General features: G+C 71.5%; 51 protein-coding genes, 1 tRNA gene and 1 riboswitch (1 of these 53 only partly in view). Of the genes, 23 read left to right on the top strand and 29 right to left on the bottom strand.

Annotated features, from left to right (window positions below; genetic code table 11):
- Together AB0M97_RS26410 and AB0M97_RS26405 are read left to right on the top strand one after the other, a co-directional pair.
- Positions 1 to 497: the 3' portion of an HAD-IB family phosphatase gene (locus AB0M97_RS26410; RefSeq protein ID WP_365963473.1), read on the top strand. The gene continues 136 nt to the left of window position 1, outside the view; 497 of the gene's 633 nt are visible here — the last part of the coding sequence; its start codon lies beyond the left edge, outside the window; the stop codon is at positions 495 to 497.
- A gap of 388 nt (positions 498 to 885) precedes the next feature.
- Complete coding sequence (locus tag AB0M97_RS26405; protein WP_365963472.1) at positions 886 to 2415, top strand: globin domain-containing protein; 1530 nt, start codon at positions 886 to 888, stop codon at positions 2413 to 2415.
- Between the two features lie 42 nt (positions 2416 to 2457).
- On the opposite strand, the gene AB0M97_RS26400 is transcribed toward AB0M97_RS26405, so the two are convergent.
- The 5 genes from AB0M97_RS26400 to AB0M97_RS26380 all read right to left on the bottom strand — a co-directional run bounded on the left by AB0M97_RS26400 (position 2458) and on the right by AB0M97_RS26380 (position 5273).
- Complete coding sequence (locus AB0M97_RS26400; RefSeq protein ID WP_365963471.1) at positions 2458 to 2940, bottom strand: NUDIX hydrolase; 483 nt, start codon at positions 2938 to 2940, stop codon at positions 2458 to 2460.
- A 46-nt stretch (positions 2941 to 2986) separates the two neighbouring features.
- A complete protein-coding gene (locus AB0M97_RS26395; RefSeq protein ID WP_365963480.1) occupies positions 2987 to 3148 on the bottom strand; it encodes a hypothetical protein in 162 nt (53 codons plus the stop codon).
- A gap of 87 nt (positions 3149 to 3235) precedes the next feature.
- Complete coding sequence (locus tag AB0M97_RS26390; protein WP_365963470.1) at positions 3236 to 4399, bottom strand: cystathionine gamma-lyase; 1164 nt, start codon at positions 4397 to 4399, stop codon at positions 3236 to 3238.
- Entirely contained in the window at positions 4396 to 4890 is a 495-nt protein-coding gene (locus AB0M97_RS26385) for a low molecular weight protein-tyrosine-phosphatase (RefSeq protein ID WP_365963469.1), read from the bottom strand. The genes AB0M97_RS26390 and AB0M97_RS26385 overlap by 4 nt, the downstream gene beginning before the upstream one ends.
- 5 nt (positions 4891 to 4895) lie before the next feature.
- The gene (locus tag AB0M97_RS26380; RefSeq protein WP_365963468.1) at positions 4896 to 5273 is read right to left on the bottom strand and encodes a phage holin family protein; all 378 of its coding nucleotides are present in this window, start codon (positions 5271 to 5273) and stop codon (positions 4896 to 4898) included.
- 57 nt (positions 5274 to 5330) lie between these two features.
- On the opposite strand from AB0M97_RS26380, the gene AB0M97_RS26375 reads away from it, so the two are divergent.
- The 4 genes from AB0M97_RS26375 to AB0M97_RS26360 all read left to right on the top strand — a co-directional run bounded on the left by AB0M97_RS26375 (position 5331) and on the right by AB0M97_RS26360 (position 7689).
- Complete coding sequence (locus AB0M97_RS26375; protein WP_365963467.1) at positions 5331 to 5648, top strand: cupin domain-containing protein; 318 nt, start codon at positions 5331 to 5333, stop codon at positions 5646 to 5648.
- Between the two features lie 218 nt (positions 5649 to 5866).
- On the top strand, positions 5867 to 6079 hold the full coding sequence (locus AB0M97_RS26370) for a DUF5326 family protein (RefSeq protein ID WP_365963466.1): 213 nt from the start codon (positions 5867 to 5869) through the stop codon (positions 6077 to 6079).
- 201 nt (positions 6080 to 6280) lie between these two features.
- Positions 6281 to 7156, top strand: coding sequence for an IclR family transcriptional regulator C-terminal domain-containing protein (locus tag AB0M97_RS26365; RefSeq protein ID WP_365963465.1), 876 nt, complete (start codon positions 6281 to 6283; stop codon positions 7154 to 7156).
- Positions 7157 to 7254: 98 nt separating this feature from the next.
- The gene (locus tag AB0M97_RS26360) at positions 7255 to 7689 is read left to right on the top strand and encodes an SsgA family sporulation/cell division regulator (protein ID WP_365963464.1); all 435 of its coding nucleotides are present in this window, start codon (positions 7255 to 7257) and stop codon (positions 7687 to 7689) included.
- Between the two features lie 173 nt (positions 7690 to 7862).
- Here the strand turns inward: AB0M97_RS26360 and AB0M97_RS26355 are convergent, their stop codons facing one another.
- A complete protein-coding gene (locus AB0M97_RS26355) occupies positions 7863 to 9365 on the bottom strand; it encodes a YibE/F family protein (protein ID WP_365963463.1) in 1503 nt (500 codons plus the stop codon).
- Positions 9366 to 9437: 72 nt separating this feature from the next.
- Positions 9438 to 9627: riboswitch (TPP riboswitch) on the top strand.
- Here AB0M97_RS26355 and thiC point away from each other — a divergent pair.
- Positions 9620 to 11428, top strand: a complete 1809-nt coding sequence (gene thiC / locus AB0M97_RS26350; RefSeq protein WP_365963462.1) for a phosphomethylpyrimidine synthase ThiC — start codon at positions 9620 to 9622, stop codon at positions 11426 to 11428. (Overlaps the previous riboswitch by 8 nt.)
- Positions 11429 to 11594: 166 nt before the next feature.
- On the opposite strand, the gene AB0M97_RS26345 is transcribed toward thiC, so the two are convergent.
- From AB0M97_RS26345 to AB0M97_RS26335, 3 genes are all read right to left on the bottom strand, one after another.
- Entirely contained in the window at positions 11595 to 12464 is an 870-nt protein-coding gene (locus tag AB0M97_RS26345; protein WP_365963461.1) for a hypothetical protein, read from the bottom strand.
- 193 nt (positions 12465 to 12657) lie between these two features.
- Positions 12658 to 13761 carry a metallophosphoesterase gene (locus tag AB0M97_RS26340; RefSeq protein ID WP_365963460.1) on the bottom strand — a complete coding sequence of 368 codons (1104 nt, stop codon included), beginning with the start codon at positions 13759 to 13761 and terminating at the stop codon, positions 12658 to 12660.
- 190 nt (positions 13762 to 13951) lie between these two features.
- Positions 13952 to 15064: a LacI family DNA-binding transcriptional regulator gene (locus AB0M97_RS26335; RefSeq protein WP_365963459.1), complete on the bottom strand. Its 1113-nt coding sequence runs from the start codon at positions 15062 to 15064 to the stop codon at positions 13952 to 13954.
- Positions 15065 to 15487: 423 nt separating this feature from the next.
- Here AB0M97_RS26335 and hisC point away from each other — a divergent pair, with 423 nt between their 5' ends.
- Positions 15488 to 16567, top strand: a complete 1080-nt coding sequence (gene hisC / locus AB0M97_RS26330; RefSeq protein WP_365963458.1) for a histidinol-phosphate transaminase — start codon at positions 15488 to 15490, stop codon at positions 16565 to 16567.
- Positions 16568 to 16722: 155 nt separating this feature from the next.
- On the opposite strand, the gene AB0M97_RS26325 is transcribed toward hisC, so the two are convergent.
- Positions 16723 to 17115, bottom strand: coding sequence for a cyclophilin-like fold protein (locus tag AB0M97_RS26325; RefSeq protein ID WP_365963457.1), 393 nt, complete (start codon positions 17113 to 17115; stop codon positions 16723 to 16725).
- Positions 17116 to 17313: 198 nt separating this feature from the next.
- Between AB0M97_RS26325 and AB0M97_RS26320 the strand changes: the two genes are divergently transcribed.
- The 4 genes from AB0M97_RS26320 (at position 17314) to AB0M97_RS26305 (ending at position 24544) form a co-directional block, all read left to right on the top strand.
- Positions 17314 to 18822: a cytochrome ubiquinol oxidase subunit I gene (locus AB0M97_RS26320; protein ID WP_365963456.1), complete on the top strand. Its 1509-nt coding sequence runs from the start codon at positions 17314 to 17316 to the stop codon at positions 18820 to 18822.
- Between the two features lie 20 nt (positions 18823 to 18842).
- Positions 18843 to 19847, top strand: coding sequence for a cytochrome d ubiquinol oxidase subunit II (gene cydB / locus AB0M97_RS26315; RefSeq protein ID WP_365963455.1), 1005 nt, complete (start codon positions 18843 to 18845; stop codon positions 19845 to 19847).
- A 12-nt stretch (positions 19848 to 19859) separates the two neighbouring features.
- Positions 19860 to 23354 (top strand): thiol reductant ABC exporter subunit CydD, encoded by a 3495-nt coding sequence (gene cydD / locus AB0M97_RS26310; protein ID WP_365963454.1) that lies wholly within the window; start codon positions 19860 to 19862, stop codon positions 23352 to 23354.
- A 137-nt stretch (positions 23355 to 23491) separates the two neighbouring features.
- Positions 23492 to 24544, top strand: a complete 1053-nt coding sequence (locus AB0M97_RS26305; protein WP_365963453.1) for a M23 family metallopeptidase — start codon at positions 23492 to 23494, stop codon at positions 24542 to 24544.
- Between the two features lie 78 nt (positions 24545 to 24622).
- Here the strand turns inward: AB0M97_RS26305 and AB0M97_RS26300 are convergent, their stop codons facing one another.
- The 4 genes from AB0M97_RS26300 to AB0M97_RS26285 form a co-directional block, all read right to left on the bottom strand.
- Positions 24623 to 25510, bottom strand: a complete 888-nt coding sequence (locus AB0M97_RS26300) for a Cof-type HAD-IIB family hydrolase (RefSeq protein ID WP_365963452.1) — start codon at positions 25508 to 25510, stop codon at positions 24623 to 24625.
- Positions 25511 to 25585: 75 nt separating this feature from the next.
- Entirely contained in the window at positions 25586 to 26488 is a 903-nt protein-coding gene (locus tag AB0M97_RS26295; protein ID WP_365963451.1) for an LLM class flavin-dependent oxidoreductase, read from the bottom strand.
- A 107-nt stretch (positions 26489 to 26595) separates the two neighbouring features.
- On the bottom strand, positions 26596 to 27159 hold the full coding sequence (locus tag AB0M97_RS26290; RefSeq protein WP_365963450.1) for an RNA 2'-phosphotransferase: 564 nt from the start codon (positions 27157 to 27159) through the stop codon (positions 26596 to 26598).
- Positions 27160 to 27385: 226 nt separating this feature from the next.
- Entirely contained in the window at positions 27386 to 29143 is a 1758-nt protein-coding gene (locus AB0M97_RS26285) for an SDR family oxidoreductase (protein ID WP_365963449.1), read from the bottom strand.
- A 287-nt stretch (positions 29144 to 29430) separates the two neighbouring features.
- Between AB0M97_RS26285 and AB0M97_RS26280 the strand changes: the two genes are divergently transcribed.
- The 4 genes from AB0M97_RS26280 to AB0M97_RS26265 are packed head-to-tail and all read left to right on the top strand — an operon-like array spanning position 29431 to position 32967.
- The gene (locus tag AB0M97_RS26280; RefSeq protein ID WP_365963477.1) at positions 29431 to 30420 is read left to right on the top strand and encodes an ABC transporter ATP-binding protein; all 990 of its coding nucleotides are present in this window, start codon (positions 29431 to 29433) and stop codon (positions 30418 to 30420) included.
- Entirely contained in the window at positions 30410 to 31327 is a 918-nt protein-coding gene (locus AB0M97_RS26275; RefSeq protein ID WP_365963448.1) for an ABC transporter permease, read from the top strand. The genes AB0M97_RS26280 and AB0M97_RS26275 overlap by 11 nt, the downstream gene beginning before the upstream one ends.
- Positions 31324 to 32235 carry an ABC transporter ATP-binding protein gene (locus tag AB0M97_RS26270; protein ID WP_365963447.1) on the top strand — a complete coding sequence of 304 codons (912 nt, stop codon included), beginning with the start codon at positions 31324 to 31326 and terminating at the stop codon, positions 32233 to 32235. Before AB0M97_RS26275 ends, AB0M97_RS26270 begins: the two co-directional genes overlap by 4 nt.
- A gap of 12 nt (positions 32236 to 32247) precedes the next feature.
- Positions 32248 to 32967 carry an ABC transporter permease gene (locus AB0M97_RS26265; RefSeq protein WP_365963446.1) on the top strand — a complete coding sequence of 240 codons (720 nt, stop codon included), beginning with the start codon at positions 32248 to 32250 and terminating at the stop codon, positions 32965 to 32967.
- Positions 32968 to 33254: 287 nt separating this feature from the next.
- On the opposite strand, the gene AB0M97_RS26260 is transcribed toward AB0M97_RS26265, so the two are convergent.
- The 9 genes from AB0M97_RS26260 to AB0M97_RS26220 form a co-directional block, all read right to left on the bottom strand.
- Positions 33255 to 34097: an HAD family hydrolase gene (locus AB0M97_RS26260; protein WP_365963445.1), complete on the bottom strand. Its 843-nt coding sequence runs from the start codon at positions 34095 to 34097 to the stop codon at positions 33255 to 33257.
- Entirely contained in the window at positions 34094 to 35371 is a 1278-nt protein-coding gene (serS, locus tag AB0M97_RS26255; protein WP_365963444.1) for a serine--tRNA ligase, read from the bottom strand. The genes AB0M97_RS26260 and serS overlap by 4 nt, the downstream gene beginning before the upstream one ends.
- Before the next feature lie 606 nt (positions 35372 to 35977).
- A complete protein-coding gene (pheA, locus tag AB0M97_RS26250; protein WP_365963443.1) occupies positions 35978 to 36910 on the bottom strand; it encodes a prephenate dehydratase in 933 nt (310 codons plus the stop codon).
- A 120-nt stretch (positions 36911 to 37030) separates the two neighbouring features.
- Positions 37031 to 38317: an iron uptake transporter deferrochelatase/peroxidase subunit gene (gene efeB, locus AB0M97_RS26245; RefSeq protein ID WP_365963442.1), complete on the bottom strand. Its 1287-nt coding sequence runs from the start codon at positions 38315 to 38317 to the stop codon at positions 37031 to 37033.
- Positions 38318 to 38323: 6 nt separating this feature from the next.
- On the bottom strand, positions 38324 to 40423 hold the full coding sequence (locus tag AB0M97_RS26240; RefSeq protein WP_365963441.1) for a copper resistance protein CopC: 2100 nt from the start codon (positions 40421 to 40423) through the stop codon (positions 38324 to 38326).
- Positions 40424 to 40436: 13 nt separating this feature from the next.
- A complete protein-coding gene (locus tag AB0M97_RS26235; RefSeq protein WP_365963440.1) occupies positions 40437 to 40913 on the bottom strand; it encodes a copper chaperone PCu(A)C in 477 nt (158 codons plus the stop codon).
- Positions 40910 to 41563 carry an SCO family protein gene (locus AB0M97_RS26230; protein WP_365963439.1) on the bottom strand — a complete coding sequence of 218 codons (654 nt, stop codon included), beginning with the start codon at positions 41561 to 41563 and terminating at the stop codon, positions 40910 to 40912. Before AB0M97_RS26230 ends, AB0M97_RS26235 begins: the two co-directional genes overlap by 4 nt.
- A 97-nt stretch (positions 41564 to 41660) precedes the next feature.
- On the bottom strand, positions 41661 to 42413 hold the full coding sequence (locus AB0M97_RS26225) for a YcnI family protein (RefSeq protein ID WP_365963438.1): 753 nt from the start codon (positions 42411 to 42413) through the stop codon (positions 41661 to 41663).
- A gap of 241 nt (positions 42414 to 42654) precedes the next feature.
- On the bottom strand, positions 42655 to 43488 hold the full coding sequence (locus AB0M97_RS26220; protein WP_365963437.1) for a hypothetical protein: 834 nt from the start codon (positions 43486 to 43488) through the stop codon (positions 42655 to 42657).
- 229 nt (positions 43489 to 43717) lie between these two features.
- Between AB0M97_RS26220 and AB0M97_RS26215 the strand changes: the two genes are divergently transcribed.
- Positions 43718 to 44179, top strand: a complete 462-nt coding sequence (locus AB0M97_RS26215; protein WP_365963436.1) for an ATP-binding protein — start codon at positions 43718 to 43720, stop codon at positions 44177 to 44179.
- Positions 44180 to 44251: 72 nt separating this feature from the next.
- Here AB0M97_RS26215 and AB0M97_RS26210 read toward each other — a convergent pair whose 3' ends face one another.
- Together AB0M97_RS26210 and AB0M97_RS26205 are read right to left on the bottom strand one after the other, a co-directional pair.
- Entirely contained in the window at positions 44252 to 45709 is a 1458-nt protein-coding gene (locus tag AB0M97_RS26210) for an aminopeptidase P family protein (RefSeq protein ID WP_365963435.1), read from the bottom strand.
- A 234-nt stretch (positions 45710 to 45943) separates the two neighbouring features.
- Entirely contained in the window at positions 45944 to 47398 is a 1455-nt protein-coding gene (locus tag AB0M97_RS26205) for a PP2C family protein-serine/threonine phosphatase (protein ID WP_365963434.1), read from the bottom strand.
- A 565-nt stretch (positions 47399 to 47963) separates the two neighbouring features.
- On the opposite strand from AB0M97_RS26205, the gene AB0M97_RS26200 reads away from it, so the two are divergent.
- Positions 47964 to 48629, top strand: a complete 666-nt coding sequence (locus AB0M97_RS26200; RefSeq protein WP_365963433.1) for a bifunctional DNA primase/polymerase — start codon at positions 47964 to 47966, stop codon at positions 48627 to 48629.
- A gap of 54 nt (positions 48630 to 48683) precedes the next feature.
- On the top strand, positions 48684 to 49403 hold the full coding sequence (locus AB0M97_RS26195) for a hypothetical protein (protein WP_365963432.1): 720 nt from the start codon (positions 48684 to 48686) through the stop codon (positions 49401 to 49403).
- A 241-nt stretch (positions 49404 to 49644) separates the two neighbouring features.
- Here the strand turns inward: AB0M97_RS26195 and AB0M97_RS26190 are convergent, their stop codons facing one another.
- Together AB0M97_RS26190 and AB0M97_RS26185 are read right to left on the bottom strand one after the other, a co-directional pair.
- Complete coding sequence (locus tag AB0M97_RS26190) at positions 49645 to 50610, bottom strand: DUF5926 family protein (protein ID WP_365963431.1); 966 nt, start codon at positions 50608 to 50610, stop codon at positions 49645 to 49647.
- 205 nt (positions 50611 to 50815) lie between these two features.
- Entirely contained in the window at positions 50816 to 51367 is a 552-nt protein-coding gene (locus tag AB0M97_RS26185; protein ID WP_365963430.1) for an ATP-binding protein, read from the bottom strand.
- On the opposite strand from AB0M97_RS26185, the gene AB0M97_RS26180 reads away from it, so the two are divergent.
- Positions 51324 to 51449, top strand: a complete 126-nt coding sequence (locus AB0M97_RS26180) for a hypothetical protein (RefSeq protein ID WP_365963479.1) — start codon at positions 51324 to 51326, stop codon at positions 51447 to 51449. The genes AB0M97_RS26185 and AB0M97_RS26180 overlap by 44 nt on opposite strands.
- 249 nt (positions 51450 to 51698) lie before the next feature.
- On the opposite strand, the gene AB0M97_RS26175 is transcribed toward AB0M97_RS26180, so the two are convergent.
- A complete protein-coding gene (locus AB0M97_RS26175) occupies positions 51699 to 52526 on the bottom strand; it encodes a glycerophosphodiester phosphodiesterase (protein WP_365963429.1) in 828 nt (275 codons plus the stop codon).
- 256 nt (positions 52527 to 52782) lie between these two features.
- On the opposite strand from AB0M97_RS26175, the gene AB0M97_RS26170 reads away from it, so the two are divergent.
- Positions 52783 to 54378: a trypsin-like peptidase domain-containing protein gene (locus tag AB0M97_RS26170; RefSeq protein WP_365963428.1), complete on the top strand. Its 1596-nt coding sequence runs from the start codon at positions 52783 to 52785 to the stop codon at positions 54376 to 54378.
- A 63-nt stretch (positions 54379 to 54441) separates the two neighbouring features.
- A tRNA-Ser gene (locus AB0M97_RS26165) sits at positions 54442 to 54526 on the top strand.
- Between the two features lie 150 nt (positions 54527 to 54676).
- Here the strand turns inward: AB0M97_RS26165 and AB0M97_RS26160 are convergent.
- Positions 54677 to 55432, bottom strand: coding sequence for a GntR family transcriptional regulator (locus AB0M97_RS26160; protein WP_365963427.1), 756 nt, complete (start codon positions 55430 to 55432; stop codon positions 54677 to 54679).
- Between the two features lie 796 nt (positions 55433 to 56228).
- Between AB0M97_RS26160 and AB0M97_RS26155 the strand changes: the two genes are divergently transcribed.
- Positions 56229 to 56525 (top strand): hypothetical protein, encoded by a 297-nt coding sequence (locus AB0M97_RS26155; protein WP_365963426.1) that lies wholly within the window; start codon positions 56229 to 56231, stop codon positions 56523 to 56525.
- Positions 56526 to 56667 lie beyond the last annotated feature (142 nt).

Below are 56667 nucleotides of genomic sequence, written 5' to 3'. Positions count from 1 at the left end.
ATCCGCCCGAATACGCGGCGCGGGTCCACCGCCTCTGGGCGGGTCTCACCGTGGCGCATGTCACGGCGGCGTTCGAGGGGGCGCCCTGGCTGGCCCGTATCCAGGATGTCTGGAAGGACATCAGGGCGCGGGGGGACTACTGCGCGGTGGTGTCCCTGTCGCCGTCCTTCTTTGTGGAACGGCTTCTCGACTGGGGTGCGCACGCGGCGCACGGCTCCCGCTTTCCGGCCGTGCCGTTCAGTGAACCCGTGGACCCGGCCGGGATCCTCAGCGCAGCCGCCAAAGTGCGGATCGCCGACCGGCTCTGCGCGGAGTTCGGGCTGACGCGGGCGGATTGCCTCGCCTACGGCGACTCGATGTCGGACACGGACCTGTTCGGTGTGGTGCCGGTATCCGTCGCGGTCAACGCCGACCGTCATCTGTCCGGTCTCGCCACCCACTCCTACACGGGCCGGGATCTGTGGGAAGCCTATGAATTGGTGGGCAGCGCCCGGTAATTGGCGGAATTGAAGATTCGCCCCGCCTTCTCAATCGTCAGAACCAGAGGGGACTTGTGTGCGCGGCACCGCCCGGTATGGTCGACTGCGGTTCAACTCCGGGATGACTCGACGTATCCCATACCGACCAGTGACAGGGTGTTGCAGCGTAACGGGACGAAGAGATCGAAGACCAGCGTCTCCGGTTCTGCGGACGGGGCGTCCGAACGGGGTCGATGCTCGGCCAGGGTGATGCGGCTCACGCCACATTCTCGGCCACGTGTCCGTACGGAGGGGAAATACGGGTTGAATGAGGCCGGATTGGCCGGGCGGCCGGACGGAACACCATCCGTCCGCCGGGGGAACTCAGGCATCTTCCGACCGAGGAAGTGCGCAGACCGACCGAAAGATGTTCGAGGCGAGGCACACCATGGACGCTCCGACCACCACGTCGGCCGACAACGGCACTTCCGGCGGCGGGGGCGGCTGGTTCACGCCGCGCAAGCAGCCGTCGACCAGCCGCGGCGGTGAGCCCGGTTCCACCGACGGGGGCCGCAGGTCGGCCCTGCGCCCGATGGGGCGGACGGCACCGGGCGATGAACCGCACCCCGAAACGGAAGACGGGACCCCTCCCGGGGCGCGCGGCCACGCAGGCACCGAAGACCTCGCCGAAGCCCGTACCGCCGCGTCCGGCGACGCACGCACCGCCATATCCGGCGACGCAGGCACCGAGACAGTCCTCGCCCCCTGGCCTGCCCCAGCCCCCGACGCGGCGTTCCCCGAGCCTCCCGTGCCCGACCCGGCCCCGCGCCCCGCTCCCGTCGAGCAGGGCTCCCCGGACGCGATCCTCGTGCGCCGCACCATGGCGGAGGTCGCCCCGGTAGCCGACAAGGTCACCTCGTACTTCTACGCCCTGCTGTTCGTGCGGCATCCCGATCTGAGGTCGCTGTTCCCGGCGGCGATGGACACCCAGCGGGACCGCCTGCTCAAGGCGCTGCTCACCGCGGCCGAGCACATCGACAACACCGAGATCCTCGTCGACTACCTGAGGAACCTCGGCCGAGGACACCGCAAGTACGGCACCCGCCCCGAGCACTATCCGGCCGTCGGCGAGTGCCTCATCGGCGCGTTGAGCAAGTACGCCTCCGCGGTCTGGGACGCGGAGACGGAGGCGGCCTGGGTCCGGACGTACACGACGATCTCTCAGGTCATGATCGACGCGGCGGCCGAGGACGAGCTGCGCGCCCCGGCCTGGTGGCACGCCGAGATCGTCACGCACGATCTCAGGACCCCGGACATAGCCGTCGTCACCGTCCGTCCGGACCAGCCCTACCCCTTCCTGGCCGGGCAGTACACGAGCCTGGAGACCCCCTGGTGGCCGCGCGTGTGGCGGCACTACTCCTTCGCCTCGGCGCCCCGCTCCGACGGACTGCTGTCGTTCCACGTGAAGGCCGTCCCCGCGGGCTGGGTCTCCAACGCCCTGGTGCACCGCGCCCGGCCCGGCGACATCATCCGGCTCGGCCCGCCGGCCGGCTCGATGACCGTCGACCACACCACCGACAACGGCCTGCTGTGCCTCGGCGGAGGCACCGGCATCGCCCCCATCAAGGCGCTGGTCGAGGACGTCGCAGAGCACGGCGACCGGCGGCCCGTGGAGGTGTTCTACGGCGCCCGCACCGACCACGACCTGTACGACATCGACACGATGCTCCGGCTCCAGCAGGTGCACCCCTGGCTGTCCGTCCGCGCCGTCATCGACCAGCTCGCGCACGTCCAGCTGCCCGACGCGATCCGCGCCTACGGCCCGTGGAATGAGTACGACGCGTATCTGTCAGGCCCGCCCGGCATGATCCGCAGCGGTGTGGACGCCCTCAGGAACGCGGGGATACCCAGGGAACGCATACGGCACGACTCGGTCGAGGAACTCGTCGCGCTCTGACCCGCCGCTCCGGGACCGCCGTCGCCCCGCCTCGCCGGACGATCAGCCCAGGTCGGGGGCGTGCATGGCGCGCACCCCTTCGATGTTGCCGTCGAGGTAGTGCCGCAGGGACAGCGGTACGAGATGCACGGTGGCGATGCCGACCCGGGTGAACGGCACCCGTACGATCTCGTACTCGCCGGCGGGCTCCTCCACCTCGGGCCCGTGCCGCAGGGCCGGGTCCATGGACTCCAGACGGCAGACGAAGAAGTGCTGCACCTTCACGCCGGTCGCCCCGCCGTCCGCGCCGATGTGCTCCACGGTGTCGACGAAACAAGGCACCACGTCGGTGATCTTGGCGCCGAGTTCCTCGTACACCTCGCGGTGCAGGGCGTCGACGACGGTCGGGTCCTCCGGCTCGACCCCGCCCCCGGGAGTGACCCAGTAAGGATCCACGCCGGGCTTGGTGCGCTTGATCAGGATCAGGTCGTCACCGTCCAGCAGAACGGCGCGGGCGGTGCGCTTGACCACGGGTCGGACGGTCATGGGAGAAATGTGGCCCGGCTGGTTCCACGTGAAACATAGCGAAACGTCACCGGACGGGTCCTGGGAGTGAGCCCCGGGGCCGCGCCCGGCGCCAGTCGGCCGCCGCCCGCAGCAGCCACTCGTGCGCCCGCCCGATGTGCGGCTCGGCCAGTGTCCCGATACCGACCTGCTCGGCGCCGGCGTTGTCCGCGCGGTTCTTCGCGCGCAACGGACGCCGGTCCGAGCCACAAGGGAGGAGGTTCGGACCGTCCGCCGTACCCGGCCGGGTACCTGCCGGCGCCGGGTCGGGGCCGGGTCAGTCCGCCGACTCGTCGAGGGCGCGCAGCAGGTCCGCGATCAGGTCCTCGGGGTCCTCGGCGCCGACCGAGAGGCGGATGAAGCCCTCAGGCACCGCGTCGCCGCCCCAGCGCCCGCGCCGCTCGGCCGTCGAGCGCACCCCCCCGAAGCTGGTCGCGGCGTCCACGAGTCGCAGCGCGTCGAGGAAACGGTCGGCACGCGCGCGTGAGGGCAGCGTGAACGACACCACGCACCCGAAGCTCCGCATCTGCTGCGAGGCGATCTTGTGCGAGGGATCGCCGGGCAGCCCCGGATGGCGCAGCCCGCTCACCTCGGGCCGCTCGCGCAGTGCCTCGGCGACCTTGAGCGCGGTCGCGTTCTGCCGGTCGACGCGCAGCTGGAGCGTGGCGATCGAGCGGTGCGCGAGCCAGGCCTCCATCGGCCCGGGAATGGCGCCGACGATCTTCCGCCAGCGGCGCACGGCGGCCATCGTCCCGGCGTCGCGGCCGGTGACGTATCCGAGGAGGATGTCGCCGTGCCCGGTGAGCTGCTTGGTGCCGCTGGCCACGGAGAAGTCGGCGCCGAGTTCCAGCGGGCGCTGGCCGAGCGGCGTCGCGAGCGTGTTGTCGACGGCGACCAGCGCGCCACGCGCGTGTGCCGCCTCGGCGAGCCGCCGCACGTCGCACACGTCGAGCCCCGGGTTGGACGGCGTCTCGATCCACAGCAGCTTCGCTCCGTCGAGCACGTCGAGCTGGGCGTCGCCGCCGGTGGGCGCGGTGCGTACCTCGACGCCGTACGCCTCCAGCTGGGCGCGCACCAGGGGCAGCACCTGGTAGCCGTCGCTGGGCAGGACGACCGCGTCACCGGCGCGCAGCTGCGAGAAGATCACGGACGAGATGGCGGCCATGCCCGAGGCGAACACGAGCGTCTCGGCGCCCTCGCGCCCGGGCGCCTCCAGCTCGCCGATGGCGCGCTCCAGCAGGGTCCAGGTCGGATTCTCGTCACGGCCGTAGGTGTACGGCCCCGTCGGGTCGCCCGGCAGGTGGAAGTGGGCCGCGAACACCGGCCCCGGCAGCGTCGGCTCGTACTTGACCGGATCGGGCAGCCCCGCCCGTACCGCGCGCGTGCCGTCACCGGCGTCCGCGAACGCGGCGCCCCCGTTGCCTGGAGCGGAATCGCTCATGCCGCCTGTCCTTCCACTTGCTCACGTACGGCGGCGAGCAGACCGTCGCTCGCCGCCTCCACCATCTCAAGACACTCTTCGAAGCCGGCCATGCCCCCGTAGTACGGGTCCGGCACGTCGAGGCCGGCGTGGTCGGCGGCGGGGTCGTAGGAGCGCAGCAGGCGGACCTTGCGCGCGTCCCGCTCCGTGGGCGCGAGGCGGCGCAGCGCCTTGAGGTGGTCGGTGTCGAGGGCGAGGACCAGATCGAAGCGGGAGAACCAGGACGCCTCGAACCGGCGGGCGGTGTGCGCGATGCCGTAACCGTGCTCCGCCAGGACGGCGACGGTGCGCGGGTCGGCGCTCTCGCCCTCGTGCCAGCCGTCCGTGCCGGCGCTGCCGACCTCGACCAGGCCGTCGAGCCCGGCCTCCTCGACGCGCGCCCGGAAGACGGACTCGGCCATCGGGGAGCGGCAGATGTTGCCGGTGCAGACGAAGCAGACGCGGTAGGACATTCCGGTCAGTCCCCGTCGGGCAGGACGACGTTGAGGGCCCACGACACGATCGAGATGATCAGGGCGCCCAGTACGGCGGTCCAGAAGCCCTCGACGTGGAAGCTCAGGTCGACCTTGTCGGCCAGCCACGAGGTCAGCAGCAGCATGAACGCGTTCACGACCAGCGTGAACAGGCCGAGCGTCAGAATGAGCAACGGCAGGCTGAGGAGCTTCACCAGCGGCTTGACCAGGAAGTTCACCAGACCGAAGATCAACGCGACCAGCAGCAGGGTGCCGACCTTCTTGCCGGTGCTCTCACCGGTCAGGGTGATCTTGTCGAGCAGCCACACCGCGACCGCCAGGGCACCCGCGTTGGCGATCGTCTTGACTAGGAAATTCATCATGTGTCTGATCGTGGCAGACCTGATCCGGAACCAGCAGTGGGGCGAGGCGGACAAGCGATGAAGGCATTCCGGCTGGACGAACTGGAAGCGGAACGCGCCGCCAACGACGGCGCCTATCTCCAGTTCCTGCGGGAGCGGAACATGTCGGTCGGCCTGTACGCCCTCGACGCGGGCGAGCAGGACCCGCAGAAGCCGCACAACCAGGACGAGGTGTACTTCGTCGTCAGCGGCCGGGCCGCGATCACCGTGGGCACGGAGACGACCCAGGTGGCACGCGGCAGCGTGGTGTACGTGCCCGCCGGCGTTCCCCACAAGTTCCACCACATCAGCGAGGACCTGAGGGTCCTGGTGGTGTTCTCTCCCCCGGAGAGCTGAGGGCGGCCTCGGGGTTCCCTAGGGGTTCGGTCAGGGGCAGACAAGGGATGCGAGGCCCCCGCCGAGGACCTCGCGGCCCTAGCATCGAGTGTGGGAAGCCCGGACATCCAGGGATCCCGGAGTTCACGGGGCCGGCGGCAGGACCGTCGGCCCTTCGAGCGCCAGACCGATCGACGGGACCCGGCATTCAGGCGGGCAGAGAGGTGAGGACGAGGGTGATGCGAGAGATCTTCGCGGGACTGCCGTGGTGGGTGAAGTGGGTCGCGGTGCCGGTCGTCGCCCTGGTCGTGTTCGGCGGGCTGATCGCCAGCGTCGTCGGCTTCGTGATCGGGCTGCTGTTCAAGGTGCTGGTCTTCGTCGCGCTGATCGGCGGACTGATCTACGTCGTACGGAAGTTCACGGCGAGCTCCTCGTCGCGCGGCGACTGGTGAGCGGCGCGGGGAGCCGGTGACCGGTATCGGGAATCACCGGTTCCCTCGCGCGAGGGAAGTTTTCCGGCGGGAAGGCCTGCGAGCGGTGGCGGGCGGTTAGAGTCCGGAACTCGACGCGGGGACGAACCTCCCCGCGAGCGGCGTACACCCCCACCCGTGTTCCCCCGCACGGGCCGCCCCCTCGCGCTACGGGAGTGACCCTTGGCCATGGTCGACACCGCACTGGTACAACCGCAGGCACCGCCGGGCCGGCCGGCCTTCCCCCGGCAGCCGGACCCCGCGCGGGCCTCCGCGCCGCTCGACACGGCACCGGCCCCGGCACAGTCGGCCTCCGCCACCCTCATCGGCTCCGTGCAGCGCGCCGTACGCCTGCTGGAACGGGTCGCCGCACACGAGCACGGCGCCCCCGCCAAGCAACTGGCCCGCGAGACCGGTCTCGCCCTGCCCACCACCTACCACCTGCTGCGCACGCTGGTGTACGAGGGCTATCTGCGCCGCGACAAGGGCCTGTTCTTCCTCGGGTCCGCCGCCGAGCGGCTGAGCCGGAGCGGAGCACGGCAGAAACGTCGCAGCACGATCGTGGACGCGCTCGCGCACTGGCGGGACATGCTCGGCGTCCCCGTGTACTACGCGATGTACCGCGACGGCGAGATCGACGTCATGTGCGTCTCCGACTCCCCGGGCACCCCGGCGGTGGAAGAGTGGGCCGACTTCCGCGAGACGGGACACGCCCACGCCATCGGCCAGTGCCTGCTGTCCCAGCTCGACGACTCCGCCCGCCGCGACCACCTGAAGCGCTACCCGGTGCGGCCCCTCACGCCGTACACCGTGCGGGACAGCCACAGCCTGCTGCGGCGCCTGGAGCGGATCCGGCGCATGGAGCCCGTCTACGAGCGGCAGGAGTACGCGCTGGGCACCGTGTGCGCGGCGGTCCCGATCACCGTCGCCGCCACGGCCGCGACGATGGCCATTTCGATGCCCGCCCATCAGGCCGACCGGCTGCTGCCCACCACGCAGCGGTTGCAGCACGAACTGGGGCGCCTTCTGAGCTCTCAGTCGATCTCTATCAGTATCTGAAAACTCACTCCTTGTGATCTGTTGTGTACTTTCTGCAAGATTCCACCAGAATCAGGGGTCATTCCCGGCCAGTCGACGGCAAACCGACGGGGTAGACGATGCGCGAGTCCGTACAGGCAGAGGTCATGATGAGCTTTCTCGTGTCCGAGGAGCTCTCCTTCCGCATCCCGGTGGAACTGCGCTACGAGACCTGTGATCCGTACGCCATCCGGCTGACGTTCCATCTGCCCGGTGATGCGCCGGTCACCTGGGCCTTCGGCCGCGAGCTGCTGATCGACGGGGTGGGGCAGCCGTGCGGGGACGGGGACGTGCGGGTCTCGCCGGCCGAACCGGACATGCTGGGTGAGGTGCTGATCCGGCTTCAGGTGGGCGGGGACCAGGCGCTGTTCCGCTCGTCCACGGCACCCCTGGTCGCCTTCCTCGACCGCACCGACAAGCTGGTGCCGCTGGGCCAGGAGGGGGCGCTCGCCGACTTCGACGCGCATCTCGACGAGGCGCTGGACCGGATCCTGGCGGATCAGGGCGCCGGCTGAACGGTTACGGCAGCCGGGTGGTGCCGTAACGCTTCGCCGGGCGCCGGAGGAGGGTGCGCAGGAACGATTCGGCCCCCGGGGCCCGGGTCCCGCGTCACGCGACACCGGGCGCGAGGTCTCACCGCGTCCCCCGTCCCCCCGTCTCCCCGGCCCGTCTCACCGGACCCGGTACTTCACCGCTTGCGGCGTCGGCCCCGGCCACCGCCGCGGGCCGCGGCCGGCCCCCCCGCGGCCGTGGCCGGACCACCCGCCGCGCCTGCTGACCGGCCGCCGCCCTTCCCCGTCCGGTCGGCGGAGACCACCAGGGCCGCGAGGCACGTGGTGACCGGCACCGAGGCGACCAGGCCGATGGAGCCGACCAGCGTACGCACGATCTCCTCGGCCACCAGCTCGCTGTTGGCGACCGTGCCCACACTGCTCTGCGCGATCGAGAACAGCAGCAGCAGCGGCAGCGCGGCACCCGCGTAGGCGAGGACGAGCGTGTTGACGACGGACGCGATGTGGTCCCGCCCGATGCGGATGCCCGCGCGGTACAGCCCGCGCCAGCCCATCGACGGGTTGGCCTCGTGCAGCTCCCAGACCGCCGACGTCTGCGTGACCGTCACGTCGTCGAGGACACCGAGGGAACCGATGATGACGCCGGCCAGCAGCAGACCGCTCATGTCGATCGTCGGATACAGGCCGTGGATGAGACCGGTGTTGTCGTCGGTGTTGCCGGTGAGCGCGGCCCAGCCGATGAACAGCGAGCCGAGGACGCCGATGAGCAGCAGCGAGATCAGGGTGCCGAGCACCGCGACCGATGTCCGGGCCGACAGGCCGTGGCACAGGTAGAGCGCGATCAGCATGATGGCGCTCGACCCGACGACCGCCACCACCAGCGGGTTCGAGCCCTGGAGAATCGCGGGCAGGACGAAGAAGTTGAGCACCAGGAAGCTGATGGCCAGCGAGACCAGCGCCATGACGCCGCGCAGCCGGCCGACGGCGACGACGGCGAGGGCGAAGATCCCGGCGAGCAGCGCCATCGGGAACCTGCGGTTGACGTCGGTGACCGAGTACTGGAGATCCTTGGGAGCGGAGGGCTCGTAGGCGACCACGACCTCCTGGCCCTGCTCCAGCTGCCGGGACTGGTCCGGCTGCACGATCTCGATGAACGTGCGGCCCTTGTCCTTGCCCGTGTCGATGCGGATGGTCGCCTTCTTGCAGGTGCCGGTCGCCTGCTGCTGGGCGGAGGAGCCCTCGGCCGTGGAGGTGTCGCCGGTCGGCGTGGCTCCCGAGGCGTTGACGGACTCGCAGCTCACCTCGTCCACGTTGGTGACCGTGGCCTGCTGCGTCTGCCGGTCGAAGCCGACACCGGTGCGCTCGTGCGGCGGGGCGCCACCGGGCCAGAGCACAGCGAGCCCGACCACCACCGCTGCGGCGAACGGGATGAGGACGGCCGCGATGACCTTGCGCAGGTGCTGGGAGACGGGGGCGGCCGGACCGTGCGCGTGGCTGTGCCCATGCCCGTGGCCATTCCCGTCACCGCCGGGGCCGTGACCGTGCCCGCCCCCCGCGCCGTGCCCGCCCGATCCACGACCGTGGCCCTGGCCGCCGCTGCTGCCACCTGAGCCGCCACCGCTGCCGGTGCCGCGCGGAGGCTCGGACGGTGGATACGGGGGATGCTGCATCGTGGTCACCGACCGATCATCGCAAGAACGGACGGGGGCCCCTGTTCACCGCGCCCGGATTGACGCTAGCGTGGAGGCACCTTTTGTACACGCGGGAGCTCGGAGCACCGGGCTGAGAGGGCGCTGACCTCCGTCCCAGCGATGTTTCACGGGAAACATCACCGAAGTCGAGTGATGTTCCCCACGGAACGTCGGCAGACGGATACCGCTGCGTCGACCGCCGAACCTGTTACCGGGTAATGCCGGCGTAGGGAGTAGGTCTCATGACCAACAAGGACGCACGCACGCCTGCCTCCGCGAAGATCCAGGCCGAGGATTCGGCCGACGAATCGAGCAGTACGGAGGCCGGGAAGTCCATCGGCTGGCACAAGGCGTACGTCGAGGGTTCGCGCCCCGATCTGCGGGTGCCGGTCCGTCAGGTGCACCTCACCAACGGGCAGTCGGTCACGCTGTACGACACGTCCGGCCCGTACACCGATCCGCACGTCGACACCGATGTCCGCCGCGGGCTTCCTCCGCTGCGGGAGAACTGGATCGTCGCCCGCGGCGACACGGAGGAATACGCGGGCCGTCCCGTCCGTCCCGAGGACGACGGGATCAAGCACACCTCACCGCGCGGAGGGCTGCGCAACCTCGACGCCGTCTTCCCCGGCCGGCCCCGCCAGCCGCGCCGCGGCCGTGACGGCCAGGCGGTCACCCAGCTCGCGTATGCCCGCCGCGGCGAGATCACGCCCGAGATGGAGTACGTGGCCATCAGGGAGAACGTTGCGCCCGAGGTGGTCCGCGAGGAGATCGCGGCCGGCCGGGCGGTGCTGCCGGCCAACGTGAACCACCCGGAGATCGAGCCGATGATCATCGGCAAGCGGTTCCTGGTGAAGGTCAACGCCAACATCGGGAACTCGGCGGTGACGTCCTCCATCGAGGAGGAGGTCGAGAAGATGACGTGGGCGACCCGCTGGGGCGCCGACACGGTCATGGACCTCTCCACGGGCCGCAACATCCACACCACCCGCGAGTGGGTGCTGCGCAACTCCCCCGTCCCGATCGGCACGGTGCCGCTCTACCAGGCTTTGGAGAAGGTCGACGGCCGGGCCGAGGAACTGACCTGGGAGATCTACAAGGACACGGTCATCGAGCAGGCCGAGCAGGGCGTGGACTACATGACGGTCCACGCGGGTGTGCGCCTGGCGTACGTCCCGCTGACGGCCAACCGCAAGACCGGCATCGTCTCGCGCGGCGGCTCGATCATGGCCGCGTGGTGCCTGGCGCACCACAAGGAGTCGTTCCTGTACGAGAACTTCGAGGAGCTCTGCGAGATCCTCGCCGCGTACGACGTCACGTACTCCCTCGGCGACGGTCTCAGGCCGGGCTCGATCGCGGACGCCAACGACGAGGCGCAGTTCGCGGAACTGCGCACGCTCGGGGAACTCAACCGGATCGCGAAGCGTTTCCACGTACAGACCATGATCGAGGGCCCGGGACATGTCCCGATGCACAAGATCAAGGAGAACATCGACCTTCAGCAGGAGATCTGCGATGAAGCCCCGTTCTATACGCTCGGCCCGCTGACCACGGACATCGCCCCGGCGTACGACCACATCACCTCCGGCATCGGTGCGGCGATGATCGCCTGGTGGGGCACGGCGATGCTCTGTTACGTCACGCCAAAGGAGCACCTCGGCCTGCCCAACCGGGACGACGTCAAGACCGGCGTCATCACCTACAAGATCGCGGCGCACGCGGCCGACCTCGCCAAGGGACACCCGGGCGCGCAGGAGTGGGACGACGCGCTGTCCGACGCCCGTTTCGAGTTCCGGTGGGAGGACCAGTTCAACCTGGCCCTCGACCCGGACACGGCACGGGAGTTCCACGACGAGACCCTGCCGGCCGAGCCCGCCAAGACGGCCCACTTCTGCTCGATGTGCGGGCCGAAGTTCTGCTCGATGAAGATCTCGCAGGACATCCGGCGCGAACACGGCGGCCGCAAAGCCGAGATCGAGGAGGGCATGGCCCAGAAGTCGAAGGAGTTCGCGGCCGCGGGCAACCGCGTGTACCTGCCGATCGCGGACTGACGAGGGCGGTTGCGTCCAGGGCGCGGCGGCGCTTCCGTCCAGGGCGCGGCACAGCCGGCAGTCCGGCCTGTTGTTCGCTGATGCCCTCGGGGTGCCCCCGCAGCGGGTCCCGCATCCGGCCCTTCCGGGTTCGGAGGCGGGACCTGCGAGGGGCGCCGGCCGGTGGTTACTCCGGCTGGTGGTCCGGGCCTCCGAAGTCCGGGCTCGAGTAGTCCGGGCTGGAGAAGCTCGGCCGCCGGCCGGCCCCGCCGTCACCGGGGCTGGTGAACCCCGGCCGGTCGTAGCCGAGGTGGGGCATGCGGCTGACCGGTGCGGGTGAGGCCGTGCCGTGCAGTGCGGTCGCCGGGCTGCCCGGGTCGGCGAGGGCTTCTTGGAGGAACGGCAGTATGCCGCGCTCCAGCAGGGCCTCGTGCCAGGCGTCCCGGGCCCTGGTCACTTCCGCGTCCAGCGCCCCGTGCAGGCCGGCGTCGTCCGACGGGCTGTTGCGCAGGGCGGTGACCAGCAGCCCGGCGGCGGCGATCAGGATGGCGACGGCGGCCACCGCGCCGAACACCCACCCGGTGGTGACCATGGTCTGGGCGAACGCCGGCTCGGGGGTGAGCATCTTCAGGATGTACCCGACGAACAGGAAGATCGCGGCGGCGGTGCCCGCGAGGACGGGTGCCAGGACCGCGACGACGGCGACGGCGCCCGCACCGGCGGCCCCGGTGACCTCCCCCACGCTGGTGGCGAGCGCCCCGTCGGCCGAGCCCCGCTCCGCGGAGCCGGTGTCGTGGACGGACGACGGGGCGGACGGCGCCGGACGGCGCAGGTCCTCGCGGGCCTTGACGTAGTGCTGGTATTCGGTCGCCGCGGCCGCCGTGATGAACGCGGTGGCGCCCAGCGCCATGGTGCGCAGCTGTTCCGGGTTGAGCCGCTGTCCCACAGCGGCCAGTTCCGGGCGGTGTGGTGCGGAGCGCAGCGCCTCGTCGAGGAGCCGCTCGTAGTCCTGGCGGTCCTCGTTCGGCAGGTGCTGCGGAACGCTGTTCATCTGCATCCCCCGATTCTCCGTAGGGCTTGGGGCTCGCATGCCAACGAGCCGTCGGGCAGAAACGGAGGGGAGCCTGCTACGGATAAGCCGATGGTAGAGCGGTGACGGCGCGCGGTGACAGGGGGTTTCCAGAAATTGGGTCCTGGCCTGCGCGGTCGCCCCGCCGGTCCGTCGTGCCGGACGTCTGCCCGGCGGACGCTCAGATATCCAGGGGAAGTTGCTGGACCAGCAGTTTCCCGGCCATGGTCACTCCGCCGTCCATGGCGATGGCGAGTCCGTCGGCGTAGACGTGCGGTCCGTCGACGACCGGGCCGGTGTTCTCCTCGCCGTCCTCGGAGCCGACGTCGCCGAGCAGATAGGGAATGGGGCTGTGGCCGTGTACGACGCGGGTGCCGCCGTATGTGTCGAGCAGTGAGCGAACGGCGGCGGAGCCGCCTTCGTCGCGGAAGGAGAAGCGCTTGGTGAACTTGCGGAACAGGTCCCACACCTCCTCCGCGTCGTTGCGCGTGATCGTCTCGCGGACGGTGTCGTTGACCTCCTCGATGGAGGCGCCGTAGTCGAGGTAGGCGGTGGTGTCGGAGTGCACGAGCAGGTGCCCGTCGACCTCCTCCATGGCGTCGAGCCGGGCCATCCACTGCAGGTGGTGGTCCTGGAGGCGGTCCATGTCGGTCTTCTGCCCGCCGTTGAGCAGCCAGGCGGCCTGGAAGGTGGCCGTGCCCGCGCCGGAGTTGACGGGGGTGTCGCCGAACCGCTTGGCGCCGAGCAGCAGCAGTTCGTGGTTGCCCAGCAGCGCTTTGCAGTAGCCGCCGGCCGCGGCGGCCTCGGCGGACAGCCGCATCACGAGGTCGATGACGCCGATGCCGTCCGGGCCGCGGTCGGTGAAGTCGCCGAGGAACCACAGCCGGGCGGTGCCGGCGCACCAGCGGCCGGCGGAGTCGATGAGGCCCTTGTGCTGGAGGGCGGCCATCAGTTCGTCGAGGTAGCCGTGCACGTCGCCGACGACGAACAGCGGCCCCGGGCCGTCCGCCGGCTGCGGCGCGGGCGCGGGCACGGCCGAGGGGTCGAGGGTCACCTGGACGGTGTCGCCCCGGTTGATGACGGGCAGATCGCGCTGCGTGGGCGTGTACGAGTCCGGGAACTCCACCTGCTCCTCGGCGGAGCCGGTGAACGGAACCGGCTGCGAGCCGTGGGCGTACGGAGCGGTCTCGTGGACGTACGCCGGGACGCGGAAGTCGCGCAGCGTCGCCGTCCGCTCCACCTCGGGTCCCTGACCGGCCCCCTGAGTCATCGAACCCTCCACCATCGCGCCGCATCTGCACCGCTTCGGACTGCCTGGTCGCAGCGGCCCGCGGTGTCGTGGGCCCATCATAGGAATGCGGATCGCGCCATGTGATGACCCAGGGGTGGTGAATCGGAGCAAGACTCCAGTTCACTGCGGCTTTCGCCCCGATTGCGCCGGGGTTCGGCCGGCTGTGACCGGTGCCGACGCGGTTCTACTTCTCCTCGGGCGACCGTGGCGGGCTGACGGTCGTGCGCGGCGAGCGTCGCTGGGACGAGGTACGCACGATCAACTCCGTCGGTATCACCTGCTCGACCGGCTGGTCCGAGTCGAGCCCTTCGATGGCGTCGATGAGCAACTGGACCACCGCGGTGCCGATGCGACGGGGCTTCAGGGAGAGCGTGGTGACGGGCGGGTCGGTGTTGGCGTACACGGTGGACTCGCTGCAGCAGACCAGCAGGAGGTCGTCCGGGACGCGCAGTCCGTAACGGCGGGCGGCGGCGAGGAGGTCGGTGCCGTTCGGGTCGAACAGGCCGTAGACGGCGTCGGGCCGGTCGGGGCGGGCGAGCAGCCGGTCGGCGGCCATCGCGCCCGCGCAGGGGTCGTGCGCCGGGTAGGCCTCGTAGACGGGGTCCTGGCCGACGCGTTCGCACCAGCGCAGGTAGGCGGTCGTGGACAGGTGGGTGTACGTGTCGGTCGTGGTGCCGGTGAGCAGGCCGATGCGGCGTGCTCCGGCGTCGGCGAGGTGGTCGAGAATGCCGAGGACCGCGGCCTCGTGGTCGTTGTCCACCCAGGCGGTGACCGGCAGCGAGCCGGCCGGGCGGCCGTCGGACACCACGGGTAAGCCCTGCCGGACGAGTTCGCTGACCACCGGGTCCTGGTCGGAGGGGTCGATGACGACCGTGCCGTCCAGGGCGACGTTCGACCACACGTCGTGGCGCGAGGTCGCCGGGAGGATGACCAGGGCGTATCCGCGGGCGAGCGCGGCGGATGTGGCGGCGCGGGCCATCTCGGCGAAGTACGCGAATTCGGTGAAGGTGAAAGGTTCATCCCCGTACGTGGTCACGGTCAGGCCGATGAGTCCCGACTTGCCGGTACGGAGCGTTCTGGCGGCGGCCGAGGGGCGGTAGCCCAGCCGGTCGGCGACCTCACGGACGTGACGGCGGGTGGCGTCCGGGAGCCGCCCCTTGCCGTTGAGGGCGTCGGAGACGGTCGTGATGGAGACTCCGGCGGCGGCGGCCACGTCCCTGATGCCCGCCCGGCCCGGCCGGCTGCCTCGACGTGAGGTTTCCGCGCGGCTCACCTGGTGCTTCCCTGCTGCTGTCATGGCGAGCCGATAGTAGGGCTCTTGCGGTGGGGTAGTGCGGACGCATATGCACGGGTTGACAGGCACGTTTCTGCATGGCTCGAAGGGTCCAACTGCCTGCGAAAGTAAGACCCTTGGCCGATCTGATGCCGATACCTGACTTGTTGGCGTGCACAGGCCTGCACAGCCCTCGATGTTGCGAAGAGGTCTCAACTCACCTTCACGGGTGATGCGCGCCACGGCGTGAACTACCGGCGCATAGATATATGTGGGGCGCGCCCCTCGTTTCGTCCCTCTTCGAGTGGTGTTGCCCCTGATGCCGGTGTGACCAGCGAGACCTCTGGGGCACGGCGTCCCCGCCCGTGTGCCGCCCCTATACGCAGCGGCGCCGAATCCTCATAAGGTGAGGAGTATTGGATGCCGGTGGTCATGAGGAGGACTGCGGTGAGCGAGACGAGCCCCAAGCTGCGCGCCGAGCTGGAGGGGATCCCGACCTACAAGCCGGGCAGGCCGGCCGCCGCGGGCGGTCCGGTGGCCTACAAGCTGTCCTCCAACGAGAACCCCTATCCGCCGCTTCCGGGTGTGCTGGAGAGCGTCACGGCGGCGGCCGGGTCCTTCAACCGCTACCCGGACATGGCCTGTACGGGTCTGATGAACGAGCTGGCCGAGCGGTTCGGGGTGCCCGCCTCCCACCTGGCCACCGGCACCGGCTCGGTCGGCGTCGCACAGCAGCTGATCCAGGCGACCTCGGGCCCCGGCGACGAGGTGATCTACGCCTGGCGGTCGTTCGAGGCGTACCCGATCATCACGCAGGTCAGTGGTGCCACCTCGGTGCAGGTGCCGCTGACGCCCGGTGACGTGCACGATTTGGAGGCGATGGCGGACGCGGTCACCGACCGGACCCGGCTGATCTTCGTGTGCAACCCCAACAACCCGACGGGCACGGTGGTGCGGCGGGCGGAGCTGGAACGCTTCCTCGACCGGGTGCCCGGCGATGTGCTGGTGGTACTGGACGAGGCGTACCGCGAGTTCATCCGCGACGCCGAGGTGCCCGACGGCGTGGAGATCTACCGTGAGCGGCCCAACGTCTGCGTACTGCGGACGTTCTCCAAGGCGTACGGCCTGGCAGGGCTGCGGGTCGGCTTCGCCATCGCCCACGAGCCGGTGGCCGCGGCGCTGCGCAAGACGGCGGTGCCGTTCGGGGTGAGCCAGCTGGCGCAGGACGCCGCGATCGCCTCCCTGCGCGCCGAGGACGAGCTGCTCGGCCGGGTCGGATCGCTGGTGTGCGAGCGCACGCGCGTGGTCGACGCGCTGCGGGCCCAGGGCTGGACGGTGCCCGAGACCCAGGCCAACTTCGTGTGGCTGCGGCTGGGGGAGCGCACCGTCGACTTCGCGGCGGCGTGCGAGCAGGCGGGCGTGGTGATCCGGCCGTTCCCCGGCGAGGGTGTGCGGGTGACGATCGGGGAGAACGAGGCGAACGACATCTTCCTGAAGGTGGCGGAAGGGTTCCGCAAGGAACTCTGAGACGCGCTCCGCAGGGAGTCTGCGGAGCGGCCTGCCGGGAGTTGTGTGGAGCGTCCGGCCGGGACTTCTGGGGTCTGATCCGCTGGCCTCTGTGAGCGCGATTCGGCGGGAGTTCCCCAGCGCGCGGCGGCGGGGCGTAGGCGTCTGCGGGCGCTCTACGCCCCGGTCGCGTTTTCCACCCGTACCGGGTCCCCGGGGCGCACCGTCGCCAGCAGGCGGGCATCACCGTCCAGGCGTCCCATCACGTTGCAGGGACCGGCGAGGCGGCACTCCTCGCCTCGGGAGATCGGCGTCGGCCCGTAGGGGAGCGCGAGGGCGTCACCGTCGGTCCAGAAGGTGACCGTGCCGGGCTCCACGACCTGCCGGGCGTCGGTTTCACGTGAAACGGTGATGCCGGTGTCGAAGTAGACCTCCTCGCCCCAGACGCACGCGGTGGAGGTGAGCGGCAGTGCGTCGGTGAGCGCCCGGGTGGTCGGGGTGTCGTCAAGGGTGGCGGTGAGGTGCCCCGCCGGCCAGGAGATCCGTATCCGTGTCGGCTGTGTCTGCATGCCGTGAATTCAACAAGATGTTGAAGTCGCTGCCAAGGGGTTGACGAGAAGGGGACCCCCTTGAGGGGTTCGCACGCGGGTGCGTCATAATTGCTTGTGAATGTGAACGCGTTCACAAGCGTGTCCCGGTTCCTCCCTTGCTGGAGTGACGAAACGGACAACCCGCCTGTGGCCACGCGATGTAAGGAGAGCGACGACGTGGAATTGGCTTTGGCGCCCGAGACACTGGCGCGTTGGCAGTTCGGCATCACCACCGTCTACCACTTCCTGTTCGTCCCCCTGACGATCTCCCTCGCCGCCCTGACGGCCGGCCTGGAGACGGCCTGGGTGCGGACGGGCAAGGAGAAGTACCTCAGGGCGACCAAGTTCTGGGGCAAGCTCTTCCTGATCAACATCGCGATGGGCGTGGTCACCGGCATCGTGCAGGAGTTCCAGTTCGGCATGAACTGGTCCGACTACTCGCGCTTCGTCGGAGACGTCTTCGGCGCCCCGCTCGCCTTCGAGGCGCTGATCGCGTTCTTCTTCGAGTCCACCTTCATAGGCCTGTGGATCTTCGGCTGGGACAAGCTCCCCAAGAAGATCCACGTCGCCTGCATGTGGATGGTCTCGATCGGGACGATCCTGTCGGCGTACTTCATCCTCGCCGCCAACTCGTGGATGCAGCACCCGGTCGGCTACCGGATCAACGAGGCCAAGGGCCGGGCCGAGCTCACCGACTTCTGGCTGGTTCTCACCCAGAACACCGCGCTCGCCCAGGGCTTCCACACCCTCTCCGCCGCCTTCCTCACCGGCGGTGCGTTCATGGTCGGCATCTCGGCCTTCCACCTGCTGCGCAAGAAGCACATCCGCGACATGAAGATGTCGTTGCGCCTCGGCCTGGTCACACTGGTGGCCGGCGGCGCGCTCACCGCGATCAGCGGCGACGTCCTCGGCAAGATCATGTACGAGCAGCAGCCGATGAAGATGGCCGCGGCCGAGGCCCTGTGGGACGGCGAGGCACCGGCGCCCTTCTCGGTCTTCGCCTACGGCGACGTCGAAAAGGGCCACAACAAGGTCGCCCTGGAGATCCCGGGCCTGCTGTCCTTCCTGGCCAAGGACGACTTCAGCGCCTACCTGCCCGGCATCAACGACGTCAACAAGGCCGAGCAGGAGAAGCACGGGCCCGGCGACTACCGGCCCAACATCCCCGTCGCCTACTGGGGCTTCCGCTGGATGATCGGCTTCGGGATGGCGTCCTTCACCGTGGGCCTGGCCGGGCTCTGGCTGACCCGGAAGAAGTTCATGCTGCCGCAGCAGCTGCGGGTCGGCGACGACGAGGTGCCCCACCTGGTCCTCTTCCGGAACCAGGCGCTCAGCCCGAAGCTGACCCTCTGGTACTGGCGCATCGCGATCTGGACCCTCGGCTTCCCGCTGATCGCCAGCTCCTGGGGCTGGATCTTCACCGAGATGGGCCGCCAGCCGTGGGTGGTCTACGGCGTCCTGAAGACCCGCGACGCGGTCTCCCCCGGTGTCTCCCAGGGCGAGATCATCACCTCGATGATCGTCTTCACCACGCTCTACGCGATCCTCGCCGTCATCGAGGTCAAGCTGCTCGCCAAGTACGTCAAGGCGGGCCCGCCCGAGCTGACCGAGGCCGACCTCAACCCGCCCACGAAGATCGGCGGCGACACCCGTGACGCCGACAAGCCGATGGCCTTCTCGTACTAGGCCGAGGGAGCTGCACTGTCATGGAACTGCACGACGCCTGGTTCGTCCTGATCGCCGTCCTGTGGACCGGCTACTTCTTCCTGGAGGGCTTCGACTTCGGGGTCGGCGTCCTCACCAAGCTGCTCGCCCGCGACCGGCCCGAGCGGCGGGTGCTGATCAACACCATCGGACCGGTCTGGGACGGCAACGAGGTGTGGCTGCTGTCGGCCGGTGGCGCGACCTTCGCCGCCTTCCCCGAGTGGTACGCCACCCTCTTCTCCGGCTTCTACCTGCCGCTGCTGCTCATCCTGGTCTGCCTGATCGTCCGGGGCGTCGCCTTCGAATACCGGGCGAAGCGGCCCGAGGAGAACTGGCAGCGCAACTGGGAGCACGCGATCTTCTGGACCTCGCTGCTCCCGGCGTTCCTGTGGGGCGTGGCGTTCGCCAACATCGTCCACGGCGTGAAGATCGACCAGGACTTCGAGTACGTCGGCGGTGTCGGGGACCTGCTCAGCCCGTACGCGCTGCTCGGCGGGCTGGTGACGCTGACGCTGTTCACCTTCCACGGCGCGGTGTTCACGGCCCTCAAGACCGTCGGGGACATCCGGGAGCGGGCGCGGAAACTGGCGCTGGGCGTCGGCCTCGTCACGGCCGTGCCGGCGTTCCTCTTCCTGCTGTGGACGCAGGTCGAGGGCGGTGACGGCAAGAGCCTGGTCGCGTTCACCGTGGCGGTCGCCGCGCTGGTCCTGGCGCTGGTGGCGAACCAGGCCGGGCGGGAGGGATGGTCGTTCGCGCTGTCCGGCGTCACCGTCGTGGCCACCGTGGCGATGCTCTTCCTGACGCTCTTCCCGAACGTCATGCCGTCCTCGCTGAACGAGGACTGGAGCCTGACCGTCAGCAACGCCTCCTCCAGCCCCTACACCCTGAAGATCATGACCTGGTGTGCGGTGATCGCCACGCCGCTCGTCCTGCTGTACCAGGGCTGGACCTACTGGGTGTTCCGCAAGCGGATCGGCACCCAGCACATCTCCGACCCCGTGCACTGAGGTGTGTTTCACGTGAAACCCATCGATCCCCGCCTGCTCCGGTACGCCCGGACCACCCGGCGCTTCCTGCTGGCCGTGGTCGCTCTGGGCGCGGTCGGTGCGCTGCTCCTCGTCGCGCAGGCCATGCTCATCGCCGAGGTGGTGGTGGGGGCGTTCCAGCACGGGCTGTCCGTCGCCGGGCTGCGCACTCCCCTGCTGTCGCTGGTGGCCGTGGCGGTCGGCCGCTCCGTGATCGCCTGGCTCACGGAGCTGGCCGCTCACCGGGCGAGCGCGGCGGTGAAGTCGGAGCTGCGCGGGCGGCTGCTGGAGCGGGCGACCGCGCTCGGCCCCGGCTGGCTGGGCGGACAGCGGACCGGATCGCTGATCGCCCTGGCCACACGGGGGGTCGACGCGCTGGACGACTACTTCTCGCGCTACCTCCCGCAGCTGGGGCTCGCGGTCGTGGTGCCGGTGGCGGTGCTGGCGCGGATCGTCACCGACGACTGGGTGTCGGCGGCGATCATCGTCGGCACGCTGCCGCTCATTCCGGTCTTCATGATGCTGATCGGCTGGGCCACCCAGTCCCGGATGGACCGCCAGTGGCGTCTGCTGTCCCGGCTGTCGGGGCACTTCCTCGACGTCGTGGCGGGACTGCCCACGCTGAAGGTGTTCGGGCGGGCCAAGGCGCAGGCCGAGTCGATCCGGCGCATCACCGGCGAGTACCGGCAGGCGACCATGCGGACCCTGCGGATCGCCTTCCTGTCGTCCTTCGCCCTGGAACTGCTCGCCACGCTGTCCGTGGCACTCGTCGCCGTGACGATCGGCATGCGGCTCGTCCACGGCGACATGGACCTGTACGTGGGTCTGGTCATCCTCGTGCTCGCCCCGGAGGCGTATCTGCCGCTGCGCCAGGTCGGCGCGCAGTACCACGCGGCGGTGGAGGGCCTCGCGGCGGCCGAGGAGATCTTCACGGTCCTGGAGACGCCCGCACCGGCCCGGGGCACGGGTCCTGTGCCCGCCGGGGCGCTCTCCTTCGAAGGCGTGACCGTCCGCTGTCCCGGACGGTCCGAGAACGCCGTGACCGACGCGACGTTCACGGTCGCGCCCGGGGAGACGGTCGCGCTCGTGGGACCGAGCGGCGCGGGCAAGTCGACGCTGCTGAACGTCCTGCTGGGCTTCGTCCGGCCGGACGAGGGCCGGGTGCGCGTCGGGGGAGCGGACCTCGGCGACCTGGACCTGGCGCAGTGGCACGCGCGGGTCGCCTGGGTGCCGCAGCGCCCGCACCTGTTCGCCGGGACTGTCGCCGACAACGTACGGCTGGCCAGGCCCGAGGCGGACGGCGACGCCGTACGGCGGGCACTGGCCGACGCGGGCGCACTGGAGTTCGTGGACGCGCTGCCCGAAGGTCTGGAGACCGTGCTCGGCGAGGACGGCACCGGGCTGTCCGCCGGGCAGCGGCAGCGGCTGGCGCTGGCCCGGGCGTTCCTCGCCGACCGGCCGGTGCTGCTGCTCGACGAGCCGACGGCCGCCCTGGACGGCGCGACCGAGGCGGAGGTCGTGGCGGCGGTACGGCGGCTGGCGGCGGGGCGGACGGTCCTGCTGGTCGTGCACCGGCCGGCCCTGCTGGGTGTGGCCGATCGGGTGGTGCGCCTGGAGGGCGGGGCGTCGCTGCCCGCACCCACCCGGGCGACGGCCACGGCGGCCGAGGCCCACCGGATCGAGGAGGCGCCGGAGACGGACGGCGGCGCCGGGCCCGAGTCCGGGTCCGGGGGCGCGGCGGGCGGTGTGCTCGCCCGGGTGCGGGCCGTGTCCGGCGCCCGGCGCGGGCGGCTCGCCCTCGCCCTGGCGCTCGGAAGCCTCGCCCTGGGCAGTGCCGTCGGGCTGATGGCGACCTCCGGCTGGCTCATCTCGCGGGCCTCGCAGCAGCCGCCCGTGCTGCATCTGATGGTGGCCGTGACGGCGACGCGCACCTTCGGAATCGGCCGGGCCGTCTTCCGGTACGGCGAACGGCTCGTGTCGCACGACGCGGTGCTGCGGATGCTCGCCGACACCCGGGTCGCCGTGTACCGGCGGCTGGAGCGGCTGGCACCCGCCGGTCTGCGCCGGGCCCGCCGGGGCGACCTGCTGTCGCGGCTCGTCACCGATGTGGACGCGCTGCAGGACTACTGGCTGCGGTGGCTGCTGCCCGCCGGGGCCGCGCTGCTGGTGTCCGCCGGTTCCGTCGCCTTCACGGCCTGGCTGCTGCCCGAGGCCGGTGCCGCCCTCGCCGTCGGCCTGCTGGCGGCCGGTGCCGGCGTGCCGCTGGTCACCGGTGCCGTCGCCCGGCGCGCGGAGCGCAGGCTCGCCCCCGCCAGGGGGGTGCTCGCCACGCGCGTGGCCGACCTGCTCACCGGCACCGCGGAACTGACCGTCGCCGGTGCCCTGCCCACCCGCGCGGCCCAGGTGCGGCGGGCCGACGGCACGCTCACCCGGATCACCTCCCGCGCCGCGACCGCCACCGCACTCGGCGACGGGCTCACCGCGCTGATCTCCGGCCTGACCGTCGCCACCGCCGCAGTCCTCGGCGCCCGGGCGGTCGCCGACGGGCGGCTCGACGGCGTCCTCATGGCCGTCGTCGTCCTGACCCCCCTTGCCGCCTTCGAGGCCGTCCTCGGGATGCCGCTCGCCGTCCAGTACCGGCAGCGGGTGCGCAGGAGCGCCGAGCGCGTGTACGAGGTGCTGGACGCCCCCGCGCCGGTACGGGAGCCGGAACACCCCCGGCAGGCGCCCGGCGTCCCCTTCCCGCTCGTCGTCAAGGACCTGACCGCCCGTCATGCAGGGCAGGACCGGAACGCGCTGGCCGGGCTCGACCTGACCCTCGAGGAGGGGCGCCGGATCGCGGTCGTCGGGCCGTCCGGGTCCGGCAAGACGACGCTCGCACAGGTGCTGCTGCGCTTCCTGGACGCCGACCAGGGGTCGTACACGCTGGCCGGTGTCGACACGCGCACCCTGGACGGCGACGACGTGCGGCGGCTGGTCGGGCTGTGTGCGCAGGACGCGCATCTCTTCGACAGCTCGGTGCGCGAGAACCTGCTCCTGGCCCGCAAGGACGCCGGCGAACGGGAACTGCGCGACGCGCTCGCCCGCGCCCGGCTCCTCCAGTGGGCCGACAGCCTGCCCGACGGCCTCGACACGCTGGTCGGCGAACACGGGGCGCGGCTGTCCGGAGGGCAGCGGCAGCGGCTGGCGCTGGCCCGGGCCCTGCTCGCCGACTTCCCCGTCCTCGTCCTGGACGAGCCCGCCGAGCACCTCGACCTGCCGACCGCCGACGCCCTCACCGCCGACCTGCTGGCTGCGACCGAGGACCGCACGACGGTACTCATCACGCACCGGCTGGCGGGCCTGGAGGACGTCGACGAGGTGATCGTGCTGGACGAGGGGCGCGTGGTCCAGCGCGGGACGTTCGCCGAGCTGGCCGCCGCAGCGGGGCCGCTGCGGGCGATGGTGGAGCGGGAGGCGGAGACGGAACCGTTGGCGTCGGCCCGCTGACGCCCGGCCCGGGGCCGAAAGCCGCGCTGACCGGGAGGGCCGTTCGGCGGTACCGGTCATCCGTCCGTGGTGTGTGCTCCGCCAGCCGTACGACATGAGCAGGGCCGCACCCGCCGCCGCGGGCCACGATCGCTCTCATGCGATTGTCCTGCCGCCACCCGCTGCTCGTCCCGGCGCTGCTGTGCGCGCTCGCCGTGCTCGCCGCCGGGCCCACCGCCGCCGCGGAGGACGGCTCCGACACGCATGCCGGCGCGCAGGTGGCGCGGCTCTACGAGGACGCGGCGGTGGCGACGCGGCAGTACGAGGCGGGGCGGCGCGAGGCCGAGGCGCAGCGGGCACAGGCGCAGCGGCTCGAAGGGCTGCTGGAGCGGGAGCGGCGGCAGATCGCGGTGCTGCGCGAGGACCTGGGCCGGATCGCGCGCGCCCAGTACCGCACCAGCGGCGGGCTTCCGCTGGCGGCGCGGATGGTGCTGGCGGACAGCCCGGAGGAGATGATGCGGGGTCAGCACGCCGTGTGGCAGGCGAATCTGGCGGTGGACATCGCGGTGGGCAAGAGCCGCCGTGCCGAGGCCAGGCTCGCCGCCGACGAGGCGAAGGCCGCCGCGGCCTGGCAGGCCCTGGAGAAACGCACCAGCGCGCTCGCCGGCCTGAAGAAGGACATCGAGCAGAAGCTGGAACGCGCCCGGTGGCAGCTCCAGGGGCAGGCGGACGCCTCCGTCGCGGCGGGTGCGTGCCGGGGCGCGGTGCGGCTGGACCAGCCCCGGACACGGTTCACGAGCAAGTGGGTCGCGCCCGTGGAGGCGTACGAATTGTCGGCGGGGTTCGGCAGCGGCGGCAGCCGGTGGGTGAACCGCCACACCGGCCAGGACTTCGCCGTGCCCATCGGGACGCCGGTGCGGTCGGTGGGCGAGGGCCGGGTGGTGCGGGTGTCCTGCGGGGGCCCCTTCGGCATCGAGACGGTGATCCGGCATCCCGGCGGCTACTACACGCAGTACGCGCATCTGGCTTCCGTCGCCGTCGACCAGGGGGAGCGGGTGTCACCGGGGCAGTGGATCGGCCAGTCGGGCACCACCGGCAACTCCACGGGGCCGCATCTGCACTTCGAGGTGCGGGTCACCCCGGAGGCGGGCTCGGCGCTGGACCCGCAGCCGTGGCTGGCCGAACGGGGGGTGCGGCTCGGCCAGGGGTGACCTGCCGGGTAGGGCAGGCCGGGGAAATGGGCTGGGACGGCAGGCCGGGGACGGCGCCCTCGCCGCGGCGCAGTGACGTTACGGCAACTCGGCCAGCATCCGCTCGATCACCACGGCGACCCCGTCGTCGTTGTTGGCGACCGTGCGTCCCGACGCGGCGGCGATCACATCCGGGTGCGCGTTGCCCATGGCGTACGACTGTCCGGCCCAGGTGAGCATCTCGATGTCGTTGGGCATGTCGCCGAAGGCCACGACCTCCTCGTGGGAGATGCCGCGCTCGGCGCAGCACAGGGCGAGCGTGCTGGCCTTGGAGACGCCGGGCCCGCTGATCTCCAGCAGGGCGCTGGGGCTGGACCGGGTGACGTTGGCCCGGTCGCCTATGGCGAGGCGGCCCAGGGTGAGGAAGGCGTCGGGGTCGAGCGAGGGGTGGTGGGCGAGGATCTTCAGCACCGGCTCACGGGCGGCGGGGCCGGATTCCCCGAGGAGTTCCTCGGCGGGCGCGAGGTCGTCCGCGACCTCGATGTGCAGCTTCGGGTAGTCCGGCTCCTGGTGGAAGCCGTACGTCTGCTCCACGGCGTACACCGTGCCGGGCGCCGCGTCGCGCAGCAGCCGTACGGCGTCCAGCGCGTTCTCCCGCGCCAGCTCCCGCACCTTCACGAACCGGTGCGCGCCGGGACCGCCGTGCAGGTCGACCACGGCGGCACCGTTGCCGCAGATCGCCAGGCCGTGTCCGTGCACGTGGTCGCTGACGACGCCCATCCAGCGGGCGGGGCGGCCGGTGACGAAGAAGACCTCGATGCCGGCCTTCTCGGCGGCGGCGAGAGCGGCCACCGTGCGCGGTGAGACGGACTTGTCGTCGCGCAGCAGCGTGCCGTCGAGATCCGTGGCGATCAGCCGCGGAGGGACAGCGGTGGCGGGTATGTGGGGCTGTCGGGTAGCTGAGGTCACCCGGCCATTGTCCCGCATATGCCTGCACGGGCGTGCGGGAGTCCGCACATGTGAGGACGCGCGGCCCTCCAGCGGGCAGCACCGCCCGCCCGGTCAGCCGAGCTGCACCGCCGCTTCCAGGGCGATCTGCTCGAAGACCTTCTGGTCCGCCGCGAAGTCGGAGCCGGGGATGGGCCAGTGGATCACGATCTCGGTGAAGCCCAGTTCCCGGTGCCTGCCCGCGAAATCCACGAACGCGTCCAGGGACTCCAGCGGGCGGCCCCGGTCCGGGGTGAAGCCGGTGAGCAGGATCTTGTCGATCGCGGTCACGTCCCGGCCGATGGCCGCACAGGCGTCGGCCAGCCTCTCGGTCTGGCGGCGGAGGGCGTCGATCGACTGTTCCGGGGTGCCGGTCTCGTACAGCGTGGGGTCGCCGGTCGTGACCCACGCCTGCCCGTGACGCGCGGTGAGCTTCAGCCCGCGCGGCCCTGTCGCGGCCACCGCGAACGGCAGCCGGGGGCGCTGCACGCAGCCGGGGATGGTGCGCGCCTCGTGTGCCGAGTAGTAGGCGCCCTCGCAGGACACCGAGTCCTCGGTGAGCAGCTGGTCGAGCAGCGGGACGAACTCGGCGAACCGGTCGGCACGCTCCCGCGGTGTCCAGGGCTCCTGGCCGAGCGCGGTGGCGTCGAAGCCCGTGCCGCCGGCCCCGATGCCGAGGGTGATCCGGCCGCCGGAGATGTCGTCGAGGGAGATCAGCTCCTTGGCGAGGGTGACCGGGTGCCGGAAGTTGGGTGAGGTCACCAGCGTGCCCAGGCGCAGCGAGTCGGTGACGGCCGCGGCGGCGGTGAGCGTCGGCAGGGCACCGAACCATGGTCCGTCCCGGAAGCTCCGCCAGGACAGGTGGTCGTACGTGTACGCGGTGTGGAAGCCCAGGTGCTCGGCACTCGTCCAGGCCGAACGGCCGCCTTCGTGCCAGCGGCGGTACGGAAGGATCACGGTGCTCAGACGCAGACTCATGGCACCGAGCGTATGCGGACGGCCGGGTTTCACGTGAAACAGTCACGCAAGGCCCCCACACAGCTCCTCAGGGGCGACACGCAGCCCTTCACGTCGACACACGGCACTCAGGGCGACCCGGGAAAGCGCAGGTACCGCGGCGGCACGGCCTTGGTCAGCCACACGCCGTTCGCGCTGACCCGGAACTCGTGCCCGTCGCGGTGCATGGCGCCGGCGTCCACGCTCAGCACGACCGGTCGGCCGCGGCGGGCACCGACCCGGGTCGCGGTCTCGCGGTCGGGCGAGAGATGCACGTCGTGCCGGTTCATCGGCCGGAGCCCTTCGGAGCGGATCGCGTCCAGGTGGCGGGCCACGGTCCCGTGGTAGAGGTACGGCGGCGGGGTGGCCGTGGGCAGCCCCAGCTCGACGTCGACGCTGTGGCCCTGGCCGGCGCGGATGCGGGTGCCCTCGACCGCGAAGCGCCGCTTGTCGTTGGTGGCCACCACGTGGTCCAGTTCCTCCCGGGTGAACGGGAACCCGTGGGCGGCGGCAGCGGCGATCAGGGCGCCGATCTCGACCCAGCCGCCCTCGTCCAGCGTGAGCCCGATCCGCTCCGGCTGGTGCCGCAGGTGCTTGGAGAGGTACTTCGAGACCTTCACGGTGCGTCTGTCGTCCGGCGTGCTGTCGTTCATGCCGCCAGGGTGCCGGGAGAGACGTGAATCACGCGATTGATTTTGCTCCGGATGTTTGATCCACAAGCAACGACGGTTATCCACAGGCTGATTGGCGAATCTGTGGACAACTGCCCGCCTCTCAAGCCGAGTTCACCAAGTACCGCGCTCGAAACACCCCTTGACGCCCTGCACGCCAACGCCCCGACTCAGCAAGCGGCGTTGGCCGACGACAGGGCAATCCCCGTCACACAGGCGGCCGCAACCGGGCAATCGACCGCAACAACCCCGGCGACAGGCGGGAGATCAGCCGCGCTCCCCGCGCCTCCACCGACACCGGCACGACCGCGTCATTGCGTTCCACGGCCTTGAGGATCGCCCGAGCGACCTTCTCCGGCGGGTAGTTGCGCATCCCGTACAGCCGCGCGGCGCGTTTCTGCAGCCGCTTCTCCTCCTCGGGGCCGACGCCCGCGAAGCGCGCTGTCGCCGTGATGTTGGTGTTGACGAAACCGGGGCAGATCGCCGTAACGCCGATGTTCTTCCCCGCCAGTTCGGCGCGCAGGCACTCGCTCAGCATCAGCACGGCCGCCTTGGACGTGCCGTACGCGGGCAGCGCGCGCGTGGGCAGATAGGCGGCCGCGGAGGCGACGTTGACGATGTGACCACCCTGGCCGCGCTCGGCCATCCGCTTGCCGAACAGACGGCAACCGTGGACCACGCCCATCAAGTTGACGTCGATGACCTTATGCCACTCCTCCGGCGTGGTGTCGAAGAAGGAGCCGGACAAGCCGATGCCGGCGTTGTTCACCAGGACGTCCACCACGCCGTGTTCGGCGGCGACCTTGTCGGCGAGCTTCTCCATGGCCTGCGCGTCGGAGACGTCGACGGTCTCCGCCCAGGCGCCCGGCGCACCCGACCGCAGCGCCAACTGAGCCGTCCGGGCCGCCGATTCCGCGTCGCGGTCCACGGCGATCACGCGCGCGCCCGCCTCGGCGAACGCGAGCGCCGTGGCGCGCCCGATGCCGCTGCCCGCGCCGGTGACCAGGACGAGCTGTCCGCCGAACCGGTCGGCGTGCCGACCCGTCGCCGCCACCTCCGTACGGCCGTTCTCGACGCAGGACACGAAGTCGGAGATCCAGGTGCACAGTTGCTCGGGGCGGGTGCGCGGGATCCAGTGTCCGGCGGGCAGGGTGCGCCGGGTCAGCCGGGGGACCCACTGCTCCAGTTCGTCGTACAGCTTCTCCGAGAGGTACGCGTCGCCCAGAGGCGTGATGAGCTGCACGGGCACGTGCGCGTGGGCGTCCGTGCGGGGGCGGCGCAGCCGGGGCCGTACGTTGTCGCGGTACAGCCAGGCGCCGTGTGCCGCGTCCGAACGCAGCGACGCGGTGGGGTAGTCGCCGGCCGGCACCTTCTCGGCACGTTCGAGGATGCGCGGCCACAGCCTGCCGAGCGGGCCGCGCCAGGCCAGTTCGGGCAGAACGGGAAGCTGGAGCAGATACACGTACCAGGACCTGGCGCCCTGGCCGAGGAGCTGACCGACCCGGCGCGGGGTGGGGCTGGTGAGGCGCTTGTTGATCCAGTGGCCGAAGTGGTCGAGGGACGGCCCGGACATCGAGGTGAACGACGCGATCCGGCCCTCGGTGCGCTCGACGGTGACGAACTCCCAGGCCTGCACCGAGCCCCAGTCGTGCCCGACCAGGTGCACCGGGCGGTCCGGGCTCACCAGATCGGCGACGGCGAGGAAGTCGTCCGTCAGCTTCTCCAGCGTGAAACCGCCGCGGAGCGGCTGCGGAGCCGTCGAGCGGCCGTGGCCGCGGACGTCGTACAGCACGACGTGGAAGCGGTCGGCGAGACGGGCGGCGACCTCGGACCAGACCTCCTTGCTGTCCGGGTAGCCGTGCACCAGCAGGACCGTCGGCCGCCGCGGGTCGCCCAGTTCGGCGACGCACAGCTCGACCCCGCCGGTCCGCACCCAGCGCTCCCGCGCGCCTGTCAGCATCGTCACGCCTCCTCCGTCCGTCGCCGCGCTCCCCCGCGCCGGCCGTCCGGGCAGGGCCGTCGCCCGCGGTACGTGTCCGTCGCGTGGCTGCGGCGAATCTCGCAGTTGTTAGAGACGGCGTCAATAGGCCCGTGATCAACGGCCGGCCGTCCCCCCGTCGCTCCTGGGGAATCCTCAGGGACCGGTCCCCGCAGGGGACCCCTAGGGCCCCGTAATACCTGAGAGTGACGCGAAGACGGCTCTGGGGTCTGACGACCGGCGTGGCCCGCGTCACTACTGTCGACACCGTGACTGTGATCGTGACCGAAAGCCTGAGCAAGCGGTTCCCCCGGGTGACCGCGCTTGACCGGCTCTCCGTGGACGTCGGGCCCGGTGTGACCGGACTCGTCGGAGCCAACGGCGCCGGCAAGTCCACACTGATCAAGATCCTGCTGGGTCTGTCCCCCGCCACCGAGGGCCGCGCCGAGGTGCTCGGCCTCGACGTCGCCACCGAGGGCGCCGCCATCCGCGAGCGCGTCGGCTACATGCCGGAGCACGACTGCCTGCCGCCCGACGTCTCGGCCACCGAGTTCGTCGTCCACATGGCGCGCATGTCCGGCCTGCCGCCCACCGCGGCCCGCGAACGCACCGCCGACACCCTGCGCCACGTCGGGCTGTACGAGGAGCGGTACCGCCCCATCGGCGGCTACTCGACCGGCATGAAGCAGCGCGTGAAACTCGCGCAGGCCCTCGTGCACGACCCCCAGCTGGTCTTCCTCGACGAGCCGACCAACGGCCTCGACCCGGTCGGCCGCGACGACATGCTCGGCCTGATCCGCCGCATCCACACCGACTTCGGCATCTCGGTCCTGGTCACCTCCCACCTGCTGGGCGAACTGGAACGCACCTGCGACCACGTCGTCGTCGTCGACGGCGGCAAGCTGCTCCGCTCCAGCTCCACCACCGACTTCACCCAGACCACGACGACCCTGGCGATCGAGGTCACCGACACCGACGAGCACCCCGACGGCACCCGCGCCGTGGGCGACGCGCTCCACGCGCGCGGGGTGACCGTCCAGGCCGGCAGCGGCCTGCCCGGCGCCGGGCACGTCCTGCTGCTCACCGCGCAGGGCGAGGAGACGTACGACCTGGTGCGGGACGTCATCGCCGACCTCGGCCTCGGCCTGGTCCGCATGGAGCAGCGCAGGCACCACATCGCCGAGGTCTTCCAGCACGGCGACCGGGAAACCGCCGGCCAGGACAGCGACGCACAGCGGAAGGAGGCGGTCCGCCATGGCGGTTGAGCAGCCCCTGCACACACCGGTGGCCCCCGCGGGTGACCAGACCCGCATCCACAACATCGGCTACCGCAACTACGACGGCCCCCGCCTGGGCCGCGCCTACGCCCGGCGCTCGCTGTACTCGCAGTCCCTGCGCGGCGCCTACGGCCTCGGCCGCTCGGTCAAGTCCAAGGTGCTGCCGATGCTGCTGTTCGTGGTGATGTGCGTGCCCGCGGCCATCATGGTCGCCGTCGCGGTCGCCACCAAGGCCAACGACCTGCCGGTCGACTACACGCGCTACGCCATCGTGATGCAGGCCGTCATCAGCCTGTACGTCGCCTCGCAGGCACCCCAGTCCGTCTCCCGCGACCTGCGCTTCAAGACCGTACCGCTGTACTTCTCGCGGCCCATCGAGACCGCCGACTACGTACGGGCGAAGTACGCGGCGCTGGCCTCGGCGATGTTCATCCTCACCGCGGCCCCGCTCCTCGTGCTGTACGCGGGCGCGCTGCTGGCCAAACTCGACTTCACCGATCAGACCAAGGGATTCGCGCAGGGACTCGTGTCCGTCGCACTGCTGTCACTGCTGTTCGCCGGCATCGGCCTGGTCATCGCCTCGGTCACCCCGCGCCGCGGCTTCGGCATCGCCGCCGTCATCGCCGTCCTGACCATCTCCTACGGCGCGGTCACCACGCTCCAGGCCATCGCGGACGCGCAGGGCAGCGGCGGGGCCATCACCTGGATCGGCCTGTTCTCACCGGTCACGCTGATCGACGGCGTGCAGTCCGCGTTCCTGGGCGCCGGCTCCACCTTCCCCGGGGGAATCGGCCCGGACAAGGGCGAGGGCGTCGTGTACGTCGTGGTCGCCCTCGGCCTGATCGCCGCCGCCTACGGCCTCCTCGTGCGCCGCTACAAGAAGGTGGGACTGTGACCACTCTCTCCCTCGATCACGTCTCCCGCTGGTTCGGCAACGTGGTCGCCGTCAACGACATCACGATGACGATCGGCCCGGGCGTCACCGGCCTCCTCGGCCCCAACGGCGCCGGCAAGTCCACCCTCATCAACATGATGGGCGGCTTCCTCGCCCCCTCCACCGGCACCGTGACCCTCGACGGGCAGCAGGTCTGGCGCAACGAGCAGATCTACCGGCACATCGGCGTCGTCCCCGAACGGGAGGCGATGTACGACTTCCTCACCGGCCGCGAATTCGTCCTGGCCAACGCCGAGCTGCACGGCCTGGGCGCCAAGGCGGCCCAGCGGGCACTGGCCACGGTCGAGATGGAGTACGCGCAGGACCGGAAGATCGCCACGTACTCCAAGGGCATGCGCCAGCGCGTGAAGATGGCCTCCGCGCTCGTCCACGAACCGTCGCTGCTGCTGCTCGACGAGCCGTTCAACGGCATGGACCCGCGTCAGCGCATGCAGCTGATGGACCTGCTGCGGCGCATGGGCGACGAGGGCCGCACGGTGCTGTTCTCCTCCCACATCCTCGAAGAGGTCGAGCAACTCGCCTGGCACATCGAGGTCGTGGTCGCCGGCCGGCACGCGGCGAGCGGCGACTTCCGCAAGATCCGCCGCCTGATGACCGACCGGCCGCACCGCTACCTGGTGCGCTCCAGCGACGACCGTGCCCTCGCCGCCGCGCTGATCGCCGACCCGTCCACCGCCGGCATCGAGGTCGACACCGCCGAGGGCGCGCTGCGCATCCAGGCCGTCGACTTCGGCCGCTTCACCGCCCTGCTGCCGAAGGTCGCCAGGGACCACGGCATCCGGCTGCTCACGGTCTCGCCGTCCGACGAGTCCCTCGAGTCCGTCTTCTCGTACCTGGTCGCGGCGTAGGAGGCCCAAGAGATGTACGACCCCACAGTCGCCCGGCTCACCTACCGGGCCCTGCTCGGCCGGCGCCGGGCCCTCATCCTGGGCGCGCTGCCGCTGCTGCTGATCGTGATCTCGCTGATCGTGCGTGCGCTGGTCGGCGCCGACGACCAGACGACGGCGGACGTGCTCGGCGGACTGGCGCTCGCCACCATGGTGCCGATCATCGGCGTCATCGCGGGCACCGGCGCCATCGGTCCCGAGATCGACGACGGATCCGTGGTCTATCTGCTGTCCAAGCCGATCAAACGGCCCACGATCATCTTCACCAAGCTGATCGTCGCCATCGCCGTGACCATGGTGTTCTCGGCGGTGCCGACGCTGATCGCCGGCCTGATCCTGAACGGCAACGGCCAGCAGATCGCCGTCGCCTACACCGTGGCCGCGCTGGTCGCCTCCATCGCGTACGCGGCGCTGTTCCTGCTGCTCGGCACGGTGTCCCGGCACGCGGTCGTGTTCGGCCTGGTCTACGCGCTGGTCTGGGAGGCGCTGTTCGGCTCGCTGGTGCCGGGGGCCCGCACCCTGAGCGTCCAGCAGTGGTCGCTGGCCGTGGCCCAGCAGGTGTCCGGCGGCGACCTGGTGACCTCGGACGTCGGCCTGCCGACGGCCACGGTGCTGCTCGCGGCGGTCACCGTGCTCGCCACGTGGTACGCCGGTCGGAAGCTGCGGACGCTGACGCTGGCCGGGGAGGAGTGACAGGGCCCGCACCCGGCGGCCGTTAATCGGTGGCAGCCGCATCGGCGCCCGCGCACACTGGTGGTGCCCGGGCGCCGTTGGAGTCGGCGCCGCGGGGCTGGGAAGAACGGGGGATTCCCAGGACGGCCGCTTCGAGCACGCGGCGCGTGTCCGCGTGGGCCGCCTTCCCCGGTGTCGCCCCTTGCGGGCGACCCGCGCCGGGGCGGGGCGGGTGAGTCGCGCGACTCGGCGCCGCGAGGCGCCGCCCGCGCCCACCCGCGCCGCCCCGGCGGCGGGAATGCCGCCAGTTACGCCGCCAGCATCCGCTCCAGCACCACCGCGATGCCGTCCTCCTCGTTCGAGGACGTCACCTCGTCCGCGACCGCCTTCAGCTCCGCGTGGGCGTTGGACATCGCCACGCCGTACGACGCCCAGGCGAACATCGGCAGGTCGTTGGGCATGTCGCCGAAGGCGATCGTGTCGGCGGCCTTCAGCTTCAGCCGACGCGCGGCCAGCGACAGCCCCGTCGCCTTGGACAGGCCGAGGGGGAGCAGTTCGACGATGCCCTCGCCCGCCATCGTCACGGTGACGAACCCGCCCGCGGTCTGACGGGCCACGTCGGCCAGCTCGTCGTCCGACAGGGTCGGATGCTGCACGTAGATTTTGTTCAGCGGGGCGGTCCAGAGGTCGGACGCGTCCGTGAACGGGGTCGCGGGCAGCGGGCCGTGCACCTCGTAGCCGGGCCCGACCAGGACCTCGCCGTCGAGGCCGTCGCGGCTCGCCGCGAGGTACAGCGGGCCGACCTCCGCCTCGATCTTGGCCAGCGCCAGACCGGCCAGCTGGCGGTCCAGCGTCACCGTCGTCAGCAGGCGGTGCGCGCCGGCGTCGTACACCTGGGCGCCCTGCCCGCAGACCGCGAGGCCGTCGTAGCCGAGGTCGTCCAGGATGTGCCGGGTCCAGGGGACGGCGCGGCCGGTGACGACGATGTGGGCGGCGCCCGCCGCGGTGGCCGCGGCGAGCGCCTCACGGGTGCGCTGCGAGACCGACTGGTCGGAGCGCAGCAGCGTGCCGTCCAGGTCGGTGGCGATCAGCCGGTACGGCAGGCCCCCGGTGGGAGCCGCCCCGGCCGCTGCGGGGGCCGCCTCGGTCACGTGGCCACCGGTTCCAGGACCTCCCGGCCGCCCAGGTAGGGACGCAGCACCTCGGGCACGCGCACGGAACCGTCGGGCTGCTGGTGGTTCTCGAGGATCGCGACGATGGTGCGCGGTACGGCGCACAGCGTGCCGTTGAGCGTGGCCAGCGGCCGGACCTGCTTGCCGTCGCGGAAGCGGATCTGCAGGCGGCGGGACTGGAACTCGGTGCAGTCCGAGGTCGAGGTCAGCTCGCGGTACTTGCCCTGGGTCGGGACCCACGCCTCGCAGTCGAACTTGCGGGCGGCGGAGGAGCCGAGGTCACCGGAGGCGAGCTCGATGACGCGGAACGGCAGCTCCAGCGACGTCAGCCACTGCTTCTCCCACTCCAGCAGGCGCTGGTGCTCCGCCTGCGAGTCCTCGGGCGTGACGTAGGAGAACATCTCGACCTTGTCGAACTGGTGGACGCGGAAGATGCCGCGCGTGTCCTTGCCGTGCGAGCCGGCCTCGCGGCGGAAGCAGGGCGAGAAGCCGGCGTAGCGCAGCGGGAGCCGGTCCACGTCGATGATCTCGTCCATGTGGTACGCGGCGAGCGGCACCTCGGACGTGCCGACCAGGTACAGGTCGTCGTCGGCGAGGTGGTACACGTCCTGGGCGGCCTGGCCGAGGAAGCCGGTGCCGGCCATCGACTGGGGGCGGACCAGGGCGGGCGTGAGCATCGGCGTGAAGCCGGCCGCGGTGGCCTGCGCCAGCGCCGCGTTGACCAGGGCGAGTTCCAGCAGGGCGCCGACGCCGGTGAGGAAGTAGAAGCGGGAGCCGGAGACCTTGGCGCCGCGCTCGACGTCGATCGCGCCGAGGATCTGGCCGAGCTCCAGGTGGTCCTTGGGCTCGAAGCCCTCGGCGCCGAAGTCGCGGATCGTGCCGTGCGTCTCCAGCGTGACGAAGTCCTCCTCGCCGCCCACCGGGACGTCGGGGTGGATGAGGTTGCCGAGCTTGAGGAGCAGTTCCTGGGTCTCGGCGTCGGCGGCCTCGCGCTCGGCGTCGGCGGCCTTGACGTCGGCGGCGAGCCGGCTCGCCTTCTCCAGCAGCTCGGCCTTCTCGTCGCCGCTCGCCTTGGGGATGAGCTTGCCGAGCGCCTTCTGCTCGGCGCGCAGCTCGTCGAAGCGGACGCCGGACGACCTGCGCCGTTCGTCGGCAGACAGGAGGGAGTCGACGAGCGCGACGTCCTCTCCACGGGCGCGCTGCGAGGCGCGCACACGGTCAGGGTCCTCACGGAGCAGGCGAAGGTCAATCACGGAGCCAAGGCTACCGGTGCGGGATGACCGCCCACGACTCACTATTGCGAAAGGTGCCGGAACTGCGGCATACGTCCTGTTGTGGGGGAAATGACCGCCGTGTCAATAAACGGCGTCTCCCTCCCTGGACGAGGGAGGCCCGCAGTGGACCGTTGACCGGATTTCCTTGTGGAGACCGGGACTTGAGGCCGCTCCCCAGGATCTCTGTCCACAGCAGTCCACAGCGCCGCGGAGTTATCCACAGGCTGTGCGAAAGATCTGTGGACGCCGGAACTGATCATTCTGAGTGGACTGCGCAGGACTGGGAATTCCGGATCCAAACCCCGTTCACACTCACTTACGGGTGGAAATGGGTCGCTCCAAAGGATTCACCGAAGGAAACGAGTGGACGAAGGGTGATGGGGGCGACTGTGGACGAAGTAGGGTGATCCAGGCCGATTTGTCGACTGGGTGGGGCTGCGCTGTCGACTTGTCCCCAGGTCGAGAAGCTGACCTGTGGATAACTTCTGTGGACAAGGAAAATCAGCAGGTAGGACTGGCCGAAACCCTACAAGCGGCCCCGACTGCGCCCGACTGCCCCCGACCGGTCCCGCACGCGGCGACCGCTCAGAACCGGCCGTCCTGGCACCGCGCCACCCAGTCCGCCGCCGACGAGAACTCCTCGTCGGAGGTGCCCGGCCGCGGAGCGCGCACCTCGGCGGCGGTCACGTCGGCGCGCGGGTACGAGCCCAGGTAGCGCACCTGGAGGCAGATCCGCTTGAGCCCCATCAGGGCCTCGGCCATCCGGCGGTCGGAGATGTGGCCCTCGGCGTCGATGCAGAAGCAGTAGTTGCCGATGCCGGCGCCGGTGGGCCGGGACTGGAGCAGCATCAGGTTGATGCCGCGCGTGGCGAACTCGCCGAGCAGGTCGCGCAGCCCGCCGGGGTGGTCGTCGCGCTGCCAGATCACGACGGACGTCTTGTCGGCGCCGGTCGGTGCGGCGGGCCGGGCCGGGCGCCCCACGAGCACGAACCGCGTCTGCGCGTTCTCCGCGTCGTGGATCTCCGTCACCAGGGCCTCCAGGCCGTACCGGGCGGCGGCGAACTCACCGGCGAAGGCGGCGTCGTAGCGGCCCTCCTGCACCAGGCGGGCGCCGTCCGCGTTGGAGGCGGCGGACTCCCAGACCACGTCCGGGAGGTGGGTCTTGAGCCAGTTGCGGACCTGCGGCTGCGCGGCCGGATGGGCGGTGACCGTCTTGATGTCCGACAGTTTCGTGCCGGGCCGGACCAGCAGCGCGAAGGTGATCGACAGCAGTACCTCGCGGTAGATCATCAGCGGCGCGCCCGCGACCAGCTCGTCGAGCGTCGTCGTGATGCCGCCCTCGACGGAGTTCTCGATGGGCACGAACGCGGCCTCGGCCTCGCCGCCGCGGACCGCGTCCAGCGCGGACTGCACGGACACGTACGGGATCAGCTCCCGGGTGGCCGCCTCCGGGAGGGTGCGCAGGGCGACCTCGGTGAAGGTGCCCTCGGGACCGAGATACGCGTAGCTCGCTGGCATGACCTCACCCTAATGGCCGCACGTCGCCCAGGGGCCGTAAGTCTCACAGCGTGAACCCCGCGCGAGTGAACCTCCCCGTGTCCCGCGCCGCGGCCCACTCACCCGTACGTGTCGCCGCCCTCAGCCCTCCAGCAGCCGCTGCCCCACGTACTCGCCCTCCGCCGCACCACCCGGCACCGCGAACAGTCCGCTCGCCTCGTGGCGGACGAACGGCGACAGCGCGTCGCCCCGGTCGAGCTTGCGCTGCACCGGCACGAAACCGCGCAGCGGGTCCGCCTGCCAGCAGATGAACAGCAGCCCCGCGTCGGGTACGCCGTCCGCGTCGAAGCCGTCGTGGTACGAGAACGGCCGGCGGAGCATCGCCGCGCCGCCGTTCTGGTCCGGCCGGCTGATCCGGGCGTGGGCGTTCACGGGGACGACCGGACTGCCCTGCGCGTCCGTCTTCTCCAGGTCCATCTCGGTCGTCTCGTCGCCGCCGGTCAGCGGCGCCCCGTCGGACTTGCGGCGCCCGATGACCTCCTCCTGGGCCTTGACCGGCAGTTTCTCCCAGTCGTCGAGGAGCATGCGGATGCGGCGTACGACGACGTAGGAGCCGTTCGCCATCCACGACGGCTCCCCGGAGGCGGGCACGAAGATCCGCCGGTCGAAGTCGGGCTCGTCCGGCTTCGGATTGCGGGTGCCGTCGACCTGGCCCATCAGATTGCGCGTCGTCATGGGCCGGGAGGTGGCGCCCGGCGACCGGTTGAAGCCGTTCATCTGCCAGCGCATCCGGGCCGCCGACCCCGCGTCCTTCTGGATCGCGCGCAGCGCGTGGAAGGCGACCAGCGCGTCGTTCGCGCCGATCTGCACCCACAGGTCGCCGTCGCTGCGGGCCTTGTCGAGGCGGTCGGAGGAGAAGTCCGGCAGCGGGTCCAGTGCGACCGGGCGCTGCTTCTCCAGGCCGGTCCTCGTGAAGAAGCCGTGCCCGAAGCCGAAGGTGACCGTCAGCGACGACGGTCCGGCGTCGCGGGCCACATCGGTGTCGCCGTGGGCCGCGGGCTCGCCCGCCATCAGCCGCCGGGCCGTCTGCGACCAGCGGCGCAGCAGCGCGGCGGCCTCCGTGCGGCCGGCGCCACCCGCCAGGTCGAAGGCGACGAGATGGCCGTGCGCCTGCATCGGCGTGGTGATCCCGGGCTGATGTTTCCCGTGAAACATCACCTCCTCGGCGCCGAGCGAGGTGAGCGGCGTGGCCTCGGCGGGCCGGGCGGCGTACCCCGCACCGGCGCCCGCCGCGCCGAGCACGAGCCCGGTGGCGCCGGCGGTGCCGAGCAGCCGGCGCCGCGAGATGCCCGCGCCGGGCACGGGGGACGCCGTTCCCCGGGTCTCCGCGACGGGGGTGCGGGCTTCCGGAATGGACTGGTCAGGCATGGTGCGTCAGCCGATCTGCGCGTTCTTGGAGACGGTCACCTGGTCGACGTCGGAGGTCCGCACGGTCACGTCGACCTTCCAGTCGCCCGCCATGGGGAGCTGCACTCCGCTCGCCGTCCAGTGTCCGGTGGAGATGTGGTCGGGGACGACGGGCAGAGGCCCGAGGTCCTTGGACTCCAGGGTGAAGGCGATCTTCACCTCGGGGATGTCGAAGGCGCGGCCGTTGGGGCGCTGCACATAGACGTGCGCCTGGTTGACGCCCACCCGCGCGGGGGTGAGGTCGATCCGCACGAGCCCCTTGCCGTCCTTGCCGCCGGTGTCGAACGGCATGTCCAGGGTCACCGTCCCGGACGGCGCGGACGGCGCGGACGGCGCGGACGGCGTGGCGGAGGACGCGGCACCGGCCGCCCTGGCGTCCTGCTCGGTGCGTCCGGGCTCGGTCTGCGTCAGCACGGTGGTGACGGCGAGGACGACGACCGCGACACCGGCCTCGGCGAGCACGGAGCGGCGCAGCCCGAAGCGGTTGGGGTCGGCGTCCCGCAGCCGCTTGCGCCGGGCGGCGGCCATGACGGCCCGCTGCCGGGCGAGCTGCTGGGCGCGCTGGGGGGCGTCGGCCTGTCCGGCCGGCGGGTTCTGTCCGGCCGGCTCGGCGTGCTCGTCCTGGCCGGCCCGTTCCGCGTGCTCGGTCTGTTCGGCCGGCTCGGCCTGCTCCGAGGCGCCGGCCGTGGTGCGTACGCCGGTACGCGTGCGTGCCGCCTCCGGAGGCACGGCACCGGACGCGTCCTCGGCCTGCCCGCTCCGAGCAGCGGGAACGCCCTCCTCGGCACGCTCGCCCCGCTCGGCGGGCTCTCCGTGCTCGGCGGGCCCGTCCGCCGCCCCCACCAACCGCCCCGTCCACCGCCGCGAGACCCACCCCACCCCCACCAGCACCGCCACGAGCCCCAGCTTCGCCAGCAGCAGCTGTCCGTACCGGGTGTCGGTGAAGGCCGACCAGGAGCCGAGCTGCCGCCACGACTGGTACGTGCCGGTCACGACCAGCGTGATGACACCGCCGAGGGCGACGCTCGAGAAGCGCCGTACGGCCGCGGCGGTGACCGGCGTGTCCGCGGGCGCCCGGTGCAGGGCGACGAGCAGGGTCGTGAGCCCGCCGAGCCACGCGGCGACGGCCAGCAGGTGCACGACGTGGACCGGCATGGCGATGCCCGGCTGGAGACCGCTGGAGGCGTGCTCCGACATCGCCCAGGTCGCCGCGAGTCCGGCGGCGACGACGGTCCCGCCGACCGCGAGCCCGAAGGTGAGGTCCCGCTTCTCCTCGTCGTCCCGCTTGTCGTAGGCGCCGAACAGCACCGCCACGAACAGCGCCGCCGCGGCGAGCAGCAGCAGCCGGGACACCAGGGAGGCGCCCGTCTTGGTCTGGAGCACCTGCCCGAGGAGTTCCAGGTCGAAGACGTCACCGACCTTCCCGGAGCTGGTGTACGAGCCGCGCAGGAGCAGCAGCGCGAGCGTCGCGGCGGTGAGCGCGACCCACCCGCTCACCACGAACCGCTGCACGGCCCGCACCCCGCTGCCGCGCGGCCAGCAGGCGAGGACGAAGGCGGCGCCGCCCGCGAGGACGACGAACCCGCCGTACGACACGTACCGCCCGAGCCCGTAGAGGAAGCCGACGAGCCCGCCGCCCGCCGCCTGCCCGGACAGCGCGACGGACGTCTCGGAGGGCGCGCCGACGGAGAAGGTGTAGGCGCCGGCGACGGGATGGCTGTCCGCGGACACCACCTGGTAGGTCACGGTGTACGTGCCGTCGGGCAGCCCGGAGTGGAGTCCGACGGCGTACGTCGTGCCGCTGACGCCCGCCGGGGTGCCGCTGTCGACGCGCTTGCCCTGGGGGTCGAGGACCCGCAGCGCGCCGTCGGACACCGCCACCTCCTCGGAGAAGGTGAGCGTGATCCGGGTCGGGGCCCTGTCGACCACCGCCCCCTGCCGGGGGTCGCTGCCGGTCAGCGCGGCGTGTGCGGAGGCCGGTGCGGCGCCGGCCAGCAGCGCGCCGGTGACGGCCAGGAACAGCAGCACCAGGATGCGCATGCGGCGGGGGGCGTCGGTCGGTGTCACGGTGGTCCCTCCCTCAGTGTCCGGAAGTCGGCCGGTAGGTGGCCGGTTTCACCGGCATCTCGACCGTGACCGGGTCGGAGTGGGCGAAGCGCAGCTCGACGGGGACCGTCTCACCCTGCTTCGGCCTGTGCGTCAGCTTCTCGAACATCAGGTGGTTGCCGCCGCTGCCCAGCACGAGCCTGCCGCGGGCCGGGATCTTCAGACGGTCGGCTTCCCGCATGGCTCCGTCGACGGTCTCGTGCACGGTGACCCGGCCCGCCGCGTCGCTGGAGACGGAGGTCAGTTCGTCGGCGCTGCCGCCCTCGTTGGTGACGGTGAGGAAACCGGCCGCCACGGTGTCGGAGACCGGCTGCGGCATGTAGGCGGAGCCGACCGCGAGGTCGGGCGCGGAACCGGCCGACGTCGACGACGACGCGGACGGGTCCGGGCCGCAGCCCGCCAGGGTGAGCGCCCCGGCGAGTCCCACGACGAGCGGGCCGAGCCGACTCACGGCTTCTCGCCCTTGATGATCTTGGGCAGGTCCTTGGTGTAGTCGTCGGGGCCGGTGTCCTCGCCGTAGAGCACGTAGCCGCCGTCGGTCTTCGGTGAGAACGCGATGACCTGGGTGCCGTGCATCGAGACGACCTTGCCGTTCTTGTCCTTGTGCGGCGGGTCGATGGAGATGCCGACGGTGCGGGCGCCGGCCTGGATGGTGTCGAACTCGCCGGTCAGGCCGATGAAGTCGGCGTCGATGCCCTTGAGCCACGTGCCGAGTTCGGCCGGGGTGTCGCGCTCGGGGTCGGTGGTGACGAACACGACGCGCAGCTTGTCCTGCTCGGCCTCGGGCAGCTGCTTCTTGGCGACGGCGATGTTGTTCATCGTCAGCGGGCACACGTCGGGGCAGTGCGTGTAGCCGAAGTAGATCAGCGTCGGCCTGCCCGCGGTGGCCGAGCGCAGGTCGTACTTCTCGCCCTTGGTGTCGGTGAGCACCAGGTCGGGCTTCTCGAACGGCTTGTCGAGGACGGTGGCGGCCTTGTCGGAGCCGGCCTCCTCGGAGACCGCGGTGACGGGCTTGCCGGTGTCGCCGCCGCTGCCGCAGGCGGAGAGCGTCAGGGAGGCGGCGGCGAGCAGCGCGGCCGCGGCGAACGTCTTCTTGCGCATAGAAAAATGTCCCAGATGTGAGTGCTCCGGAGCGCACCGGGGTCGCACGGCTCGTGGAGTCCGCCGCCGGCCCCGGTGCGTCCGGGAGAGATGTGCGTCAGACGGTGGTGCGCCGACGGCCGGCGAACACGCCGTAGGCCACACCGGCCGCGCCGAGGACGATTCCGGCGATGCCGAGGACCCGGGCGGTGGTGTCGGTGCCGTCGCCCGCGTCGTCGGAGGCCGCGGCGTTCTCGACGTCGCCGGCCTTCTCGGTGTCCGCGGCGTCGTCGGACGTCTCCTCGGCGGACGCGTCGTCGCTGTGGCCGTCCTCCTCGGCGTCGGACAGCTCCAGCACCGGCGCCGGGTGCTCGGGCTCCTCCTGACCCTCCTGCGGGACCTCGATCCAGCGGACGACTTCCTTGCTGGAGTACGTCTGGAGGGCCTTGAAGACGAGTTCGTCGGCGTCCTCGGGCAGGGCGCCGATGTTCACCGGGAACTTCTGGAAGTAGCCCGGCTGGACGCCCTTGCCGTCGGCGGTCCAGGTGACCTTGCTGACGGCCTCGGTGATCTTCCTGCCGTGCAGTTCGAGGGGCTTGTCCAGCTTCGACCTGGTGACCTCGATCTTCCATCCGTCGACGGCCTGCGGCATCACGGACGCCAGCGGGTGGTCGGTGGGGAAGGTGACCTCGAGCTTGGTGGTGGAGGCGTTGTCGCGCTCGTTGGGAACCTTGAAGTTCACCACCGCGTAGCCGCCCTTGGCGGCCTCGCCCTCCGGCTGCACGCTGACGTGCGCGAGCGCGGGGCCGGACAGGGCGAGCACGGCGGTGCCGGCGAGGGCGCCGACGGCAGCGATACGGGAAGCCTTCATGAAAGGAGCACTCCGCTTCGAGTGAGTCGGTGGGGCACGGGAGGATCCCCGTGCGTCCCGGTGACGGTCGCGATGACGGTCACGATGACGGTGACGAGAGGGGTCGCACGCGACGACCGGCCGCCCCGGGCACCCACCGGACAAACCCGGAAGAGGCACGGCTCGGGGCATCGGACGCACGCGCGCGTGCCGCACGACGGCGGCCCCCTCCGGCACAGTGCGGAGCGGCGGTCGCGTCGTGTCAGGCGGCGAGCGCGAAGACGCCGGCGGGCGGGCCGCGCCGGACGACGGTGTGCTGGAGTGCGGTGGTACGCAGTTCAGGAGGCGCGAGCAGCGCGGTGCCCGGCAGGGCCGGTCCCGTCCGGGGCGCGCCCGGCAGACCGGCGCAGAGGGCGCGGGTGAGCGCCAGTGCCCCGCGCAGGGAGCGGACGAGGGCGCCGTCGGCGACGGTGTGCGCCGCCAGCGCGGGTATCTCCGTCAGCCGCAGCAGGGCGAGGTCCCCGCGGCGCAGCAGCCAGCCCGCGACGACGGCCGCGAGGACGTGGCCGAGCAGCATCGACAGGGACGGCAGCAGCGCGGCCGAGGAGCCCGCGGCGGTGGACAGGGCGTCGGCCGGGTGGTGCGCGGCGACGGCCTGCCCGGTGAGGTCCGGGTGGACGCGTGCGTCGGTCAGGATGCGCCGCGCCTCGGCGGGACCGAGTGCCGCGGCCGTGGTCCCGCACACGAACCGGGCGGCGTGCTCGGTGAGCGCGGCGTCGGACAGCGCGGCCGAGGAGCCCGCGCCGGAGGCGGCGGCCGACGTGTGCTGCCCCAGCCCGAACAGCGTGTGCAGCGCGGTCTGCCCGACCGCGAGCAGCGCCACGATGCCCGGCAGCGAGCGCTCGCGTCCGGTCAGCGGCACGGCGAGCACGGCCGCCCCGAGGAATCCCACGCCGAGCGTCCACAGCGGGATCACGGCGAGCGAGGCCAGTGCGTGCCCGGCCGCGGCCAGCACGACGCAGACCGCGGCGAACATCGCGGCCCTCAGTACCCGGAGACCGTGTCCGGGGCGCGTGCACTGGTGGGGGGCAGTCATGGCGGGCCCATCATCGCACCGGCCGGGCGGGCGCGGTACGCCAGGTCCGCAGGATGACGGGATCACGTACCGGAAGAAGATCCTTCCGGGGTGAAAGCCGCCTGCATACACCGTTCGTCACCCTCGGAACATCCCCCGTATGGGCGGAGTCACGTCAACTTCGTGCTTACCGGACAGTACTCGGGGCAATACGTAACGGTATGTCGAGGCGCGGCCAGGAGGCTGGAGCATGAGCATCTGGTGGTCACTCCATCTTCGGCGTGAAGCCGCGAGCGTGCCGCTGGCCCGCCGCTTGCTGCTCGGCACCATGGAGACCGCGGGCGTCGACCCCGACATCTCCTACGACCTCTCCGTCGCCCTCACCGAGGCCTGCGCGAACGCCGTGGAGCACGGCGGCGACGGCGGGCGCGGCGCGGTGTCGGAGGCCTACCGCGTGACCGCCTATCTCGACGGCGAGCGGTGCCGCATCGAGGTCACCGACGCGGGACCGGGCTTCGCCCACGACCCGTCCCCGGCGAGGGAACCGGCCCGGCTGCCCCGCGCGGACGCCGAGCACGGCCGGGGCCTGTGCCTCATCGAGGAACTCACCGACCACGTCCACATCGGCAACAAGCCGGGCCGGGACGGCGCGGTGGTGAGCTTCGACAAGATCCTGAAGTGGAAGAAGGACACCCCGCTGGTCGCCGTGTGACCCCGCCGGCGTGACGCGGCCGACCGCCCCGCCGGGGCTCGACGTGCGGGTCCGCCCCGGCCGCCGCGGCCGTCAGCCCTTCAGCGCGGCCATCCAGCTCTCGACCTCGTCCGACCGGCGGGGCAGCGCGGCGCTGAGGTTGCGGTTGCCGTCCTCCGTCACCAGGATGTCGTCCTCGATGCGCACGCCGATCCCCCGGTACTCCTCCGGCACGGTCAGGTCGTCGGCCTGGAAGTACAGCCCCGGCTCGACCGTCAGCACCATGCCCGGCTCCAGCGTCCCCGCGACGTACGTCTCGGTCCGCGCGGCGGCGCAGTCGTGGACGTCCATGCCGAGCATGTGACCCGTGCCGTGCAGCGTCCAGCGCCGCTGGAGCCCCAGCTCCAGCACCCGCTCGACCGGCCCCTCCACGAGGCCCCACTCGACGAGCCTCTCGGTCAGCACCCGCTGCGCCGCGTCGTGGAAGTCCCGGTACTTGGCCCCCGGCCGCACCGCCGCGATCCCGGCCTCCTGGGCCTCGTACACCGCGTCGTAGACCTTCTTCTGGATCTCGGTGTACCGGCCGCTGATCGGCAGCGTGCGCGTGACGTCGGCCGTGTAGTACGTGTGCGTCTCCACGCCCGCGTCGAGCAGCAGCAGGTCGCCGGGGCGGACCGGGCCGTCGTTGCGCACCCAGTGCAGCGTGCAGGCGTGCGGGCCGGCGGCGGCGATGGTGCCGTAGCCGACGTCGTTGCCCTCCACGCGCGCGCGGAGGAAGAACGTGCCCTCGATGTAGCGCTCACTGGTGGCCTGCGCCTTGTCGAGGACCTTCACGACGTCCTCGAAGCCGCGCACGGTGGAGTCGACGGCCTTCTGCAGCTCGCCGATCTCGAAGTCGTCCTTGACGAGCCGCATCTCGGAGAGGAAGACCCGCAGCTCCTCGTCGCGCTCGGCGGTGACCTTGTCGGTCAGGGCGGCCTCGATGCCGGCGTCGTAGCCGCGCACGACGCGCACCGGCCCGGTGGCCTCGCGCAGCGTGCCGGCGAGTTCGCGCACGTCGGAGGCGGGGATGCCGTACAGCTTCTCGGCCTCGGTGAGGGAGTGGCGGCGGCCGGCCCACAGCTCGCCCTGGCCGTCCAGCCAGAACTCGCCGTTCTCACGGTTGGAGCGCGGCAGCAGGTGGATCGTGGCGCGGTGCCCGTCGCCGACGGGCTCCATGACGAGGACGCCGTCCTCGGTCTGGTTGCCGGTGAGGTACGCGTACTCGACGGAGGCGCGGAAGGGGTACTCGGTGTCGTTCGAGCGGGTCTTCAGGTTGCCCGCCGGGACGACGAGGCGCTCCCCGGGGAAGCGGGCGGACAGCGCGGCGCGACGGGCGGCGGTCCGGGCGGCCTGGGGGACCGGCTCCAGGTCGCGCAACTCGGTGTCGGCCCAGCCGCTCCTCATGTTCTCGGCCAGCTCGTCGGACACGCCCGGGTACAGGCCGTTCTTGCGCTGCTTGATCGGCTCTTCTTCGGCAGTCTCCGGGGTCTCCGGAAGCTCCTCCGCCACGGTCATCCTCCTTGGATACGGCACTGGACCGTCCCCCATCGTACGGTCGTAAGGCGGGGGTTCCGGGGCCGAAGAACCCGGTACCGGCACCCGCCGCCGAGGTGCCCGGAAGTTCCCGCGAACGCCGGCATGACGGGCGCACCCGCGCGGCGACCGCGGAAACCTCACGTGCGGACGCCCGAATCCCCTGCGGACACCGTGATGTCCCGCCGGGCACCGGAACCGTACGCCCGCCTACTCGAAGCGCACCCCCAGCAGCACCACGTCCTCCTCGCTGTCGGCCGTGTCGAGCCCGTCCGGGAGCATCGTCCGCAGCACGTGGTCCGCGAGGGCGCCGGGGTCGTGGCGGATGCCCTTGGGGGCGTTGGCCGCCGCCGCGTGCAGCCGGGCGAAGGCGCGGTCGGCCGTGTCACCCGTGCGGTGCAGCAGCCCGTCGGTGTACAGCAGAACCGTCTCTCCCGGCTCCGCCTGGATCTCCACGCTGGGCGCCTCCCAGCAGGCGAGCATGCCGAGCGGCGCGGACACGGACGTCTCCACGAACTCGGTGCGCCGCTCGCCGACCAGCAGCGGTGGGCTGTGCCCGGCACCGGCCACGGTGATCTTGCGCAGCGCGGGTTCGCAGTAGCCGAACAGGGCGGTGGCGGCACGGGCCGGCTCGGTCAGCCGCAGCAGCAGCTCCAGGTCGGACAGGACGGCCACCGGGTCCTCGCCCTCCATCACGGCGTAGGCCCGCAGCGACGCCCGCAGCCGCCCCATCGCCGCCACGGCGCTCGGGCCGGACCCGGTCACGGAACCGACGGCGAGACCGAGCGCGGCGTCCGGCAGCGGCAGCGCGTCGTACCAGTCGCCGCCGCCGCGCGGACCGGTGCGGTGCCGGGCGGCGAGCTGCACTCCCGCGACGCGGGGCAGCCGGGAGGGGAGCAGCTCCTCCGCCATCGTCGCCAGGCACGCGCGCGTGCGCTCGACCTCGACGAGACGCGCCAGGTGCTCGGCGGCGTATCGGGCGTACAGGCCCACCAGGTGACGGCGGTGCGCGTCCGGCTCGGCGGGCTCGTCGTACAGCCACACGGCGGCGCCGATGCGGCCGGTGTCCTCGCCGGTCAGGGGGAGCGCGTAGCTCGCGGCGTAGCCGAGGCGCGCGGCGACCTCGCGGTGCCGGGGATCGAGCGCCTTGTCGGCCAGCAGGTCGGGCTGGGCGATCTCGCCGTCGCCGCCGGGCAGCCCGTCGAGGATCCTGCCGATCGACAGGGCGCTGCGCGGCACGGTCTCCAGGTGACCGAGGTCGGCCTGGCCGAGCCCGAGACCGACGGTGGTGTCGGGCCCGAGGCCGTCGAGGGGCTCCAGTACGACGAGTCCGCGCCGGGCGCCGACCAGGGCGGCTCCGGCGTTCAGCAGTTCCTGGAGCGCGGCGCCGAGAGAGCCGGTGCGGGCCAGGCGCTCGGTGAGTTCGTGCAGGGTCGTGAGGTCCGAGACCCAGCCGGCGAGGCGGTCCTGGAGCGCCGTGCCGGGGGCGTTCGCGGTGTGCGGCGGGGGGACTGGGGTGGTACCGGGTGCGGCGGGGGACGCGACAGTGTGTGCGGGTGCCGGGACCGTTGAATCGATTCCGGCCACTTTCGACGGGTGAGGGGCGTTCATGGCATCCGGCCTTCCGACCGGTGCGTTCTGCTCAAAGGCATCGCAAACCCCCATGTCATTCTGCGCCGCTGCAGTGTCTCCACATGTACACGCACTTGAGAGGAGATGTCCAGCATTGTCCTGCTGGGATTCCTGGTGTCCGTGGGACTTCGGACGAGTCCTTCCCGATCTCTTGCGTAAAGGAGAAGTTGGCTTAAAACTGACCCAGTGAACGGCTTATTGCGGTCGACTGGCCTTGCTCGACGGAGCGTCACAGCGGTCGTGATGGGTACGTACTCGGAGAAGACCAGGGGTGGTTGACTGCCACCGGGAACCTGGTGACCGACCCGGGCGTCCTATCCACCGACGACCGTGCCCCATCCTCCCGTGGCGGAGGCGGAGAGAAACACGCGCGACGGCAAACGCCAGACTTCGCCACCCCACGCCACGCCCGTACTTCCGGCACACGCGGTACGGGCGAGGCTGCCGCGGACGCAGCCGACGCACGGCCCATAGGGGTTCCCCTTGTCCACGACAGGGGTGTGATGCGCCAACAGGTACGCACAGTGAAGTGATCGACACATGACGTGATGTGGACCCACGGTGTTGCCAGGCGTGCAACGGAAAGGAACGAGCGCTCATGCGCGAGATCCTCGGAAGGCGACGCAGGCTCCTGCCCCGGCGCAACAACGGGCGGCCTGAGTTGATCGGCGCGGCCCTGACTTTCGCCACGGAATGGCAGTGGCCCGTCCTCCCGGGCGTGGCGGCGGACCCGCGAGGGCGGTCCCGCTGCAGCTGCCCCGACCCGGAGTGCACGGTGCCGGGTGCGCATCCCTTCGACCCCGGCCTCCTCGCGGCCACCACCGACGAGCGCATGGTGCGCTGGTGGTGGGCCAACCGGCCGGCCGCGCCGATCGTCCTGGCCACCGGCGGCCGGGCGCCGTGCGCGGTGTCGCTGCCCGCCCTGCCCGCCGCCCGCGCGCTGGAGGCGCTCGACCGGCTCGGCATCCGGCTCGGCCCCGTCGTCGCTTCGCCCGCCCGCTGGTCGATCCTGGTCAAGCCGTACTCCATGGAGCAGCTGGGCGAACTGCTGTACGCCAAGGACTTCGTGCCCGGCTCCCTCCGCTTCCACGGCGAGGGCGGCTACATCACGCTGCCCCCGTCCGAGACCGGCCAGGGCGCCGTCACCTGGGAGCGCGCGCCGCTGCCCGGCTCGTCCTCGCCGTGGGTGCCCGACGTGGAGGCCGTGGTGGACGCCGTGGTCGAGGCCCTCACTCGTACGGGTGTGAGCGCACCCGAGTTGTAAGGGTGTCGGACGCGGACGGAACGGGCGCGCGGTACGGCGCGTTAACTTCCGTGCATGCTGCGTCAATCCGGTGAGTACGGCGCGCCGGGGCCGCCCCGCGGCGGCCCCGGCGCGCACCGCGCCCACCTGCTCGCCCTCGTGGCCTCCGTCGCGTGCGCGGCCCTCCTGCCGCTCGCGGTGGCGTCGGCGGGATCCGTACGGGACCGGCCGCCGGCGGTGGCGTCGTCGCCGGGAGCTGGGGGAGACGAGCGGCTAGGCACGCCCGTGGTCCCCGCGCCCGGTGACGCCGTACGTCCGGGGGCGGTGCCGGACGACGGCGAGGCGCCGGTCGACAGCCCTGGGAGGGACGGCAAGGAGCCCGTCGGCGGCCCCGCGAGGCCGCAGGCGCCGGCCGGGCCGGGCGAGTCGCCGGAGCCGGCCGGATCAGGGGCGCTGGGCCTCGGTGGCGGCACCGCCGTGCGCTGCGGGCCCGACCTGACCTCCCCCGGCGGTGTCGAGGCGCAGACCTGTGTCCTGGCCCAGGGCGCCGACATCTGGGCGCGCACCTACTACCGCAACGCCACCGGGGACGCCCTGACGGCCGTCCTGAGCCTCATGGGGCCGGGCGGCCGTACCGTCCGGATGCACTGCGCCGTCGGCGCCGAGGACGCTCCGGCGATGTGCGAGACACCCAGGGGACCGGCCCGCGCCGCACTGGCCGCCCACACGGCGGTCGCGGAGTTCGCGGCACCCGGCGGGAGCGGGCCGCTGCTGCTGCGGACCGGGAGCAACTGACCTGCGCCGCCGGGAAGTTGAGAGCCGGACGCCATCCGTGAGGCACAGCGCGCAGGGATCGCGCGCATGAAAGGACCCGGTTGCTGGCGACGGGGGATGCACCAGCAACCGGGCTACTGGAACGGTAACAAGAGATCGCCGGTTCGCAAATTCGATCTCAGCCTTTCCAGTCACCGACTAGCGTGTCTCCACTGGGAGTTGTGACCGGAGTCACCGCTGTCGCCGTCGGCGCGGCGTGGCGTCAGCTGAGCGTGACCTGCCGGTTGGTGAGGCCACCACGCGCGCGGCGCTCGTCCGGGGTCAGCGGCGTGTCGGCGGCCAGTGCGACGTCGAGACGCTCGGCGAACTGGGCGGCCGGCTTCTCCACGTCCTGCGCCGTCATCCCGGTCGGCAGGTCCCACACCGGCACCGTGAGCCCGTGGGCGCGGAAGGAGCCCACCAGGCGTGTGCCCTCGCCCAGGCTCGACGCGCCCGCCGCGTGCAGCCGCGCGAGCGCGTCCAGAAGCTGCTCCTCCGGGTGCGGCATCACCCAGCGCAGATGGTTCTTGTCCGGCGTCTCGCACCAGTACGCCGCGTCGACGCCCCGCAGCCGGACGGTCGGGATGGCCGCGGCGTTGGCCCGCTCCAGGGAGGCGGTCACCTCCGGCGTCGCGTTCTCCGAGTCGGGGACCCAGAACTCGAAGCCCTCGTGCACGACTGGCTCGAAGGCGCCCTCCGGGTCGAGCACGTCCTGGAGCCGCGGACCGTCGGCCGGGGCGCGGCGGCCCTGCACGGGCGTGCCCGGCTGCGCCTCCAGCGCGCGCCGGAGGGTGTCGGCGAGGTCGCGGCTGATGTCGCCCGACGCCGTGTCGTTCTGCAGGCCGAGCAGCACCGAGCCGTCGTCGCGGCGCAGCGCCGGCCAGGCCATCGGCAGCACCGTGGCCAGCGTGACCGACGGGACGCCCTCGGGCAGGCCGTCCTTCAGGGGCAGCTCGACCGTGGCGGCCGGCACCAGCTCGCGCAGCGCGACCCAGTCGCACTCGCCGGGCAGGCCTTCGAACGGCCGCTGCACCAGCTCGGTCACCGCGTGCGCGGCGGCCCGGCCGTGGCAGGCCTTGTAACGGCGGCCACTGCCGCACGGGCAGGGTTCACGGGCGCCGACAACCGGGACCTCCCCGTCGCTGAACTGCGGGCGCTTGCCCTTCGTCTGGGGTCGCTTCTTGGCCATCTTGGGTGTCTCCCGATTACGGCTCGTCTCGTACGTCGGGAGCCTAGCCGTTCGCGCCATGCCCGTCGGGCCCTGTGGACAACGGGACTGCTGCGGACAACGGACGGCTCATCCCACGGGACTGCTGTGGACGACGCGCCGGACGGAGCGGCCCCATTGTCACCCCCGGCCGTGTCGTCGCGGGCGATCCGCGGACCGGAACCGGTCAGTCCAGGTCGTCGAACGCGTCCGCGAGATCCAGGCCCGGTATCTCCGGCACCGCGGGGGCCGCCACGCGCGCGGTGAAGTCGTCACGGCGGCGGCCCGGGTCCGGGTCGCGGACGTCGCCGGGCACGACCACCCACACCGTCACCTCGCCCCGCGCGCCGTCCCGTACGCCCCAGTCGTCGGCCAGCGTGGTGATGATGTTCAGCCCGCGGCCGCCGTGCGCGGTGATCGAGGGCGTGGCCGGGGCCGGGCGGGTCGGACCGCCCCCGTCCGTGACCTCCACGACGAGCCGGCCGCTCGCGTCGACGCGCCACGCGGCCCGGACGTCGCCGTCACCGGCCAGGGCTCCGCCCAGTGGCCTGCCGTGTTTGCACGCGTTGCTCAAAAGTTCGGAAAGGACCAGAACGGCGTCGTCGATGACCGATTCCGCCACGCCACCGCCGCGCAACTGCTCACGCATCCGGTGCCTTGCTTCGCCCACGCCCGCAGGGCCATGGGGTACGGCCATGCTCGACGACGTGGGCACCTCCTGTGCCACCACCAACGCCACCCCCGAGACCTCCTTCGCCCCACGCCACGGTGTGAATGCCCTCTTGATCTGCGCCGGAAACCGGCCGATCGTCCTGCGGTGACGCATTCGGGACGTTCGAACACGCGGCGAATGCGCCGGAGTACTCCACGTAACCGAATGGCTGGAATTCGACGGTCCGGGTGCAGTGCGCGCGAGGGTACCAGGGCTCAGCGGCCTGAGCCGGTCCGGTTGGGGTGCGCGGGTGCGCCGGGGATCCAGCGGCGGGAGCTGGACAGGTGGGGGTGCGCGCGGGTGTGCCGGGGTTCAGCGGATGAACCGGTCCGGTGGGGTGCACGCGCGTGCGTCGGGCTCAGCGGCCGAGCCGGTCCAGCACCGCGCGCGGGCGGTTGGTGATGATGGCGTCGACGCCGAGCGCGACACACACGTCCACGTCCTCGGGGTCGTTCACCGTCCACACGTGCACCTGATGCCCCGCCTGCTTCAGGCGTCGCACGTACGTCGGGTGGTTGCGCACGATCCGGATCGACGGACCCGCGATGCCGACGCCCACGGGCAGCCGTCCGTCGCGCAGCCGGGGCGAGACGAACTGCATGAGGTAGACGGTCGGCAGGGTCGGCGAGGCGGCACGCACACGGTGCAGCGATCTGGCCGAAAAGCTCATGATCCGCACCGGCGACTCGTCGGCCGTGGCGGGCGCGTCCAGCCCGAACCGCTTCAGCAGGTGCAGCAGCCGCTCCTCGACCTGGCCCGCCCAGCGCGTGGGGTGCTTGGTCTCCACGGCGAGTTCCACGCGGCGCCCGGCGTCGGCGACGAGTTCGAGCAGCCGCTCCAGGGTGAGCACGGAGGTCGCCTCCCGGTCCTCGGGGCGGTGCTCCCAGTCGGGTTCCTCGTCGCGGCCCCGGAAGGCGTCCCGGTTCTTCCAGGAGCCGAAGTCCAGGGCGGCGAGATCGTCGAGCTCCAGCGCGGAGACGGCGCCGCGGCCGTTCGACGTGCGGTTGACGCGGCGGTCGTGGACACAGACGAGGTGGCCGTCCGCGGTCAGCCGCACGTCGCACTCGAGGGCGTCCGCACCGTCCTCGATGGCCTTCGTGTACGCGGCCAGGGTGTGTTCGGGGGCGTCTTCCGAGGCCCCGCGGTGGGCGACGACCTGGATCCGGTGCTGTCGTGCGTGGGTCACCGCGTCATGGTGCCACCGCCCGGGGGTAGACGTGCAGACGGAGCCGCCGGTCTTGCGTCCTTTTGGTCTGACATGACCTATATAAAGAATGGTCGCGGACCCACAGCCACCGCTTATGGTGCTCTGACGGCCCGTGGGAAAAGCTGACCGCATACAAAAAGACATGCGCAGCTGACCGCACCGGACCGTCGACCAGCGCGAGCGGGCGTGGCCGAGTGCGACCGAGAAGAACAGCCGTGGATCGAGGAGAGAAGCTGTGAGCACCGAGAACGAGGGCAACGCGGTACCCCCGGCCCCGTCTGCACCTCCCGTGCCGGTGGACGCTCCCGCAGCCTCCCCGCAGGCGGCGGCCCGCGCCGGCGACACGCCCACGACCCCCGTCCCGCCGGTACCCGCGCACCACCCCGGCGCGCGGGAACAGCAGGGGGCGCAGACCGGCGGTCCCGCGCCCGCGTACGCCTCGGCGGGCACGCCGGAGCCGACGGGTTCGCACAGCGCGGAGAACGCAGGCCCGGACGCGGCGCCCAACGCCTCCTGGCCGCCGCCCCCGCCGCCCGGCGCCCCCTACGGCGACGGCGGTCAGAGTGGGCAAGGTGGACATGGCGGTCAGGGTGGACATGGCGGCCAGGGCCCTTACGGCCATGGTGGCCAGGGCCCCGGCGGTCCCGGTGGTCCCGGGGGGCCCAGTGGTCCCGGTGGCTGGGGAGCCTCGTACCAGCAGCCCGCCCCCAAGGCCGGCCGCGGGCGCGGCGGCCTGCTCGCGGCGGTCCTGATCGCGGCGCTGGTCGCGGGCGGCCTGGGCGGCGGCCTCGGCTACACGCTGGCCAAGAACAACGACGAGGCGGGCTCCACGACGGTCTCCGCAGCGCAGAGCGGCGGCGACCTCAAGCGTGACCCGGGCACGGTCGCCGCGGTGTCCGCCAGGGCCCTGCCGAGCACGGTCACCATCGAGGCCGAGAGCAACAGCGGCGAGGGCGGCACCGGCACGGGCTTCGTCTTCGACACCCAGGGCCACATCGTCACCAACAACCACGTGGTGGCGGAGGCCGTCGACGGCGGCACGCTGTCGGCGACCTTCCCGAACGGCAAGAAGTACGACGCCGAGGTCGTCGGCAACGCCCAGGGCTACGACGTCGCCGTCATCAAGCTCAAGAACGCGCCGTCGGGCCTGAAGCCGCTCACCCTCGGCAACTCCGACAAGGTCGCCGTCGGCGACTCGACGATCGCGATCGGCGCGCCCTTCGGCCTGTCGAACACGGTCACGACGGGCATCATCAGCGCCAAGAACCGCCCGGTCGCCTCCAGCGACGGCACGGGCAGCCAGGCGTCCTACATGAGCGCGCTGCAGACCGACGCGTCGATCAACCCGGGCAACTCCGGCGGCCCGCTGCTGGACGCGCAGGGCAACGTCATCGGGATCAACTCCGCGATCCAGTCCACCAGCAACGGCGGCTTCGGCACCGGCCAGGCCGGCTCGATCGGCCTCGGCTTCGCCATCCCGATCAACCAGGCCAAGTACGTCGCGCAGGAGCTGATCAAGACGGGCAAGCCGGTGTACGCCAAGATCGGCGCGTCCGTCTCGCTGGAGGAGTCCACGAACGGCGCCAAGATCACCGACCAGGGCGCCGGCGGCTCCGAGGCGATCGAGCCGGGCGGCCCGGCGGACAAGGCGGGCCTCGAACCCGGCGACGTCATCACCAAGCTCGACGACCGCGTGATCGACAGCGGCCCCACCCTGATCGGCGAGATCTGGACCCACAAGCCGGGCGACAAGGTCCGCATCACCTACGAACGGGACGGCAAGGAACACACGGTCGACCTCACCCTGGCCTCCCGAGTCGGCGACAGCTGACCCCACCGGCCCCCGCGAAACCCGTTACTCTTGACCCCGCGCCGCCGATCACGGCGGGCGCGGGGTGGGTTGCCCGAGCGGCCTAAGGGAACGGTCTTGAAAACCGTCGTGGCGCGAGTCACCGTGGGTTCAAATCCCACACCCACCGCAGGTTTACGGCCCCTGACCAGGCAAGACGGTCGGGGGCCGTCGTCATGTCCGCTCCCCGCCGGTCACCCCTGTTCCCCTTGGTTTCCCGGCCGAACGGGCACGGAAGGGGCACGGCTGGGGCACGCCCTGAGAGGCGCTACGGCGGCGGCTACCGGTTGATCGGAATCTCGTAGACGATCTCGCAGTGAGCGGCGGGCACGATGATGTCCGCCGTCTCGACCGGCCGCCCTTGGTCGCTGTAGTAGGTCCGCCGGATGTGCGTGACGAGCGCGGCCTTCTGAATCCCGAGTAGCGACGCTTCTTCGGCGGTCGCCTGCCTGGGCTCCGGCTGCTCGACGGCATGGCTGACGGTGATCCCGATGGTGGCCATGCGGTTCACGACGCCCGCCCCGGCGTGCGGTCCGCCCTCGGGGAGGACGACGAGCGTGCCGGCGGTGAGGTCGTACGGCTCCCAGCTCGTGGAGAGTTGCACCGGCCTGCCGTCGGCCAGGAACTCGTACGACGTCCGGACGCACAGCTCGCCCTCGGCGATGCCCAGCCGTGCCGCGATGTCCGCCGGTGCTGGCACCTTGGCGTCGGTCCGGCTCTCCCAGTCCCCCTGCTTGCCGACGGCCTTCATGTCCGCTCGGAACGGCGACCCGGTGGGCTGCTCACGCGCCGAGGACCGGACGATTCGCACCCGTTGGCGGGGCTCGGCGACGTAGGTCCCCGATCCGGCCCGTCCTTCCAGCACACCTTGCGAGATCAGCAGCTCTTGCGCCCTACGGACGACGTTCTCACCCACGCCGTGCTCCTGGCCGATCTGGGCGCGCGAGGGCAGTCGGTCTCCCGGCTCCCAGACGTGCTCCGCGATCCGCCGCCGGAGTTCGTCGGCGATGCGGAGATAGGGCGGTTGCTCAGGCATGTAGAAAATCTAGTCCACTAGGTCTAATCTAGTTAACTAGCTTCACTGAAAGTGATCACCGGTGACGGAGGCTGCCGGTCCTGGAAGCGGTGGCCGAGGCCGACCGGTTCGGCCTCCTCGCCACCAGCCTGGGCGACCGCACCTTATGGGCGGTCGTACACAAAGCGGTCCCCCTGACCGGCGATGCCGGGGGACCGGGCCATCAGCACTAGGAGCTGATCCAGCGTGCTCGAACGCATCCGTCGCGCCGTCTCCCTGATCAGGTCGCGGCACTCGTACAAGGGCAGACACCGCCGCGTCCGGGCGCCCTTACGACCCCCAGCCATTACCAGTCCGTGCGCACCCGCAGACGATCCGACTCTCGCTCTGGGGGTGGCTCCCGGCTGTGCGCGTCATCAGTACGCACTCAGAGGCGAGGACGTTGCCTTGGTCCGCCCGTACGTGCTGGCTCGGGAACGTGCCATTCGACGGCACCCGGTGCTTGTGATCGCGCCTCATCTGCCGGCCGATGCATGGTCCACTCGCCTGGGGACTCCTTGATGGCCTCGCGACGCCAGACCCACGGCCTGGACGCGACGCCCGTCCCCTATCGCTCCGTCGCGTGCCGGATCGGAACGCACCCCGCGTGCTCGGAGTCCTCTCCGGCTTCGGCACCGGTCGGCGTCCCCGTGATCTACGAAGCCTGCGACTGCCCGTGCCACTCAGCGCTGACGCCTGCGGAGGATGCGCCGAACGACCACGCGCCGGGGGATCCGTCGACGCCCACCATCCCGATGACCGAAAGGCAGACCAACGGATGACGTCACCGGACCAACTCAGGCTTCTGCCGTGGACAGGACCGGAAGGCAAGCCCTGCTACTTGAGCACAGACGACGAGCACGGCTTCATGTCCCGCCTCGCCGACCACATCGAGGCGGTCCAGCTGGGAATGGCGGCCGAACTGCTGGAGGAAGCCCAGCAGACGCTCGACGACGACACCGACGCCGTGGAGGACTTGGTCTTACTCGCTGCCCAGTTGGCGGGCGCGTTGCAGGACGTACTGCGCGTAGCGACCAGCCGCGGATGTCGGCTGACCTCCCCTGAACACCTCTGAAGAAAGGGCACCCCCCGCCAACGACGGCTGATCCCAGCAATGCCCTAAGAGGCCATTTCAGTTGGTGTGATCTTGCGGCAGTCTGGGGCGATGACTGCTGCGCTTGTCGAGCGGATGGCGCCGGAGGACCTGTGGGAGCTGT

The organism is Streptomyces sp. NPDC051207, assembly GCF_040682395.1.
Lineage (GTDB): Bacteria > Actinomycetota > Actinomycetes > Streptomycetales > Streptomycetaceae > Streptomyces.
This window is presented reverse-complemented; position numbering and strand designations above follow the sequence as displayed.

Coding starts and splice junctions, on each gene's coding strand:
- AB0M97_RS26405 (WP_365963472.1), top strand. CDS start 886: ATGTTCGAGGCGAGGCACACCATGGACGCTCCGACCACCACGTCGGCC.
- AB0M97_RS26400 (WP_365963471.1), bottom strand. CDS start 2,940: ATGACCGTCCGACCCGTGGTCAAGCGCACCGCCCGCGCCGTTCTGCTG.
- AB0M97_RS26390 (WP_365963470.1), bottom strand. CDS start 4,399: ATGAGCGATTCCGCTCCAGGCAACGGGGGCGCCGCGTTCGCGGACGCC.
- AB0M97_RS26385 (WP_365963469.1), bottom strand. CDS start 4,890: ATGTCCTACCGCGTCTGCTTCGTCTGCACCGGCAACATCTGCCGCTCC.
- AB0M97_RS26380 (WP_365963468.1), bottom strand. CDS start 5,273: ATGATGAATTTCCTAGTCAAGACGATCGCCAACGCGGGTGCCCTGGCG.
- AB0M97_RS26375 (WP_365963467.1), top strand. CDS start 5,331: ATGAAGGCATTCCGGCTGGACGAACTGGAAGCGGAACGCGCCGCCAAC.
- AB0M97_RS26370 (WP_365963466.1), top strand. CDS start 5,867: ATGCGAGAGATCTTCGCGGGACTGCCGTGGTGGGTGAAGTGGGTCGCG.
- AB0M97_RS26360 (WP_365963464.1), top strand. CDS start 7,255: ATGCGCGAGTCCGTACAGGCAGAGGTCATGATGAGCTTTCTCGTGTCC.
- thiC (WP_365963462.1), top strand. CDS start 9,620: ATGACCAACAAGGACGCACGCACGCCTGCCTCCGCGAAGATCCAGGCC.
- AB0M97_RS26345 (WP_365963461.1), bottom strand. CDS start 12,464: ATGCAGATGAACAGCGTTCCGCAGCACCTGCCGAACGAGGACCGCCAG.
- AB0M97_RS26340 (WP_365963460.1), bottom strand. CDS start 13,761: ATGGTGGAGGGTTCGATGACTCAGGGGGCCGGTCAGGGACCCGAGGTG.
- AB0M97_RS26335 (WP_365963459.1), bottom strand. CDS start 15,064: ATGACAGCAGCAGGGAAGCACCAGGTGAGCCGCGCGGAAACCTCACGT.
- AB0M97_RS26325 (WP_365963457.1), bottom strand. CDS start 17,115: ATGCAGACACAGCCGACACGGATACGGATCTCCTGGCCGGCGGGGCAC.
- cydB (WP_365963455.1), top strand. CDS start 18,843: ATGGAACTGCACGACGCCTGGTTCGTCCTGATCGCCGTCCTGTGGACC.
- AB0M97_RS26305 (WP_365963453.1), top strand. CDS start 23,492: ATGCGATTGTCCTGCCGCCACCCGCTGCTCGTCCCGGCGCTGCTGTGC.
- AB0M97_RS26300 (WP_365963452.1), bottom strand. CDS start 25,510: ATGCGGGACAATGGCCGGGTGACCTCAGCTACCCGACAGCCCCACATA.
- AB0M97_RS26295 (WP_365963451.1), bottom strand. CDS start 26,488: ATGAGTCTGCGTCTGAGCACCGTGATCCTTCCGTACCGCCGCTGGCAC.
- AB0M97_RS26290 (WP_365963450.1), bottom strand. CDS start 27,159: ATGAACGACAGCACGCCGGACGACAGACGCACCGTGAAGGTCTCGAAG.
- AB0M97_RS26275 (WP_365963448.1), top strand. CDS start 30,410: ATGGCGGTTGAGCAGCCCCTGCACACACCGGTGGCCCCCGCGGGTGAC.
- AB0M97_RS26265 (WP_365963446.1), top strand. CDS start 32,248: ATGTACGACCCCACAGTCGCCCGGCTCACCTACCGGGCCCTGCTCGGC.
- pheA (WP_365963443.1), bottom strand. CDS start 36,910: ATGCCAGCGAGCTACGCGTATCTCGGTCCCGAGGGCACCTTCACCGAG.
- efeB (WP_365963442.1), bottom strand. CDS start 38,317: ATGCCTGACCAGTCCATTCCGGAAGCCCGCACCCCCGTCGCGGAGACC.
- AB0M97_RS26230 (WP_365963439.1), bottom strand. CDS start 41,563: ATGCGCAAGAAGACGTTCGCCGCGGCCGCGCTGCTCGCCGCCGCCTCC.
- AB0M97_RS26225 (WP_365963438.1), bottom strand. CDS start 42,413: ATGAAGGCTTCCCGTATCGCTGCCGTCGGCGCCCTCGCCGGCACCGCC.
- AB0M97_RS26220 (WP_365963437.1), bottom strand. CDS start 43,488: ATGACTGCCCCCCACCAGTGCACGCGCCCCGGACACGGTCTCCGGGTA.
- AB0M97_RS26215 (WP_365963436.1), top strand. CDS start 43,718: ATGAGCATCTGGTGGTCACTCCATCTTCGGCGTGAAGCCGCGAGCGTG.
- AB0M97_RS26205 (WP_365963434.1), bottom strand. CDS start 47,398: ATGGGGGTTTGCGATGCCTTTGAGCAGAACGCACCGGTCGGAAGGCCG.
- AB0M97_RS26200 (WP_365963433.1), top strand. CDS start 47,964: ATGCGCGAGATCCTCGGAAGGCGACGCAGGCTCCTGCCCCGGCGCAAC.
- AB0M97_RS26195 (WP_365963432.1), top strand. CDS start 48,684: ATGCTGCGTCAATCCGGTGAGTACGGCGCGCCGGGGCCGCCCCGCGGC.
- AB0M97_RS26190 (WP_365963431.1), bottom strand. CDS start 50,610: ATGGCCAAGAAGCGACCCCAGACGAAGGGCAAGCGCCCGCAGTTCAGC.
- AB0M97_RS26180 (WP_365963479.1), top strand. CDS start 51,324: ATGCTCGACGACGTGGGCACCTCCTGTGCCACCACCAACGCCACCCCC.
- AB0M97_RS26160 (WP_365963427.1), bottom strand. CDS start 55,432: ATGCCTGAGCAACCGCCCTATCTCCGCATCGCCGACGAACTCCGGCGG.
- AB0M97_RS26155 (WP_365963426.1), top strand. CDS start 56,229: ATGACGTCACCGGACCAACTCAGGCTTCTGCCGTGGACAGGACCGGAA.